At 44.2% G+C, this 57,671-nt stretch carries 53 protein-coding genes, 2 tRNA genes and 1 riboswitch (2 of these 56 only partly in view); of the genes, 39 read left to right on the forward strand and 16 right to left on the reverse strand.

Features of this window, described 5'->3' with window-relative positions:
- Together A8C56_RS12685 and A8C56_RS12690 are read right to left on the reverse strand one after the other, a co-directional pair.
- Positions 1-783, reverse strand: the 5' portion of a protein-coding gene (locus tag A8C56_RS12685) for a RagB/SusD family nutrient uptake outer membrane protein (RefSeq protein WP_067756570.1). It extends 990 nt beyond the left edge of the window; only the first 783 of its 1,773 coding nucleotides appear in the window; the start codon lies at positions 781-783; its stop codon lies off the left edge, out of view.
- Positions 784-798: 15 nt separating this feature from the next.
- A complete protein-coding gene (locus A8C56_RS12690; protein ID WP_067761979.1) occupies positions 799-3,954 on the reverse strand; it encodes a SusC/RagA family TonB-linked outer membrane protein in 3,156 nt (1,051 codons plus the stop codon).
- Positions 3,955-4,657: 703 nt separating this feature from the next.
- Here A8C56_RS12690 and A8C56_RS12700 point away from each other — a divergent pair.
- Both A8C56_RS12700 and A8C56_RS12710 read left to right on the forward strand, forming a co-directional pair.
- Positions 4,658-5,545 carry an AraC family transcriptional regulator gene (locus A8C56_RS12700; RefSeq protein WP_084490190.1) on the forward strand — a complete coding sequence of 296 codons (888 nt, stop codon included), beginning with the start codon at positions 4,658-4,660 and terminating at the stop codon, positions 5,543-5,545.
- Between the two features lie 565 nt (positions 5,546-6,110).
- Positions 6,111-6,183 (forward strand) — tRNA-Lys (locus tag A8C56_RS12710).
- A 95-nt stretch (positions 6,184-6,278) separates the two neighbouring features.
- On the opposite strand, the gene A8C56_RS12715 is transcribed toward A8C56_RS12710, so the two are convergent.
- Positions 6,279-7,982 (reverse strand): FAD-dependent oxidoreductase, encoded by a 1,704-nt coding sequence (locus A8C56_RS12715; protein WP_067756579.1) that lies wholly within the window; start codon positions 7,980-7,982, stop codon positions 6,279-6,281.
- Between the two features lie 2 nt (positions 7,983-7,984).
- A complete protein-coding gene (locus tag A8C56_RS12720) occupies positions 7,985-8,560 on the reverse strand; it encodes a gluconate 2-dehydrogenase subunit 3 family protein (protein WP_067756582.1) in 576 nt (191 codons plus the stop codon).
- A 558-nt stretch (positions 8,561-9,118) separates the two neighbouring features.
- Between A8C56_RS12720 and A8C56_RS12725 the strand changes: the two genes are divergently transcribed.
- Positions 9,119-9,928 (forward strand): SDR family oxidoreductase, encoded by an 810-nt coding sequence (locus tag A8C56_RS12725; RefSeq protein WP_067756585.1) that lies wholly within the window; start codon positions 9,119-9,121, stop codon positions 9,926-9,928.
- A 66-nt stretch (positions 9,929-9,994) separates the two neighbouring features.
- Positions 9,995-10,822, forward strand: coding sequence for an SAM hydrolase/SAM-dependent halogenase family protein (locus A8C56_RS12730; protein ID WP_067756588.1), 828 nt, complete (start codon positions 9,995-9,997; stop codon positions 10,820-10,822).
- 557 nt (positions 10,823-11,379) lie between these two features.
- On the opposite strand, the gene A8C56_RS12735 is transcribed toward A8C56_RS12730, so the two are convergent.
- Positions 11,380-11,958: a hypothetical protein gene (locus A8C56_RS12735; protein ID WP_067761983.1), complete on the reverse strand. Its 579-nt coding sequence runs from the start codon at positions 11,956-11,958 to the stop codon at positions 11,380-11,382.
- A gap of 327 nt (positions 11,959-12,285) precedes the next feature.
- Here A8C56_RS12735 and A8C56_RS12740 point away from each other — a divergent pair, with 327 nt between their 5' ends.
- From A8C56_RS12740 to A8C56_RS12765, 4 genes are all read left to right on the forward strand, one after another.
- Positions 12,286-13,575, forward strand: coding sequence for a dicarboxylate/amino acid:cation symporter (locus A8C56_RS12740; protein WP_067756591.1), 1,290 nt, complete (start codon positions 12,286-12,288; stop codon positions 13,573-13,575).
- 917 nt (positions 13,576-14,492) lie between these two features.
- Complete coding sequence (locus A8C56_RS12755; protein WP_067756600.1) at positions 14,493-15,173, forward strand: response regulator transcription factor; 681 nt, start codon at positions 14,493-14,495, stop codon at positions 15,171-15,173.
- Positions 15,170-16,492 (forward strand): sensor histidine kinase, encoded by a 1,323-nt coding sequence (locus A8C56_RS12760; RefSeq protein ID WP_067756603.1) that lies wholly within the window; start codon positions 15,170-15,172, stop codon positions 16,490-16,492. Before A8C56_RS12755 ends, A8C56_RS12760 begins: the two co-directional genes overlap by 4 nt.
- A gap of 100 nt (positions 16,493-16,592) precedes the next feature.
- Positions 16,593-17,939 (forward strand): alpha-L-fucosidase, encoded by a 1,347-nt coding sequence (locus A8C56_RS12765; RefSeq protein ID WP_067756606.1) that lies wholly within the window; start codon positions 16,593-16,595, stop codon positions 17,937-17,939.
- 68 nt (positions 17,940-18,007) lie between these two features.
- On the opposite strand, the gene A8C56_RS12770 is transcribed toward A8C56_RS12765, so the two are convergent.
- From A8C56_RS12770 to A8C56_RS12790, 5 genes are all read right to left on the reverse strand, one after another.
- Positions 18,008-18,334: a hypothetical protein gene (locus A8C56_RS12770; RefSeq protein ID WP_067756609.1), complete on the reverse strand. Its 327-nt coding sequence runs from the start codon at positions 18,332-18,334 to the stop codon at positions 18,008-18,010.
- A gap of 76 nt (positions 18,335-18,410) precedes the next feature.
- Positions 18,411-18,746: a YnfA family protein gene (locus A8C56_RS12775; RefSeq protein ID WP_067756612.1), complete on the reverse strand. Its 336-nt coding sequence runs from the start codon at positions 18,744-18,746 to the stop codon at positions 18,411-18,413.
- Between the two features lie 57 nt (positions 18,747-18,803).
- Positions 18,804-19,262, reverse strand: a complete 459-nt coding sequence (locus A8C56_RS12780) for an NUDIX domain-containing protein (RefSeq protein ID WP_067756615.1) — start codon at positions 19,260-19,262, stop codon at positions 18,804-18,806.
- A gap of 244 nt (positions 19,263-19,506) precedes the next feature.
- A complete protein-coding gene (locus A8C56_RS12785; RefSeq protein ID WP_067756618.1) occupies positions 19,507-19,986 on the reverse strand; it encodes a hypothetical protein in 480 nt (159 codons plus the stop codon).
- 7 nt (positions 19,987-19,993) lie between these two features.
- A complete protein-coding gene (locus A8C56_RS12790) occupies positions 19,994-20,371 on the reverse strand; it encodes a DoxX family protein (protein WP_067756621.1) in 378 nt (125 codons plus the stop codon).
- A 117-nt stretch (positions 20,372-20,488) separates the two neighbouring features.
- Between A8C56_RS12790 and A8C56_RS12795 the strand changes: the two genes are divergently transcribed.
- The 7 genes from A8C56_RS12795 (at position 20,489) to A8C56_RS12825 (ending at position 25,067) form a co-directional block, all read left to right on the forward strand.
- A complete protein-coding gene (locus A8C56_RS12795) occupies positions 20,489-21,148 on the forward strand; it encodes a MarR family winged helix-turn-helix transcriptional regulator (protein WP_067756624.1) in 660 nt (219 codons plus the stop codon).
- A gap of 329 nt (positions 21,149-21,477) precedes the next feature.
- Positions 21,478-22,626, forward strand: coding sequence for a hypothetical protein (locus A8C56_RS12800; protein WP_067756627.1), 1,149 nt, complete (start codon positions 21,478-21,480; stop codon positions 22,624-22,626).
- Between the two features lie 40 nt (positions 22,627-22,666).
- Entirely contained in the window at positions 22,667-22,957 is a 291-nt protein-coding gene (locus A8C56_RS12805) for a hypothetical protein (protein WP_067756630.1), read from the forward strand.
- 283 nt (positions 22,958-23,240) lie between these two features.
- Entirely contained in the window at positions 23,241-23,942 is a 702-nt protein-coding gene (locus A8C56_RS12810) for a tyrosine-type recombinase/integrase (protein WP_067756632.1), read from the forward strand.
- A 99-nt stretch (positions 23,943-24,041) separates the two neighbouring features.
- The gene (locus tag A8C56_RS12815; RefSeq protein ID WP_067756634.1) at positions 24,042-24,359 is read left to right on the forward strand and encodes a type II toxin-antitoxin system HigB family toxin; all 318 of its coding nucleotides are present in this window, start codon (positions 24,042-24,044) and stop codon (positions 24,357-24,359) included.
- Positions 24,349-24,714 (forward strand): helix-turn-helix domain-containing protein, encoded by a 366-nt coding sequence (locus tag A8C56_RS12820; protein WP_067756637.1) that lies wholly within the window; start codon positions 24,349-24,351, stop codon positions 24,712-24,714. The genes A8C56_RS12815 and A8C56_RS12820 overlap by 11 nt, the downstream gene beginning before the upstream one ends.
- Positions 24,715-24,767: 53 nt before the next feature.
- On the forward strand, positions 24,768-25,067 hold the full coding sequence (locus A8C56_RS12825) for a helix-turn-helix domain-containing protein (RefSeq protein WP_157097970.1): 300 nt from the start codon (positions 24,768-24,770) through the stop codon (positions 25,065-25,067).
- A gap of 240 nt (positions 25,068-25,307) precedes the next feature.
- Here the strand turns inward: A8C56_RS12825 and A8C56_RS12830 are convergent.
- Positions 25,308-25,381: transfer RNA gene (locus A8C56_RS12830), tRNA-Pro, on the reverse strand.
- A 146-nt stretch (positions 25,382-25,527) separates the two neighbouring features.
- On the opposite strand from A8C56_RS12830, the gene A8C56_RS12835 reads away from it, so the two are divergent.
- From A8C56_RS12835 to A8C56_RS12865, 7 genes are all read left to right on the forward strand, one after another.
- The gene (locus A8C56_RS12835) at positions 25,528-26,793 is read left to right on the forward strand and encodes a dihydroorotase (RefSeq protein ID WP_067756644.1); all 1,266 of its coding nucleotides are present in this window, start codon (positions 25,528-25,530) and stop codon (positions 26,791-26,793) included.
- Positions 26,794-26,801: 8 nt separating this feature from the next.
- Entirely contained in the window at positions 26,802-27,287 is a 486-nt protein-coding gene (locus tag A8C56_RS12840; protein ID WP_067756647.1) for a DUF4199 domain-containing protein, read from the forward strand.
- A 2-nt stretch (positions 27,288-27,289) separates the two neighbouring features.
- Entirely contained in the window at positions 27,290-28,234 is a 945-nt protein-coding gene (locus A8C56_RS12845) for a glycosyltransferase family 2 protein (protein ID WP_067756650.1), read from the forward strand.
- Positions 28,235-28,272: 38 nt separating this feature from the next.
- The gene (locus A8C56_RS12850) at positions 28,273-29,439 is read left to right on the forward strand and encodes a glycosyltransferase (RefSeq protein ID WP_067756652.1); all 1,167 of its coding nucleotides are present in this window, start codon (positions 28,273-28,275) and stop codon (positions 29,437-29,439) included.
- Positions 29,423-30,445 carry a GHMP family kinase ATP-binding protein gene (locus A8C56_RS12855; protein ID WP_067756655.1) on the forward strand — a complete coding sequence of 341 codons (1,023 nt, stop codon included), beginning with the start codon at positions 29,423-29,425 and terminating at the stop codon, positions 30,443-30,445. The genes A8C56_RS12850 and A8C56_RS12855 overlap by 17 nt, the downstream gene beginning before the upstream one ends.
- A gap of 3 nt (positions 30,446-30,448) precedes the next feature.
- Entirely contained in the window at positions 30,449-31,039 is a 591-nt protein-coding gene (locus tag A8C56_RS12860; RefSeq protein WP_067756658.1) for a D-sedoheptulose-7-phosphate isomerase, read from the forward strand.
- A gap of 108 nt (positions 31,040-31,147) precedes the next feature.
- Positions 31,148-32,428, forward strand: a complete 1,281-nt coding sequence (locus A8C56_RS12865) for an HAD-IIIA family hydrolase (RefSeq protein ID WP_067756661.1) — start codon at positions 31,148-31,150, stop codon at positions 32,426-32,428.
- Here A8C56_RS12865 and A8C56_RS12870 read toward each other — a convergent pair whose 3' ends face one another.
- On the reverse strand, positions 32,429-33,139 hold the full coding sequence (locus A8C56_RS12870) for a tRNA1(Val) (adenine(37)-N6)-methyltransferase (protein WP_067756663.1): 711 nt from the start codon (positions 33,137-33,139) through the stop codon (positions 32,429-32,431).
- Positions 33,140-33,634: 495 nt separating this feature from the next.
- A riboswitch (SAM riboswitch) is annotated at positions 33,635-33,745 on the forward strand.
- A 143-nt stretch (positions 33,746-33,888) separates the two neighbouring features.
- Between A8C56_RS12870 and A8C56_RS12880 the strand changes: the two genes are divergently transcribed.
- Complete coding sequence (locus A8C56_RS12880) at positions 33,889-35,055, forward strand: trans-sulfuration enzyme family protein (RefSeq protein WP_067756669.1); 1,167 nt, start codon at positions 33,889-33,891, stop codon at positions 35,053-35,055.
- Positions 35,056-35,123: 68 nt separating this feature from the next.
- On the opposite strand, the gene A8C56_RS12885 is transcribed toward A8C56_RS12880, so the two are convergent.
- Both A8C56_RS12885 and A8C56_RS24490 read right to left on the reverse strand, forming a co-directional pair.
- Complete coding sequence (locus A8C56_RS12885) at positions 35,124-36,077, reverse strand: aldo/keto reductase (protein WP_067756672.1); 954 nt, start codon at positions 36,075-36,077, stop codon at positions 35,124-35,126.
- Between the two features lie 86 nt (positions 36,078-36,163).
- Positions 36,164-36,316 (reverse strand): hypothetical protein, encoded by a 153-nt coding sequence (locus A8C56_RS24490; RefSeq protein WP_157097971.1) that lies wholly within the window; start codon positions 36,314-36,316, stop codon positions 36,164-36,166.
- A gap of 68 nt (positions 36,317-36,384) precedes the next feature.
- On the opposite strand from A8C56_RS24490, the gene A8C56_RS12890 reads away from it, so the two are divergent.
- The 9 genes from A8C56_RS12890 to A8C56_RS12930 all read left to right on the forward strand — a co-directional run bounded on the left by A8C56_RS12890 (position 36,385) and on the right by A8C56_RS12930 (position 42,984).
- Positions 36,385-36,978 (forward strand): DJ-1/PfpI family protein, encoded by a 594-nt coding sequence (locus A8C56_RS12890; RefSeq protein WP_067756675.1) that lies wholly within the window; start codon positions 36,385-36,387, stop codon positions 36,976-36,978.
- 178 nt (positions 36,979-37,156) lie between these two features.
- The gene (locus A8C56_RS12895; protein ID WP_067756678.1) at positions 37,157-37,684 is read left to right on the forward strand and encodes a DinB family protein; all 528 of its coding nucleotides are present in this window, start codon (positions 37,157-37,159) and stop codon (positions 37,682-37,684) included.
- Positions 37,685-37,686: 2 nt separating this feature from the next.
- Positions 37,687-38,604, forward strand: a complete 918-nt coding sequence (locus tag A8C56_RS12900) for a hypothetical protein (protein ID WP_067756681.1) — start codon at positions 37,687-37,689, stop codon at positions 38,602-38,604.
- Positions 38,601-39,281 carry an ABC transporter ATP-binding protein gene (locus A8C56_RS12905; RefSeq protein ID WP_067756684.1) on the forward strand — a complete coding sequence of 227 codons (681 nt, stop codon included), beginning with the start codon at positions 38,601-38,603 and terminating at the stop codon, positions 39,279-39,281. The genes A8C56_RS12900 and A8C56_RS12905 overlap by 4 nt, the downstream gene beginning before the upstream one ends.
- 187 nt (positions 39,282-39,468) lie before the next feature.
- A complete protein-coding gene (locus tag A8C56_RS12910; protein WP_067756686.1) occupies positions 39,469-40,311 on the forward strand; it encodes an alpha/beta fold hydrolase in 843 nt (280 codons plus the stop codon).
- A gap of 4 nt (positions 40,312-40,315) precedes the next feature.
- Positions 40,316-40,786, forward strand: a complete 471-nt coding sequence (locus tag A8C56_RS12915) for an RNA polymerase sigma factor (protein WP_067756689.1) — start codon at positions 40,316-40,318, stop codon at positions 40,784-40,786.
- The gene (locus tag A8C56_RS12920) at positions 40,776-41,366 is read left to right on the forward strand and encodes a hypothetical protein (protein ID WP_067756692.1); all 591 of its coding nucleotides are present in this window, start codon (positions 40,776-40,778) and stop codon (positions 41,364-41,366) included. Before A8C56_RS12915 ends, A8C56_RS12920 begins: the two co-directional genes overlap by 11 nt.
- Before the next feature lie 69 nt (positions 41,367-41,435).
- Positions 41,436-42,287 (forward strand): methylated-DNA--[protein]-cysteine S-methyltransferase, encoded by an 852-nt coding sequence (locus A8C56_RS12925; RefSeq protein ID WP_067756695.1) that lies wholly within the window; start codon positions 41,436-41,438, stop codon positions 42,285-42,287.
- 118 nt (positions 42,288-42,405) lie between these two features.
- A complete protein-coding gene (locus tag A8C56_RS12930) occupies positions 42,406-42,984 on the forward strand; it encodes an alpha-ketoglutarate-dependent dioxygenase AlkB family protein (protein WP_067756698.1) in 579 nt (192 codons plus the stop codon).
- A gap of 930 nt (positions 42,985-43,914) precedes the next feature.
- On the opposite strand, the gene A8C56_RS12935 is transcribed toward A8C56_RS12930, so the two are convergent.
- Positions 43,915-45,972 carry a M13 family metallopeptidase gene (locus A8C56_RS12935; RefSeq protein WP_084490191.1) on the reverse strand — a complete coding sequence of 686 codons (2,058 nt, stop codon included), beginning with the start codon at positions 45,970-45,972 and terminating at the stop codon, positions 43,915-43,917.
- A gap of 619 nt (positions 45,973-46,591) precedes the next feature.
- Between A8C56_RS12935 and A8C56_RS12940 the strand changes: the two genes are divergently transcribed.
- From A8C56_RS12940 to A8C56_RS25495, 7 genes are all read left to right on the forward strand, one after another.
- Entirely contained in the window at positions 46,592-48,433 is a 1,842-nt protein-coding gene (locus tag A8C56_RS12940) for a type VI secretion system Vgr family protein (RefSeq protein WP_067756702.1), read from the forward strand.
- A gap of 16 nt (positions 48,434-48,449) precedes the next feature.
- The gene (locus A8C56_RS12945) at positions 48,450-49,829 is read left to right on the forward strand and encodes a hypothetical protein (RefSeq protein ID WP_067756705.1); all 1,380 of its coding nucleotides are present in this window, start codon (positions 48,450-48,452) and stop codon (positions 49,827-49,829) included.
- Positions 49,830-49,867: 38 nt separating this feature from the next.
- A complete protein-coding gene (locus A8C56_RS12950; protein WP_245645451.1) occupies positions 49,868-54,199 on the forward strand; it encodes a DUF6531 domain-containing protein in 4,332 nt (1,443 codons plus the stop codon).
- Positions 54,200-54,208: 9 nt separating this feature from the next.
- The gene (locus A8C56_RS12955; RefSeq protein ID WP_067756711.1) at positions 54,209-54,556 is read left to right on the forward strand and encodes a hypothetical protein; all 348 of its coding nucleotides are present in this window, start codon (positions 54,209-54,211) and stop codon (positions 54,554-54,556) included.
- Between the two features lie 188 nt (positions 54,557-54,744).
- Complete coding sequence (locus tag A8C56_RS12960) at positions 54,745-55,443, forward strand: hypothetical protein (RefSeq protein ID WP_067756714.1); 699 nt, start codon at positions 54,745-54,747, stop codon at positions 55,441-55,443.
- 168 nt (positions 55,444-55,611) lie between these two features.
- A complete protein-coding gene (locus A8C56_RS12965; RefSeq protein WP_067756717.1) occupies positions 55,612-56,112 on the forward strand; it encodes a helix-turn-helix domain-containing protein in 501 nt (166 codons plus the stop codon).
- 327 nt (positions 56,113-56,439) lie between these two features.
- Entirely contained in the window at positions 56,440-56,589 is a 150-nt protein-coding gene (locus A8C56_RS25495; RefSeq protein ID WP_084490192.1) for a transposase, read from the forward strand.
- Positions 56,590-56,789: 200 nt separating this feature from the next.
- On the opposite strand, the gene A8C56_RS12970 is transcribed toward A8C56_RS25495, so the two are convergent.
- Positions 56,790-57,671: the 3' portion of a Gfo/Idh/MocA family protein gene (locus A8C56_RS12970; protein ID WP_067756719.1), read on the reverse strand. It continues 279 nt past the right edge of the window; only the last 882 of its 1,161 coding nucleotides appear in the window; its start codon lies beyond the right edge, outside the window; it ends in the stop codon at positions 56,790-56,792.

A 57,671-nucleotide genomic window follows, 5' to 3' on the forward strand; every position in this document is an offset into this window, starting at 1 on the left:
CAGCCGGGCATCGCCTACCGGCACATAGGGCTGGGCAGTGTTGAACAGCGGACTGGCCGCATACAACAGCACCCGGGCTTTTAATGCCAGTGCCGCACCTTTTACAATACGGCCCCTGTATTTGCTTTCATAACTGTTGGGTAGGTTTTTAGCCGCTTCGTCACAACTGCTCACAATAAAATTTACTGTTTCCTCATAAGTGCTCCTGGGTATGCGCACTTCAGGTATGTCGTCAGCACTCCTTACTTTTAATACTTTATCAACAATAGCAATGCCGCCCAGGCGCTGCATCAGGTCAAAATGCATGAGTGCCCGCAGGAATATCGCCTCTGCCTTCATGGAGGCTTTTTCCTCATCTGAGAAAGGCGATTTGTCAATATTTTCAATAAAAATATTGGCATTGCGTATGCCCTTATAGCAAAACTCACTACGGAACTCGTACCAGTATATATCGCTGGAGCTCCAGTTGCCTTTATTGAATGCTTCTGCGCCGGTAATATTGGAATAAGCATCCGCCTCATCATCCGCTGCGGCAACAATGGTATAGGTTGCACCATAATGATAAAAGCCGTTCTCTCCGGAAGCCCAGTAGTAGGGAAATTCAAAAATGGAACAGGTACGGTATACGCTCCACAGGAATTCTTCAGTGCGCTCCTTCGAGGCAAAAACATCTTCCAGTTTAATATCGCTGCTCTCCGGCTTTTCCAGGTACTTGTTACAGGAGCTGATGAGCAGGCATACAATGCTCCATACAATCAGTTTATTTATTATGCTTCTTTTCATATGAAAACTGTTTCATTAGAATGAAAGATTGATACCGCCGTTAAACACCCGCATGGGAGGATAGGTACGGCCCCATAGCTCACGCGCATCCGGGTCTTTGCTGTATTTGAGATGATCCCGTGTAATCAGGTTGTTGCCGCTTACATAAACGCGCAGACTGCTCATGCCCATCCGTTTTAATGCTTTTGATGTAAAGCGGTAGCCCAGCTCTACGTTTTTCAGACGGATGTACGAAGCATCCTGTATCCAGAAACTGGAAGGCTGATAGTTGTGCTGTTTGTCCGGTGATAATTCCACCCGGGGAAAAGAAATCGGGTCCCCGTTTGCATAGCGCTCCGGTGTCCAGCGCTCCAGGTGCCACTTCTGGGCACTTCCCCAGGAAGATACAAAGGGATAGGCAGCCGCAGAAGAAAAGCTGGCCGACACATGATCCGTTCCCTGTACCAGCACGCTCAGGTCAAACCCTTTCCATGAAAAACCACCGGACATGCTATAGGTGATCTCCGGCCAGTCGGAATAGCCAACAGGTCCCATATCGTCTTCATCAATGATCCCATTACCATCCAGGTCTTTGTATTTCATATCTCCCGGTTGCAGTCCGGCTCCTTCCCATTTTGATTTTGGCCGGTTGGGATCGTTGATCTCTTCCCAGGTATTATAAAACCCTTCAAAGGTCAGCCCAAAGTATTGCTCAAGGGGTTTACCCGTACGTTTCAGGTAATCATATTTGCGGTCCGGTTCATCCTGGAAAATGATCTCGTTACGGGCAAAGGAATAACCGGCTTTTACCCAGTATTGCACCTTGGCCGTTTGCCCGGTATAACCCAGTTCCAGTTCATAACCGTGATTATTTACCTTACCGATATTGGCCGGCGGCAGCGTGGCCGCTACCAGTTCCGGAACGGTAGAAAGGTACCAGAGGATATTGTCTCTTTTTTCTTCAAAATAGTCGCCGTTAAAAGAAAGATGATCATCAAGGAACTTCAGTTCCGCGCCAATGTCCATCTTCTTTGATTTTTCCCAGGTTACATCCGGGTTGCCAATAGCCCCTTCATTGTATACATTGTAACGGGCAAAGTCTACACCGGGGTTTCCGAACACCACAGCCTGGTATCCCCCGTTATTGAGGCTGTATGGCGGGTCCAGATACAGGTAGCGCTGCCCCCCTATTTCATCGTTCCCGACAATCCCGTATGAGCCGCGGAATTTTACAAAGCTGAGCCATCTGTTCTTTGGGAAGAAGGGCTCATTGGAAAGCACCCACCCAAAAGATACAGAAGGAAAGAAACCAAAGCGTTTTCCGTCAGGAAAATTTTCCGATCCATTGTATCCCATGTTCAGCTCAGTAAGGTAGCGGTTCTTATAGTCGTAAGTAACTCTTGACACCATGCCCAGGTATACATGCGGCAGTTTGTACAGCAGGCTGGGCCGCACTTCACGGGAGAAGTTTCCCAGCACCAGGCCGGAAACATTATGCCCGTTAAAGCCGCGTTTGTATTCGATGGCAGCTTCGGTATACACTTTCCGCCACTTGTTGTTATCGCCCACCGCTTCAGAGATGCCGGTAAACGGGCCGTCATCAGCGCTTTGATACAAACGGTATCCTTCCGGAGCAGAAGGATCTTTCATAACGGTCCATTTGGGAAAGTTTTTGCTTTCTGTTTTGTTTTTCAGGTAATAGCTGTCATAGGCACCCATTGCCCGTACGCTCAACCCTTTTGTGATCCGGTCCAGCTTATAAGTGAGCTGAAGGTTGGTATTGAGCGTGCTGGAATATTGTTCTGTTAAAAACGCACCGGAAGCACTTGTAGGCCCTGCATCGCCCCAGGGATTAAAGTTGGGAACGGTACCCGGTAAGCCGATCACCCGTTCTATATACTTCCCATCTATGAACACGGGGCTTGTCATTGGCGGGCGGTTGGCCGCTTTGTCAAAGGCCGCCCAGGCGCCACCATTGGGGGTGGTATTATCCGTGATCTGGTTACCCAGCTTTACCTGGATCAGCAGGTCCTGGCTCAGCTTAAAATCAAAATTCATCCGTACATTATACTTGTCATAATTCTGCTTATAAGGAAAGCCCAGGCTTTGTTCGGGCTGCTGATAGCCTCCGCTCTGGTTAAAATAACCAAGAGAGGTATAATAGCGCACTTTTTCTGTTCCACCGGAAACATTGGCATTATAGGATTGCTGGAAGGAAAGGGGTTTGATCAGCTCATCAATCCAGTTGTTGCTGGGATGAAAAACAGGATCCGCGCCCGACTTGTAGAGCTCCAGGTCTTCAGGTGTAAAGGTTACTTTATCCGCGGCAATGCCCCCGTTACGTTCCGCTTCGTTCCGCAACACGGCATAATCGTAAGAGTTCAGGTATTCGGGCAGGATGGTGGGTTGTATTGCCGCAGCATTGGCGGTAACATTTACCTGCGGCCGGCCCGTCTTGCCCTGTTTGGTGGTGATCAGTATTACACCGTTTGCGCCCCGTACCCCGTAAACGGCGGTGGAGGAGGCATCTTTTAATATACTGATGGATTCGATCTCGTTCGGGTCAAGGTTATTATAGGTATCCCGCTGTACACCGTCAATGAGGATCAGCGGGCTTCTTCCATCTGCATTCAGGGTAGCCATGCCCCGGATCAAAATAGTAGCCTTGTCATTACCAAACTCGCCCGATGTCTGGATGGCCTGTAATCCCGGTGCCATCCCGATCAGCGCATTACTGATACCGGCAACAGGGGCTTTTACCAGGTCGCTGCCCGATACCGTGGCTATGGCACCAGTAACCGTGAGCTTTTTTTGTTCACCATAACCAACCACCACTACTTCGTCCATCTCCTTTTGTTCGGCGATCAGCATTACATTGATCTGAGACTGCTGGCCCACCGGCTGTTCCAGTGTTTTATATCCCACCAGTGAAAAAATAAGCACTGCATTGCTGACATCATGTGGCACTACCAGAGAATAGCGTCCTTCCTGGTCTGTAAAGGCACCGGTTCCGGTTCCTTTAACGGTAATGCTTACACCCGCCAGCGGCGCGCCGGTTTTCTGATCGGTTACAATACCTGAAACAGGTTGCTGTTCTCTATGCAAGGTGCCGGTAAAAGTACTACCGGTAGCGGCAGTCCGGGCACCCGATGCAACAACCAGGAACATGGCAAAAAACAATCTTAATAACATAATAGCCGTTTTAATATAATATACAGGTATTGTTATCCTCACCTGTTTTACCTGCCTGCGGGAGCATACGTTTTATCCGGATTAAAGACCAACCGTTATCTAAAAGCAAGCTGAATTTTTATTTCTGAGATCTATACTTACTATTACTACCCGACTTTATTTTCTTATTAAAAACATTGTATGGTATGATTTAATAAGAAGACAAAAATGAAACTCCGTCTTAAAAACCGGTTTAAGCAACTTCGTTAGTAACTACACAGCAGTAGCGTTGCGGACGACCCGTTTTTCCACTCATCATTCTCTTTCATCCATGGATGTAAAATTCCTATAAAATGAAGGCCAAGGAAATAGACATTCCGGGGAAAATAATGGATTTTTTTATGCTTTGACAACAGCACGTTTCTATGCGCCCTTACCATCGCTAACCTGCAATCCCCCCAAACAGGCTATGGGAAAGCGTTTTGACGGTCCGTTATTCCGCCATCACTTATTTTATCCGGTGTGGTGATTTAAAAAACGGGGAATTTATCTGCTGCCCCGCAGGGCATACCGGCCTTTTTTCATCCGGCAAAAACTCTATTAAAAAAACAGCAGGCACCCGGTTTTATTTTTTAGGCGGATCCTGCAGGCTGTACAAAAAATATGGATATTTTTACAACTCTTTCAGGGAACGGATATTTCCGCAATAAAAAACGGTTCTTCCATGCAATCAATCAATTCAGAAAACATTCAGAAAAAAATGGAAGGCTTTGCAGGCCAGTTGACCAGTATACTGCCGCAGGCCAAAATAAAATTCTGTGCACAGCATATCTTTTGTAAAAATCTTTACATTACTGACATCGGGTACTACCCCAACGCGGCTCATCATGAACGTGAGCGGCCCAAGGGCTGTGCCCAATATATTTTAATTTATTGTGTAAAAGGGAGAGGCTGGTTTTCCATAGAGAATAAATCCTACGAGGTAAAGCCTAACGAATTCTTTATTATTCCTGCCGGTGCGGCGCATCATTACGGAGCACATGAAAAAGATCCCTGGAGCATTTACTGGTTGCATTTTGCAGGTAACGATGCTGACTTCTATTACCGGCTGCTTACAAAAACACAGGGGAAAGCACCTGTCAGTGCAGTCGTCAGCACATCGCGGCAGCTTATCTTTTATGATATCATTCAGCACCTGGAGCTGATGAACAACACTGATAATATTATTTACAGTTGCAGCTGTGCACATGCTTATCTTTCCTCTTTTCAGAATACACAAATAAAGCTGTCTGCCAATGAAAACAGCATCATCCAGCAGTGCATTACCTTTATGAAACAAAACCTGGATAAGCCCCTTCGTTTGGATGAGATCAGTGCAGAGGTAGGGCTTTCTTCCTCTCATCTCTCCTCTTTATTTAAAAAGCAGGTAAAGTCCAGCCCCATTCATTTGTTCACCTCCCTTAAAATACAGAAGGCCTGCCAGATGCTGATGGACAATTCCCATAACATAAAAACCATTTCATACAGCCTGGGTTATGAAGACCAGTATCATTTTTCCAGGGTATTCAAAAAGATCATGGGAATATCGCCCAAACATTTCAAAAATAAATAAGCGTAAAAAATACGTAATTGCCCCCATCAGGGTCCATATTATTGTATGATCCGGCTACCTTCCTCCAAAAGTACGCTTCCCTGCTGAACAGTTATTTTTTATGTGCATTGGCAATTTCTTCGTAGTCCGTTTTCCTGATATAAGGGCTATTATAAACCATTTGAAAAAAATTGCTTTCCATAATTGTTATCATTACCACAATCCCGTTTACAGATACTAACAAATTTGCACAAATTTCCAAAGGTGCTGTCCGATAAGCATATTCGGGCAAAAGGGCAAGTTCAAATGTTTGGAAAACTTATGCCCGGGAACTCACAAGATAAATGCAAGGTAATATAGAGCAGTTTTTGAATAAAAGCAGTCCACCGGCAAAAATTTGCCGTATTCAGGTAATACAATGAAATTACGCGCTTATAGTTATATACAGGTGCGCGCTGCAGCGATTATGGAAATCAGTTGTTTTAGTAAGGAATACAGCAACAGTTTTAATAAAAAAGTTGGCTATTTTTTTGGCGTAATAAAATGAGACCCCTATTTTTGCACTCCCAATTACGGGAACAGGTTTGATTCCGTAGCTCAGTTGGTAGAGCAATACACTTTTAATGTATGGGCCCTGGGTTCGAGTCCCAGCGGGATCACTTGATGGGACAGGTCTAAAAGAAAGACCTGTCCTGTTTTTTTCCTGTAGTTTGCTGGTATTCTGACAGATAAGACTTCTGAACTTTTACAACGATTATATATTTTGTTTTTTTAATTCCGCAACAGCAAAAGCACAGGCACGTGCCGTGAGCGCCATATACGTTAAAGACGGGTTCTGAGAGCCTGATGAAGTCATACAGCTTCCATCCGTGACAAACACATTTTTTACGGCATGCACCTGATTGAATTGATTCAACACTGAAGTTTCAGGATCATGTCCCATACGTGCGGTACCCATTTCGTGAATTGCCGATCCACCGGGCCGGTTGTATTTAAAGGAATCGATATCCTTAAACCCTGCCTGGGTTAACATTTCGGCAGATGTTTTCCTGATATCGTCAATCATTTTGCTTTCATTATCCCCGTAACTGAAATGGATCTTTACCAATGGTAACCCCCATTGATCCTTTTTGTCATCGCTTAACGATATCCTGTTGGTATAATAAGGCAAACACTCGCCCCATCCCTGCATCCACACGGTCCATGGGCCGGGAGTTGTCAATTTAGCTTTAAAATCTTTACCAAATTCATTAACCATATAACGGGATCTATCGCCCCACTCCTGCCGCTCGCCATGCCCCTGAAAGTTATAACCCCGCTTAAAGCCCAGGTTCTCGCCATCTTTCAGATTTCTGAACCTCGGAATAAAAAAACCTTCGGGCCGGCGGCCTTTATAATATTTATCAGAATACAGATCATAGAGAATACCATACGCGCCTGCTGCCGCAGTATGATCCATTAAATTATGACCAAGCTGCCCGCTGTCATTACCCAGCCCATCAGGAAATCTTGAGGATACTGACTGAAGCAGGATGGACGTTGTGGCAATAGTGGACGCATTCACAAACACGATCTTTGAAAAGAACTCAAGCCGCTCTTTGCTTATAGCATCAATAACACTTACCCCTGCAGCCCGCTGCTGCTGCTCGTCATACAGGATCTCAGCCACTATTGAAAACGGTCTTAAAGTAAGATTGCCGGTTGCCAGGGCGGCCGGAATAGTAGCGCTGTTACTGCTAAAGTAACCGCCAAACGGACAACCTCTGCTGCACAGGTTCCTTTCCTGGCAGGGGCCGCGGCCCTCCAACGTTTTTGTAAGATTGGCAAGGCGGGCGTTTGTCAGTACCCGTACAGGATCATGTTTTTTAATAGAATCCCTCAGATGCTCTTCAACACAGTTCAGGTTCCATGGCGGTAAAAACTCGCCATCAGGAAGATGAGGCAGGTTTTCTCTTCTACCGCTTATACCGATGTAGGTTTCTACATAAGAATACCATTGCTCAAGGTCCTTATACCTGATGGGCCAGTCAATAGCGATCCCATCTTTGGCATTTGCTTCAAAATCAAGATCGCTTAGCCGGTAACAATGTCTTCCCCAGGTGAGGGACTTCCCACCTACCTGGTAACCCCGGATCCAGTTGAATGGCTTTTCCTGTATATACGGGTGCTCTTTATCCCTCACATAAAAATGTTTATCAGCAGGCGTATATGACTGGCTTTGTATGGGGTCGTCTTCCCTGTCCTTTGCCGTGTTGTTAAAGCCCAGCTTAAAATCCCATGGATTCAGCATGGCTGTAGGGTAATCCACAATATGCTTTACATCGCGCCCTCTTTCAAGCAGCAATACCTTTAAGCCCTTTTTACACAACTCCATAGCAGCCCAGCCACCGCTGATGCCTGAACCTATTACAATTGCATCGTAAGTAATTGCCTGTTTGATTTTTTCACTTATATACATAACTATTTAGTGGCCCAGGATTTTTGATGAGGTTGAAGGGGAATACAGGCTTCATAAGACCCGGGGATATAATCGTATGCCAATGCTTTGGTAGCTCCCTGTTCAGACAGGCAAAAACCTTCTACCACCAGACCTTTTAATTTAGGATAGAACGGCATACCTAAAAACTTATCATTGATCTTATTGAATATCGGATATGAAAACCGGGCATGCCCCGCCACATACTTCAATGCCGCGCTTTTTTCAGCTGGTGTGCATTTCAGAAAATCTTTACCAAATTTACCGGATGTATAGTCTTCAATTTCCCGGATACCCGAAAGGAACCTGTTTTTTTCTTTAACACTGGCACAATGGATCATTACATTAACAATATAATCTGGAACGCCGGCATCCTTTGCTCCAGGCGTATCCGTTCTGGGTATGATCATTTCTGCAAGTTCGGCAATGACCGGCCGCTTGTCAGCAATTTGTTTCACATCAACATGCCTGCTGATCTCAAACCATTTATAAACAGAAACAGATGTTAGACTTAAACCACCTAAAACAAAAATACTTTTTAAATAGTCCCTTCTCTTCATTGAAATAAGCGAGTTTGGTTTTAAATACAGTTAAAGCTTTCCTGTTATTTTATTACAATTATAATCATTTCAACCCATATGCTGTTTAAATTTCGTTCAATACAATTTTTACAGCAGTGAGTTATTCTGTTTTCAGTAACCGCGGCTAAACGCCATACTTGTTGCAGTAATTCCGGCTCTTAATTAAAGTAGTATTTTCTTATTTACCGCTCCTGCGACCGGCTTTTATAATCAATCTTCTAAACAAGCCTTAAAATAAAACAATGTAATGATAACTAAATTAATATATATTAAAAAATATTTACATAATTTTTCTTCCCGGTGACTATTTCCCGGTCTTTATCCTTTTGCTGACTACCCGTATTTTTTATTCTTTTTTACCGTTCTAAACGGAGCCGGGGCTGGTATAAATAAATACCAGGAAGCGCCGGATCAAAAAGAGAACCTGCAGCTTCTGTCCGTTTCTTTAAACCGGTATATGCCGGCAATCTCTAAAACTTTAAAAGCTGCTTTTTAATATTTTATAAGTAGGTTTGTTGAAAATATTTTTAGTAGCAGATGAACGGATATTATAAAGATAAGGTGGTGGTGGTTACGGGCGGCACTGATGGCATCGGCCGCGGATTGGTGAGTGCCCTGCTTGGCTTTGGGGCAAAAGTAGCTACCTGTGGGCGCAACCATGATAAGCTCTATTCCCTTCAGGCAACGCATCCTTCTGCGTTTTTGCATACGATGGTAGCCGACGTAAGCCAGGAAGCCGAATGCCAGCGTTTTATTGAGTCTACTGTAGCAGCCTATGGCCGTATTGACATACTGATCAACAATGCAGGTATCAGCATGCGGGGCCTCTTTAAAGACCTGGATGTAACCGTTATCAGAAAGGTCATGGACATTAACTTTTATGGAGCTGTTTACTGTACCAAATTTGCACTGCCCTACCTGATAAAAAGCAAAGGAACTATTGTAGGCATTTCCTCAATTGCAGGCTACAGAGGACTGCCCGGCAGAACCGGCTATTCCGCCAGTAAATTTGCCTTGCAGGGATTTCTGGAATGCCTGATGACAGAGCTACGGGATGACCAGGTGCATGTAATGTGGGTAAGCCCAGGCTTTACTGCATCCAGCATCCGTGATAATGCCCTCAATGATAAAGGTGAAAAACAAAAGGAGAACCCTATGGATGAAGGGAAGATGATGACGGCAGAAGCCGCATCCCTTCTTATTTTACAAGCTATAAAAAACAGGAAAAGGACATTGGTCATAACAGGCACAGGAAAGGAAACTGTTTTTTTGAACAAGTTCTTTCCATCACTGGCAGACAAACTGGTGCATAAGTTTTATTTTAAAAACAAAGAGTTGATAAAATAATAAATGGTTAGTTATTTTGCAGGATATACACATCACTAAAAAATAAATGAATCTACCAGGCAGGAAATGAACTTTGTAACACTGACATCCGATATTGGTTACCAGGACTATCTGGTGGGCGCTGTTAAAGCCCAGTTGTTACAAATAGATGCTGATATTCATCTGGTAGATATTTCGCACAATATTACCCCGTTTAATTTTCCCCAGGCATCCTATGTTTGCAGGGGAGCCTTTAAAAATTTCCCGGAATTCACATTCCACCTTATACTGGTCAACCTGTTTGGTACAAAACCGGAGCATTTACTGGTAGCCTTTCATAAAAACCAGTACATCATTTGTGCCGATAACGGCTTGCTGAACATGATCCTTGAAGAGCGCCCGGATATTATTATTGGCATACCGCTTGATAAAAAGGCCGTAAAGAATACGCTCTATATCACCGGTATCATTGCAAAAACAGTGGAACGGCTGGTAAATGGTGAATCGATCCAGAAGATCGGGATCGCCGATTTTAACTTCATCGATAAAAATCCTTTACAACCACTGGTAGATACCAGCTATATAGAGGGGCAGATCATTTTTATTGACAATTTTGAAAATGTTATTGTAAACATTACCCGCAAACAATTTGAGGAACAGCGGCGCGGTCGCAATTTTAAGATCGTTTTTAAACGGGACGAGGTCATTGATAAGATCAGTGAATCTTACGCAGATGTGCGGGAAGGCGATAAACTGGCACTATTTAACAGCGCCGATTATCTGGAAATAGCCATTAATAAAGGGAATGCCGCCGGGCTCTTTGGCCTGAAAGGCTTTTCTGATAAGGCCAGCCAGTCATCTAACATTATGCAGAATCAACTGCTCTACCAGACAGTACGTGTTTACTTTGGGTAAGTTATCATTATTAAAATGTATATACCGGCGCATCTTAATAACTGAGCGTATGATAAAACCCGCTGTCATGATCCTGTGCACTACATTATATAACAAAAAATAACACCATTTAGATTAAATTGCGCCAAGATGAAGGTATGTCAGGCTAAAGAAACCATAAAAGCGTTGCTTTTATGCTTATTGAGACGACGATCTTGTATATTATTGGCTTTCAAAACAATAATATACTTGTCATGAACAGGCAACCATAAAAGCGTTGCATTTAAGTTCATCCGGATGACAAGTTTTTTTAATCGTCATCCCGGGCGTGGCCGGGGGATCTCTAATATTATAGAGATTTCTCCACTCTGCTTCGCTACGATATGACGAAACTATATATTATTAATCTTCAAAATAATACAACACTTGTCATTAACAGCCTGGCGGAGCCTGATCACCCTTCATAGAAATCCGGGTAACAGTGTTCTTTTAAATCTAAATAAATGGTATGAGCTTACAAAAAAGAAAAAGCAGGCCATTGCCCGGCCTGCTTTTTTCATTAACATGCATAAAGAAGGTTACCGCCCCAGGCCGATATTGTAAGCGACACCAATACCGATGCTCCCTGCATTGTATTTCTGGCTGCTGTTCCCTACGTTGATTTTCCCATCATCACCTGTAAATACTTTGGCGTAATGCGCAAACACATTCCAGTTACGGTTATGCCATCCGATTTCCGGTTTTAAATAAAAACCACCATCAGGACGGTCAACATTGCTGTTTGTTGCTACCTTTTCATCACCGGTAATAAAACTATAGCCCAGGTCTGTTCCTACATAAATACCTTTGGCCCGCGGGTAATAATGGATCAGCGCGGCTACAGGAACCACCCCAAAGTTATTGTTGTTAAGAGTGCTTCCACCAACCTTGTTGTCCTTTCCAAAAAACTGGTTATACCCTGTAGCAATACCAATGCCTACATGCGGGGTCACCAGGTTTTGATAAGCCACATCAACCCCAACATTTCCACCTGCATTTTCATTAGGCACTGCCACACCGCCCAATACACCTACCTTCAGTGTATTCTTCATACTTTGTGCTTGCACAAAACTGATGGATAAAACGCCCATCGCCGCTGCTAAAATTACCTTTTTCATATTTATAAAGTTTAAAAACACAATAGTAACAAGTAAAGCTTCAATAAGTTTACAGCTACTGTATCCGAAAAGATCTGTTTCTTGTTTTTTTGATCTTTCCAACTGCCTATAAGAAAAAACAATACCAATCTTTTTTATACTACTTCCACAACCGGTAAAAGTGACAAAGTTGCATTGAATCATCAGGTCAGTATGCACGGATATTGCGCTCAATCAATATTTTAAAATTTCAATAAGACTTTATGTCAAAACGGATAGGAATTTTCATCAGGCCCTTTATTACGGGTTTCCTCTTTTTATTTATCTTGTAGAATAAATTAATAATGAATGATCGTTGAAAATACTGCAACACCCCCGCCTGTTAAGAAAAAGAAACTATACCAGGTACTGTACTTCCAGGTTATTGTTGCCATTATTCTGGGAATATTACTGGGGCACTTTTTTCCGGAAACAGGTAAAAAAATGAAGCCCCTTGGTGATGGCTTTATCCTGCTGGTAAAAATGATCATTGCCCCTGTAATTTTTCTTACGATCAGCACAGGCATTGCAGGCATGAATGATCTTAAGAAAGTAGGGAGGGTGGCCGGAAAAGCATTTATCTATTTCCTTACCTTTTCCACACTGGCACTAATTATCGGGCTGATCATCGGCAAAATCGTACAGCCAGGCGCGGGGATGAACGTAGATCCGCAAAAGCTGGACACCAGCTCCATTGCAAAATATGTATCGCAGGCAAAAGAACAAACCCTCGTTCATTTTATTTTTGATATTATTCCGCAAACGCTGGTGAGCCCGATCACAGGCAATAACATCCTGCAGGTATTATTTGTAGCCATTTTATTTGGAGCGGGGCTTGCATTAACTGCCGAAAAAAGCAAAATGGTGGTCAGCTTCCTGCATGCGCTTACCTACCCAGTTTTCAAAATTGTTACTTTGCTGATGAAACTGGCGCCCATAGGTGCTTTCGGGGCAATGGCATTTACCATTGGTGAAAACGGTATCCGTTCAGTGATCAACCTCGGTTTGCTTGTTGCCACATTTTACACTACCTCTCTCTTGTTTGTGCTTATTGTTTTAGGAGCCGTTGCGCGCTACAACGGGTTTTCCATTTTTAAATTACTGCGCTATATAAAAGACGAGCTGTTGCTGGTGCTGGGTACCAGCTCCTCAGAGGCTGCCCTGCCCACATTGATGCAAAAACTGGAAAGAGCGGGATGTTCAAAATCAGTGGTGGGCCTGGTGATCCCTACAGGCTACTCTTTTAACCTGGATGGCACAAACATTTACATGACGCTGGCCTCCCTGTTTATTGCCCAGGCCTGTAACATTCATCTTACTTTAGAACATGAGATCCTGTTATTATTGGTTGCCATGCTAAGCTCAAAAGGAGCTGCAGGCGTTTCGGGGGCAGGTTTTATTACACTGGCAGCTACCCTTGCTATAGTGCCCGAAGTGCCTATTGCCCGCATGACATTGATCCTGGGTGTTGACCGTTTTATGTCGGAGTGCCGCGCCCTCACCAACCTTGTAGGAAACGGCGTTGCGACTATTGTGGTGGCCAACTGGGAAAAACAACTGGATAAGAAGCAGCTGCAAAACTGCCTGGATCATTCCTGATTTTTTTCTTTTTCATCAAATCTTCATAATCGGGTGCTATGTTTGTGTTGTAGTAATTAGTAATCAGGATAATATAGTGTAGTAAAACCACACCATTAATCCGATATTATTTTTAATCCGTATCTTTATTCCGGGTATCCTTTATGAGGGTGCCCGGTTTTTGTGTTATGAGGATCTTCTGCCTTGTTATATTAATCACCTGTACCCTTAACTTAAACGCCGGTTTCTGTAAGCAGGGTATTGTTAACACACAGGAGGTGAGATTACGGCAAAAGAAAAACAGGCAAAAACAAAAAGAACAGCAGCAGCAAAAACAGGATAAGCAAACTGAACCTAAACAGAAGCCCATCAAAGAAGTGCCCAAGGCAAAAAACCATCAGAAACCGAAAACAGTTTCACCGCCCCCAAAAGAAAAACCGGCTAAAAAAGCTCCACCCAAAACAGACGGCAAGAGGTAAGGCAGGTGAACAAACCGGGGCATTACCGCAGGATGCTGTTTTTATAATTAAACACCCTTCTCTTCTTATAAGGAAACAGGAAACTGCTTTGCTCCCCCTATTTAGCGTTTATTGTTTAACTATCTGTCTATATAAATGCCGCAACCTCACTGTCGGAAAAGGCTGCACCAATCCCATAAAGCAGAAGTTTTTTTAAATTCGGAAAATTATATTCACAAGCAGTAAAACAGAAATTGGGCTCAAACGCTACACGTTCTTTTAAATAATCCATAAAGTCCCTGCAGCAACCACACTGCCGGGATTGTTTACACATTTCCTCAAATATTCCTGCCTGCCCGAATCTTCGGGCGGTACAGGGGCATTAGTGGTATCTTTTTCGCGAACAATAACGCCTTTTAATAAGCGACATTTCAATTCTTTTTTTAACTTGAGCATCATTACCGGTTCTAAAATTCAGGCATGCGTGTATTGATTGTAGAAGATGAAAAATCATTAGCGGCAGAAATAAAATCTGCCCTGGAAAAAAATCATTTCAATTGTGAAATAGCCGGCACATCCAAAGACGCCCTGCAGGAGCTGGATAATGGCAGCTTTGACTTTATCCTGCTGGACATTGGCCTACCTGATAAAGACGGATTCTGGCTGCTGGAAGAGCTGCGCAAAGACTATACGGATGTTGCCGTGATTATTCTTACTGCCCGTGGCCAGGTGGAAGACCGGGTAAGAGGATTGGATGCCGGTGCGGACGATTACCTGGCAAAACCATTTTCCTTACTGGAGCTGCAATCCCGGATGCAGGCCATCATCCGCAGGAAATTCAAATTAAACGACACGCTGGTGACACTGGGCAGCTTTACCATCAACATTAAGAACAGGACAGTCCATTACCAGGATAAAGAGATCAACCTTTCCAGAAAAGAATTTGATCTGCTCAGCTACCTGATCCTTCATAAAAACCGCCCGCTGTCAAGAATGCAGCTCAGCGATCACTTATGGGGAGATAATGCAGATGATGAGTCCGACTCCAATTATATTGATGTGCACATTAAGAACATCCGTAAAAAAATGAATGCCTATGCGCCTACTGACTGGCTGGAGACTGTAAGGGGCATCGGCTATAAGATAAAAATAACTTCATGAAGCTGCAGACAAAACTAAGCCTATTTGCGGCAGCAGTAACGATCGGCTTTCTGGCGTTATTTGTAGGGCTGCTCCCCTACCTGATGCAGCGCATTGCTTTTCAGAACACCAATAAAACATTAATACAGCAAAGGAATAAAGTGCTGTCCGCTATTAAAAAAAACGGCATTGACTTTTACCTAGAAGGCGATACAGCCTACGGCAGCTACTCTATGTTGAAAGATGAGTATATTTCATTAGAGCCTTTCAACGATCAGTCCGTTTCCGGAAGGCTCCAGACGGCCCAGCGGATCATAGACAGGGATACGATCAGTTACCGGATCCTTACGGATACATTTACAGTCAATCAGCAGCCCTATCTTCTTGAAATTGGCAAAAAAGTAACTACAATTACCGAGGATGGTATAGCACTGCAAAAAAACACTTCCTATATCCTGGTAATGCTGGCTGTTTTTATAATCGTCGTTCAGTTATTTTATACCCGCTATTTACTAAAGCCCCTCGATTATATTATACGGACAAGGCTAATAAAAAGAACATTTCCTTTTAAGGACCCCAAACATCCTCTTAAGACAACCACTTATGACTTCAGTTATCTTGATGCTTCCATTCGGGCACTCATGCAGCAGGTAAATGACGCTTTTGAAAAAGAAAAAGAATTTACATCCAACGCCTCCCACGAGCTGATGACGCCCATCAGCATCCTGCAGAGCAAGCTGGAGAATATGCTGATGGATCCCGGTCTGCCGGACGATACCGTACCCAAACTGGAAGATATGATGCGTATTGTGAACCGCCTGAAAAAAATAGTGAACTCCTTATTACTGATCTCCAGGATCGAAAGTGAACAATACACATTCAACGACCAGGTTTCTGTAAAAAGAATGGTCCGCGAAGTGCTGGAAGAGCTGCAGCACCGGATCATTGAAAAAGGATTGATCATTAACGAAGCACTTTCTAACACGGTTACCCTACATCATGTAAATAAGGATCTGCTCTTTCAGTTATTTTACAACCTCATCCATAATGCCATTAAGTTCAGCAAATCAAAGGGCGCTATTACAATAAAAGACCAGACCGAAAATGGGGTTTATTCTATTTTTATTATTGACACAGGCGTTGGGATGAATAAAAACCAGCTGGAAAGAATCTTTGACCGCTTTAAGAAGGACCAGTATCAGCGGGAAGGCTTTGGCCTTGGATTGTCAATAGTAAAATCGATCGCAGATTATCTTGGAATAAAAATAACCGTCACTTCACAGCCCAACCAGGGCACTGCCTTTGATCTGCAGTTCTCAAGAGCACACCTGGAACAATAAAGTATATATACAGCTAACGGGCAACCACAATTTCTTTTGTATCTTTACGCTATCAATTGTTAAAATTTATGATAGCCTCTCTGTTTAAGAAAACCGATTTATGAAGAAAATTCTCCTGGCAGCAGCACTGGTGACAGCAATTACAGCAACCGCTCAAACCAAACATATTTTTAACGACCCCCCCGAACAAAAAGCACAGCGGATGCAATGGTGGACGAATGCCCGTTTTGGCATGTTCATTCACTGGGGGCTTTATTCCCTGGCAGCAAGGCATGAATGGGTGAAGCAGCATGAGCGGATGACCAGTGAGCAGTATCAGAAATATTTTGACCATTTTAACCCGGATGAATTTGATCCCAAAAAATGGGCGAAAGAAGCAAAAGCAGCAGGCATGAAGTATGCCGTACTTACCACCAAGCATCATGAAGGCTTTTGTTTGTTCGATTCAAAATACACGGATTACAAAGCGACCAATACCCAGGCAAAACGCGACCTGGTAAAGGAATTTGTAGAGGCATTCCGCGCAGAGGGGATCCGGATCGGGTTTTATTATTCTTTGATCGACTGGCACCATCCTGATTTTACGATAGACCGTGTGCATCCCCAGCGGCTTGGAGAAAATGCTACAGGAGCTGATTATGCAAAGCTGAATAAAGGAAAGAACTGGGAGCGTTACCGGCAATACCTGTATAACCAGGTAAAAGAATTAATGACCAATTACGGGAAGATCGATATCCTCTGGCTCGATTTTTCTTATCCCGGCAAAAACGGCAAAGGGCGTGAGGATTGGGGATCAATAGAGCTCTTAAAGATGGTAAAGCAGCTACAGCCGGGAATCATTATTGACAACCGCGCCGATCTGAATGACTATACTGATGGCTATGACTTTGAAACACCAGAGCAGGTAAAGCCTTCCGAGCTTTTAAAATATAAAGGAAAATACTGGGAAACCTGCCAGACCTTTTCCGGCAGCTGGGGGTATTACCGGGACGAGCATACCTGGAAAACGCACCGGCAGCTGCTGGACCTGCTGGTTACTTCTGTTGCTAACGGAGGCAATTTGATTCTGAATGTGGGCCCTACTGCCCGCGGCGAATTTGATTATCGCGCCCTGCATGCGCTGGACAGTCTTTCATACTGGATGCATGCAAATAATCCCTCAATTTATAACTGCACATTTGCACCTGACGAATATAAATTACCCGGTAATCCTGATATTAAACAAACATACGATCCCGTAAAGAAGCATTTGTACCTGCATCTGTTCACCTATCCCATCGATGGAAAACTGGTGCTACCGGGTTATGCAGACAAGATCAGCTACGCACAGTTCCTGAACGATGCCTCCGAATTATTATATAAAAAAGAAGACAGTAATATAGTGCTGCAACTGCCCGCGCAGCCGCCACCTTATGAAGTACCGGTAATAGAATTGTTTTTGAGGTAGGGTGACGATACAAACAACCTTTTCTTAGCCGGAGCTCCTATTATAATAAGGCGGGATCAAAAATAGTATTATAAATCCAGCTCTGTTGTAATAAACGATTTTGTTCCCTGCGGACCTGTAATACGTAACAGGGCCCGGGAAGCATCGCCCTTCACCGAAAGATCAAAATCAAAAAAATCGCAGCAAAGCCGCTCGGTTTTTATAAAAGCGGCAAGTTCATCAATGATGCGGTCTGTTCCCGGGAACTGATAATAAAATCCATTCTCTAATTCCTTTCTTTCAATCACCTGTTTTTTTAAGCTGGCTATAACGGTAGCTTTCCGTTTGCGCATTTCAGCATCAGTAAGTTTACAGGAAATTTTCTTTTCCCGGGCGGTTTGGTCATTACTGTTCATAATGTTGCTTTAGAAAAGTTCTGAATAAATACAGGAATATTTCAAAAAATGATACTTTAACCCTTGCTTCCCGGCTTCAACTTGTTGTTCTTGGTGCATATAAAATGATACACACTCCTAACAGGGCAACCAATGCTCCGATTATATCATAACGGTCCGGCTTGAATCCATCTACCTTCCAGGCCCATATCAAAGAAAGCGCAATAAACAGGCCGCCATAAGTGGCATACACCCTGCCAAAAGCAGCGGTTTGCCAGGTTGCCACAATTCCGTAAAAGGCCAGGATCACAGCTCCTGATATACCGTACCAGAGCGGTTTATCCTCTTTAAGCCATAGCCAGATAAGATAACCGCCCCCAATTTCACAGAGACCGGCAAGCAGAAAGATGAAAAAGGATTTCAGTATTGCCATTGGGCCATTTTTAAGCACACGCTTTTACAAATATAGACAATGGCATATCATCTATGATCATACAATGATCAGGATTGCGGCCTGTTCAATAAACGATACCTGGGCGGGATTGATCCGGCGTTTTGCCTCTTCATACCCAAACCACTCCCACCGGTCTACTTCCGGCGCCTGAATGATCTTGCCGGAACCCGGCGGCCACTGAAGGTTAAACGTGTTACTGCTTAAGGCGGTTGTGTCTATATCCCCTTCTACAGCCCATGCAAATACCAGCTTTCCCGCTTTTTGCTTTACAGGAGTTAAGGGCACAAACCGGCCAGTTACAGGATGCCCGGTCTCCTCTTCAAATTCCAGTTTGGCGCGTTCCAGCGGATCTTCATCTGCAGCTAGCTCTCCTTTGGGTATCGACCAGGCACCGGCATCCTTATTTTTCCAGAAAGGTCCGCCGGGGTGCACCAGGAAAAAATGGATACCGGTCGACTGCTTCCTATATAAAAGAATACCTGCGCTTGCTTTCATAAATAGTATAAATTTTAAGGCACAACATTCAAGGCGTCACCTAATCACCGGCCCGTCTCCTGCAATCTTTAACCGCTGTTGCAAATAAAGACAGGGCCCATAAAAGATAAAGGTACGCTTAACTTCTGAGGATCACATCACCACGGTCATAGGGAGCATGCAACGCTTTAAGCACTTCTTTGCTATATATAACTTTTTTGAGGTACATAACATTCACCTATTTCATCTTTGGTATCAGCGTACCTCAATTGAATTTAAAAACGCTAAGTACATAAATAATGATAAACAGCACCAGTTGAACAACCTGTACCGCAGTAAAGCTCCATTTAACGCTGTTCCATCGTTTATCATTTATTTTAACAGGAGTATCCTTTTCTATTATTTTTTTCAATGCAGCACCTGCTCTCCTGCGCAGTACGAATCCGTTAATAATAATAAGCAACAAAACGGCCATCTTTATCCTGAACCAAAGCTGTGCACCCCATACCTGGTGCAATTTTATCATCATTGTCACACCGGAAGCCAGGATAAGCAGCATCCCCATTCCCAAAAAGCGTTGCAGTTTATACAAATAATCTTCCAATACAACTGTTTTTACGGCATCAGTTGTACGGGCACTGCATAAAGCACGGAAAGTTATAAGATCAATAAAGGCAGTGCCTGCCATGATGGTGATGCCAATAATATGGATTACCAAAGCGATATGATACAATGTCATATTCATAGCTGTATTATTTAGACAATTTATGTTCAGATAAATCTTTTCCCGACACATAGCTTATACTGATAAGCACAAGCAGTAAATCAACCGATACAAAAATGATCTTTGAAAGCGGGTCTCCGCTGCATATGTGTGCGATCAGCCCCGAAACCATCGAAATAATAAAGCCCGCATATACCCACTCTTTTACCCTGACGGTTGTAAAGGGAAGCAAAAGCACTATGGCACCGATCACTTTGGCAATTACCAGTTCTATCCTGAAATAATCGGGGAAGCCTAATTTTCTTATGCCTTCGGGCTGAGAGTAGGTCAGGCAGGCACTTAAGAGGATAAAGAAGCTGATAAAGCCTTTTGCGATCCGGTACAGGATTTTATGCTGCTGTTTCATTTTTTATATTTAATACGTTATCGAAATTAATTTCATCAAATATATTACGTTTTAGAAATAAAATACACTATTTCGTATTATTTTTTTTATTTTTGTTACGTAAACGAAATAATTTATATGAATAAGACGGTTAAATTGGTAAACCAATGGGGTGAATTTGAGCAAAAGCATCCCGGGGGCGACATTGATGAGTTTTGCAGGTACTACCTGGCACACCATAAAGAAAAACCCGTTAAAGGTGCATTGGTAGGCGGTGTAGTGCCCGCGTTAATTGATGGATTGTTGCTGAAGATAATCGGCAGGATAAGCAAGCTGAACATGGCCTATGCCAACATCGCCCTCAAAGGAACCGGTTTACACCAGATTGAAGAATTTGGGATCTTACAAACGATCAAAAAAGAAAAGAGCCCCAAAAAAACAGAGGTCATTTATGCCAATCTGTTTGAGTTGTCCAGCGGGACTGATATGCTGAATCGTTTGAAAAAACGGGGGTTGATAAAAGAATATGCTGATAGCGAGGATAAGCGCTCCAAAAGAATTGAACTCACTGCCAAAGGTGAAAAAGTAATTACTGTATGCACAGAAAGGATTGAAAAAAACGCGGTGATGCTGATGAATGATTTACCGGCTGACGATAAAGAATTATGTATTCAGTTATTGAAAAATATCGAAATTAAATTCTCTGCCTTATGGCAAAAGCAAAAAGGAAAAGCCTTTGAGGATATTTATAAAGAAGTGATGACAGCTCCAAAAGAAGGTAAAATGGACAAAATATAAAAGGAACAAAGAGGCATAAAATTCGCCTCTTTTTATCAGGTAGTCCTGCCTGTAAAAATATTAAGCATATTTCTGCATGATTTAAGGAGGTCGGCCGCTTTGATGAATGGTTAGTCATTGATTATCAATCGTTTTTAAGTAGCGCCTTTTGAACCGATTGTTTGCTCTTAAAGCCAATCAAATTATGATTTTCCGAATGCTTTGATTCCAGGATTTCCCAAATAATCGACACATTGATATGAGAATAAACTATATTTCAAATCAATCAAATCATTATTGATTACTGCAAAAAGTTAAACAATTCATTTTGAGATCGACATTATAGCAATATGTCCGAAATAAACAATTTATCTCCATTATACAACACGCCCTACAAAGCTCTTAGAGCGTTACAAAAATTTATTTCTGATCATAAAGATTATTTCAGACATCATGTTGTTACAGCATTTGCCTTCTATAAAAGAGATCAGGTAGACCTATGGCAAGCTATTCGTCATTTAGGAGGCATTAAACATTTTAACAAAGCGTACAAACTGCAATTAAAGATTCAACATATTGGTTGGACAGAACAAAGGCTGATAAAAGCCCTTTGGGAATTACATGCCAAGGGATATACTATTAGTTTAATGGGATTGAAAGCTATTGAAAGAACAGACCTTGTGACAATCGCCAAACGACTCAGTTCCCTTGGAGATATTAAGATAAAAATGGGTCTCGCCAAAAAGAGAAATAAATGGACGAAACAAAAAATACTTAATGAATATCAGGTACTCTACGAGAAATGGAAGAAGGCTCCAACCCACACTGAACTGAATAGGAAAGGTTATGGACCGCTTGTACAAGCCATCCGTAAATATTTTAAAACCTTCAAAAACATAAGAAGTAAACTAAATATAACCGTTTCCCGAAAAGAGCCAAAGTATTGGTCAAAGCGGCGGACTATTAGAGAACTCAAGAATTTTTGCAATGCTAATAAATCACTTATCGAAAATACTTCTATATGTAGTGCTATACAAACTCAAAAAAACCATTCTTTAATGAACGCAGTAAGGGCACATGGCGGGTTTAAAGCACTAAATAAGCAACTGAAGTTGGGGCTACTTTTGCATGGCGAAAGGTGGAATGAGAAAAAGGTCTTGCAAGTCTTAAGGCGACTATATAAAGAGGGAATTGAGTTTACTAAAAATAATATTACAGAATTTGGAAGTCATGGATTAATTGGAGCTATTTATAGATTTGGAAATCTTAATTATTTTAGAGAAGCGTTGGGTGTATCAATAAGCAGGCATCACAATTGGACAGAGGAAAATGTAACTGAACAACTAAAACCTATAATCGACTATTACCGTTTTATGCCTACGGGAAGTATTCTCAAGGCTATCGGACGAAACGATCTGGCAAGTGCCATATCAAGACTTGGCGGGTGGTTCTATTTTTCCAATATTTGCTACCTGTTATGCTACACAATAATTTTGTAGCACAATTTAGGCGTATGCAAAAGAAAGGTACTATAAGGCTATGGCACCGCACCGACAAGGCAATAAAAGCGGCGCATTCCCCGTGCATATTATTTATTTGGTGAGTGGCAAACGGGAATACTTTACCACGGGGGCTATTGTGTTCCCTGAACAGTATGACAACGGCGAAATAACCGCTCTCGCTACTTCCATAGGCAGAAAGAAATATGGCCTAAAGATTTACGAGATACCTAGCCGGGAGGATGCTAAAAGGGATAACGATGCAATAATGGCCGTTATAAAGGAAATACGGCGCATTGAAGACCGTTACCGCTTGGATGGTAAACAATAAACAATATACCAGAGGGATGGTAAAGGCCGAATATGACAAGCTACGCTACCCAGAAAGGCATAATAAACCCTCATTAACCTTTGCGCAGTGGGCTAATCAGTTAGTAACATAAGCCCAGGCGGGGGAACTGGTAAATAAAAAGGGGCGCACCATCAGCAACGGAACTGCGAAAGAATATAATACAACAGCCATAAGGATAAATGAATATGCCCCGTCCGCTTTGCTGGTGGATGTAGGGGGAGACTGACTGGCAGGATTTTACAGCTACCTGACCACAACAGGTATGAATAATATCACAGCTGCTAAACTGCTAAGTACAGCAAAGACATTGATTACCTATGCTGATTTTAAAGAAATTACCGTTAATCAGCATTATAAAAAATTTACACCTGAAAGGGATAGCGATCTGGAAGTTATCAGCCTGACAAGAAAGGAGTTTACACAGTTAATTAATTTCGATTTAAAGGGCAATACGAGGCTTGAAAATATCCGGGATGTGTTTCTGTTTAGTTGCGCCACCGGTTTGCGATATAGCGACCTTGCGCAGCTTGCATGGCATCAGATTGAGGAAGATAGCATAAGGCAGCGCAGCGTTAAAAGAAAAAGGCTTGTTGATATACCTTTGAACCATATCAGCCTGAGGATATTAGCGAAGTATGCCGGTCTGCCAAAGCCGTTGCCTGTTATCAGTAATCAAAAGAGTAACAACGCCCTGCATGATCTGTTTAGAGAAACGAAGCTGAATACTAACATTGAAATAATACGGTACAAAGGAGCTGAACGGATTGCAGCAGTATTTCCGAAACATGAGCTGATAAGTATGTACAGCGGACGGAAGACTTTCGCTACCCTGTCAATTGGGGAAGGTAAAACGATTCCTGAGGTTATGGCCTGGGGTGGATGGACAGATTACCGGAGCTTTAAACGCTATGTAAATGTCCAGGGTGCGCAAATGGGGAACAATCTTACAAATATTTGGAGTTAAGTACAGATGCCTTGCGGGAATAGCCACGCTGCAAGATTGAAAGCCGGGGATTGATGATTTCATTTTTTTAAACAATTTCATTTTATTAAATTTGCCTTAATGGTAATAATTACAAAAACGACCATTGAGAAATACGCCCGCAGGCATACTGTTGCGGCTGAACCGTTGAATACCTGGTATGCGACGGCAAAGGCTGCGGACTGGGGTCATTTCCCAGATGTACGGAATACCTTTAAGAGTGCGGATTATGTGGGCAATAACAGGATTGTGTTTAATATCAAAGGCAATGATTTCAGGCTGATCGCTTTGGTATTATTCAGCACAAGAACAATGTTTATATTATGGTTCGGCACACATGCTGAATACGATAAGATTAACAAATTAGTTGGCGCAAAAAATATAGAATATGAAGATTAAAAGCAACAAAGAATACAAGGAAACCCTGCACAAGGTTTACAAGCTCATGAATAAAGGTGAAAAAAAACTGACAGCTGCTGAAAAAGAACGGTTAGAGCAAATGGCAAAGGCGGCTGAATATTACGAGGATCATGTATTGAAAATAATGCCTCTGCCTGTAACCGTTGTATCTGTGGTTCAAGAGAAAATAGAGGAACTGGACATTCCCCAGGTGAAGTTGTCCAAGATGCTAAACATTGGCACATCCAAGTTGTCGCAGATACTCAACGGCAAGCGCAAACCGGATGTTCCGTTCCTGAAGGCCGTGCATGAAAAACTAAATATTGACGGAAACCTGTTGCTGGAGAAGGTATGAACTGGAAAGTATTAAATAGCGAAAATGATTATAATAAGGCTAATAAACGTTTAATGGAAATTTTCCATGCGGAGCCAAACAGCCCCGAATATGATGAGCTGGGCGTTTTGATTCTTTTGATAAAAGACTATGACGAAAGACATTACTCCCTGCCCGCGGTAGACATATTGGAAGTGATCAAAGAGAAAATGAAGGAAAAAGGACTGAGGAATAAAGACCTTGAACCTATTATCGGTAGCAAAGGTTATGTATCCTCCATCCTTTCAGAGCGCCGTAAAATAACGCTGAAAATAGCAGGAAGGCTAAAAGACTATTTTAAGTTACCGGCTGAAATATTTTTACCGGCTTCGTAAATGGTAGGCGTGAGATTAAAAGAAACGGGTATGTCAAACGAATTAAAGGAGGAGGTTATAAGAGAGGGCGCGTTCAAACAACTTCCTCGGGCAATACTTGAAGGAGGCAGCTTTCATGGCTTCAAAGGCTATGGGAGCTTGTAAAAAGAAATAGAATTGGACGATCTTTTAAACTCCCTTATTCCCGGCCACTCCAAATAATAAAAAAGCCTCCCAATATTGCTATTGGAAGGCTTTTTGTCGGGACGACTAGATTCGAACTAGCGACCCCTTGCACCCCATGCAAGTGCGCTACCGGGCTGCGCTACGTCCCGATCCGAAAATCGGACGGCAAATATAGGACAATTTCTTCTTATTGCGAATAAGATTCTTCTTTAAAACCCTGATGGTTCATTTTAAGATTTTACCAACAGAATTTACCAGTCAAAAAATTTCAAATTCTTCCTATCTTCGCCCCTTAATGAATATTCTCATTAAGCAATCCAGGATCATCGACCCCACCTCTTCTTTTAATGGTCGTACCGCCGACATTCTTATTGTAAATGGTATTATTCAATCCATCGGCAAAACTATTTCCCATAAAGGAGCTAAGATCGTAGATGGCAAAACGCTGCACGTGAGCCCCGGTTGGGTGGATCTTTTTGCGGATTTTGCAGATCCGGGTTATGAATACCGGGAAACGCTTTCCTCCGGTGCCAAAGCGGCGGCAGCCGGTGGGTTTACAGATGTATGCATCGTTCCCAATACCCGGCCGGCGCTGGATCAGAAGTCGGCTATAGAATACATACTGGCAAAAGCAGCCGCTCTTCCGGTAACCATTCATCCTTTGGGAGCCGTTACCAAAAATACAGAGGGTAAAGAACTGGCGGAGATCTATGATATGCGCCACTCAGGAGCCATGGCATTTACAGACGGTACCAATGCCATCCAGTCGTCAGATATTATGGTAAAAGCACTGCAATACATTAAACCATTTAAGGGGGTATTGATACAGGTGCCGGATAATAAAGACATACAACCCCAAGGACTGGTCAATGAGGGTATAACCGCCACCCGTTTAGGCCTGCAGGCCAAACCTGCCATTGCTGAAGAATTGTTAATAGCACGCGATATAAAACTGGCACAATATGCAGACTCCCGCCTGCATATTACCGGCATCACCACTGCCGCATCTGTGAAGCTGGTAAAGGAGGCCCGGCAAAAAAAAACCGATGTAACCGTTTCTGTAACACCGGCTCATTTGTTTTTCAGCGAGGAAGACCTGGTTACCTACGATACCCATCTGAAGCTGAACCCGCCCTTACGTACGATTAACGACCGGAAGGCGCTTCAAAAAGGTATTGCTGATGGCACCATCGACTGTATAGCCACGCACCATATTCCTTATGATACGGATCACAAAACAGTAGAGTTTGAATATGCAAAATACGGGATGATCGGCTTGCAGACGGCCTATGCGGTTTTAAGAACCGCCCTGCCGGAAATTTCGCAGGAACGCTGGGTAGAACTGCTGGCTATTAACCCGCGGAAAATTCTCGGGCTGCCCGTTCCTTCTATCAAAGAAGGCGCCCCCGCTTCTCTTACGGTTTTTGCACCCGAACAAAAATGGGAGCTGCATGCTGATGCCATATTATCCAAAAGTAAAAATTCAGCTTTCATGGGCAAACAATTAATTGGCAAGCCTTTAGGAATTATTCATAATAATCGGTCTCATCTTTTACTTTAGACAAACATATGACGATCAACGCAACCAGGAAAGGGTTTATTACAGGCGTGCTGATGGTACTGCTGGGTCTGCTGCTCATCTGGCAGAAGGTGCCCAATACATCAGGCCTCCAGTACCTGGTATTCTTATTATATGGTGCCGGCATCGTTTGGGCCATTTACCCGGCAGCGCAAAGCGGCAGTTGGATGTTCAAAGGTTTATTTAACCAGGGGTTCCGCTGTTTTGTTATCGTTACCCTTATTATGGCGGTTTATACCTTTATTTTTTTCCAGTTTAATAAAGCCCGGATCGAAAAAGATATTGAGGTAGCCAAACAGGAGCGCCTGAAAACAGCTAAAGACCGCACACCTGCTGAAATAGAGCAGGAAGCGCAAACTACCCGCAAATTTTATATACCGCTGATGGTATCCCAAACCATTTTCCAGTACCTGCTGATCGGCGTGGTTGTTTCCACCGTCACAGCAGGAACCTTATCTTTGTCCCGGAAAAAATAAAAATGGATATTTCTGTAGCTATACCTTTATTGAACGAGGAAGAATCGTTGCCTGAATTAACCGAATGGATCGAAAGGGTGATGCGGGAAAACCATTATACCTATGAGATCATCTTTGTTGATGACGGCAGTACGGATCATTCCTGGGAGGTGATCTGCGCGCTCAGGGATAAAAATGAGCACATCAAGGGCATCAAGTTCCAGCGCAATTATGGTAAATCAGCTGCGCTGTACGAAGCTTTCCGGGCTGCGCAGGGAGACGTGGTCATTACCATGGATGCGGATCTGCAGGATAGCCCCGACGAGATCCCGGAATTGTACCGCATGATCATTGAGGAAAAATACGACCTGGTAAGCGGATGGAAAAAGAAACGGTATGACAATACCCTGACCAAGAATATTCCTTCCAAAATCTACAACGCGGCTACGCGGCGTATGAGCGGCATCAAGCTGCACGATATGAACTGCGGCCTGAAGTCCTACAATAAAAAGGTTGTCAAAAGTATTGAAGTGTATGGGGAGATGCACCGTTACATTCCTGTCCTGGCCAAATGGGCCGGTTTTAAAAAGATCGGCGAAAAAGTAGTAGAGCACCGCAAGCGGAAATATGGGGTCAGCAAATTTGGATGGGACCGCTTTATCAACGGGTTCCTGGATCTGCTTTCCATCACTTTTGTGGGCAAGTTCTCCAAACGCCCGATGCATTTTTTTGGTGTTTGGGGCATCGTCTTCTTCCTGATCGGTTGTTTGGCATCGCTCTATCTTGTGCTGTCAAAGATATTCAACGCTGATTTTTCCATTACCAATCGTCCCGGTTTTTATATCGCCCTGGCCGCCCTTATCATAGGTATGCAGTTATTCCTTTCAGGATTCATAGCCGAGCTGATTTCCCGTAACGCCCCGGGCCGCAATGCTTATCTGATAGAAGAAAAAAGAGGCATAAACTAACGCTGAGCATTGAACCCTCTTATCTTTGCGGCAATAGCATGGCAAAAGTTATTATCATAGGACCGGCGCATCCCTTACGCGGGGGCCTTGCCACGTTTGATCACCGGCTTGCAAAAGCTTTTCAGGAAACGGGGCATGAATGCGCCATCTGGTCATTTGCATTGCAATACCCGGCTTTCCTGTTTCCCGGTAAATCGCAATTTACGGAGGAACCGGCGCCGGAAGGCATTACCATACATACAAGGATCAATTCCATTAACCCGCTCAACTGGATAAAAACGGGCAACGCAATCGCCAAGGAATCTCCGGATATTGTGGTGGTCCGCTACTGGCTGCCTTTTATGGGGCCTGCGCTGGGCACCATTCTACGCCGTATCCGTAAAAACAAAAAGACCCGGATCATTTGCATTGCAGATAACATCACCCCGCATGAGAAGCGCCCGGGCGACAAACCATTTACCCGGTATTTTATAAAAGCCTGCGACGGGTTCATCACCATGAGCGAAAAAGTAATGACAGACCTCAGAACGCTTACCGGTAAGCCTGCGCAACTGGTGCCGCACCCTTTATATGACAATTTCGGGCCACCCGTTTCCATGAAAGACGCAAGAGCGCACCTGGGGCTGCCTCCGGATGATCCCATTATCCTGTTCTTTGGATTTATCAGGAAATATAAAGGGCTGGATCTGTTGTTAAGAGCGGTCTCAGATCTAAGATCTCATCCCGATCCCGATAGCTATCAGGGCAATCTTAAATTACTGGTTGCCGGTGAATTTTATGAAGACGAAACGGCATATCAAAACCTGATTGATGAACTGGGCATCCGGGAGATGGTCATTTTAAGAACGAATTTCATCCCGGACAGCGAAGTGCGCTATTATTTATGTGCCGCCAACCTGCTGGTACAGCCTTACCGCAATGCCACACAAAGCGGTGTTACCCCGCTGGCTTATTATTTTGAAAAGCCTATGGTTGTTACCAATGTCGGGGGATTGCCCTCGCTGGTGCCTCACGGCAAAAGCGGCCTTATAGCTGCGCCGGACGCAGCGGCAATAGCCAGCGCGGTTGCTGAATTTTTCAAATTAGGAGAAAACCATTTTATTCCACATCTTCGTGCCGGAAAGGAAAAATACAGTTGGGGCAACCTGGTAAATGCAATCATGGACCTTGCCCGAAAAACAATAAAAGATGATACACAGAAGTAAAGCGCCTTTAAGGATTGGGTTAGCCGGCGGAGGCACTGACGTAAGCCCCTATTGCGATGAATTTGGTGGTGCCATTTTAAATGCGACCATTTCACTGAACGCCAGCGCTACCATTGAAACCACCGATGATGGAAAAATCTCACTGGAAGCAATGGACCGGAATGAGTCGGAACAATATGAATGGACGCAATCCTTACCGTTAAACGGCCGGCTGGATCTGCTGAAAGGTGTTTATAACAGGATACAAAAGGACTATCCTTTTCAAAACGAAGGATTTAAGCTAACCACTTATGTAGATGCGCCGGCAGGCTCCGGTCTTGGTACTTCTTCTACCCTTGTGGTAGCCATTGTTGGGGCTTTTGTAGAACTGCTGCAATTACCGTTGGGAGAATATGACATTGCGCACTATGCCTATGAAATAGAACGGAACGACCTGCAGCTGGCCGGGGGGCGCCAGGACCAGTATGCGGCTACCTTTGGCGGTGTTAATTACATGGAGTTTTATGCACATGATAAAGTTATTGTAAATCCGCTGCGCATCCGGCAGCGATACCTGGATGAACTGGAAAATAATTTGTTACTTTATTACACCTCCACCAGCAGGGAGTCGGCCAAGATCATTATGGAGCAAAGTAAAAATGTTACCCAGAAAAAAGGCCAGTCTATTGAAGCCATGCACCAGCTAAAGCAGCAGGCCCAGATGATGAAAGAGGCATTGCTCAAAGGCCAGCTGGATGAGATCGGGAAGATCCTGGATATCGGCTTTGAGCAGAAACGGCGCATGGCAGCCGGTATCAATAATGAATTAATTGATACTATCTATGAAACCGCAAAAAAAAACGGGGCTTCCGGCGGAAAGATCAGCGGTGCAGGCGGCGGTGGCTTTATGATCTTTTATTGCCCCGGCAATACCAAATACAGGGTAAGGGAGCGCCTCCTGCAATTTGGCGGCACCTCCCGCACCTATCAATTTGTAAAACACGGATTAAAAACCTGGACAGTATAAACTATGAATGATCAGATAAAATCCCTGGTACAGGCATCCATTGATGTAAAAAAACAGGTACTGGATAACGAAGCGCTTTTACAAACAGTAGAGCAGGTGGTTAACCTTATTGTTGACGCTTTTAAGAATGGAAACAGTGTGTACTTTTGTGGCAATGGCGGCAGCGCAGCTGATGCGCAGCACCTGGCTGCAGAGTTCAGCGGCCGCTTTTATAAGGACCGCAAAGCCCTGCCGGCAGAAGCATTGCACTGCAATACCTCCTATCTTACTGCGGTAGCCAACGATTACAGTTTTGAGCTCATCTATTCCCGCATCATTGATGGCATTGGCAAAAAGGGTGATATATTGATTGGCCTGAGCACTTCCGGTAATTCAGCCAATATTGTTAAAGCCTTTGAGCAGGCCAAGACCAAAGGGCTCATCACTATTGGTTTTACTGGTACCACCGGCGGCATTCTGAAAACCACCAGTGATTATCTTATTAATGTACCCTCATCAGATACGCCCCGCATACAGGAATGCCATATGTTACTGGGTCATAGTATTTGCCAACTCGTGGAAGAAAGATATTTTAACGAAGCGGTCACTGGTTAACTGTTATTGAATGTATCGGCACAAACCATCGACTATGGACAATGAACTATCGACCAGTAGTCAGTTATCAGTTATCAGCCATAAACCATGAACTATTAACAAATTCAGATGCTTCAGAAACGCCTGGAAGGGAACTGGAAAAATGCACAGGAAGCAATTATTCTTGCAGGAGGGCTGGGCACCCGCTTAAGAGAAGCTGTGCCGGACCTGCCCAAATGCATGGCGCCCGTTGCCGGGCAGCCTTTTCTCTATTATGTGATCAATTACCTGCGCAGGCAGGGCATACAACGCTTCATTTTCAGCCTCGGTTACCGGCATGAGGTCATAGAGGCCTATCTGCAAAAAGAGTTTTCAGCTTTGCAATATCAATGCTGTGTGGAAGAGGAACCGCTGGGAACAGGAGGCGCCATTCACCTGGCATTAACAAAAGCCGATGGGGAGCATATTTTTGTGATGAACGGAGATAGCTTTTTTGCTTTTGATGCGGAGAAAATGCACCAACTGCATACAACAGCAAAAGCCGCATGTACACTGGCGCTGAAGCCAATGCAGGATTTTGACCGGTATGGCGTGGTAACGCTGGATGCCTCCGGCCACATTACCAGTTTTAAAGAAAAACAGTATTATGAAAAGGGCCTGATCAATGCCGGTGTTTACCTCGTAAGTAAACCGCAGCTCTTTGCAAAACAGTTCCCATCAAAATTCTCCTTTGAGAAGGATTATCTGGAACAGTACGTTAGCGAAGGAAAATTCTGCGGCTCAGTTGAAGAAGGCTATTTTATAGACATCGGCATTCCCGCAGATTACACCAAGGCCGGGAAAGACTTTCAACCGAAACCCTTTGAGCTGTCCGGGATCACAAAAGACTGGACCCTGTTCCTGGACCGGGACGGGGTGATCAATGAAGAACGCCCGGGCAACTATGTATTGCATAAAGGAGAATTTGAATTCTACAAAGGCGTGCCCGAAGCCATTGGAAAATTCACCCATTATTTCAAGCACGTCATTATTATTACCAATCAGCGGGGAATCGGCCGCGGGCTGATGGATGAACAGGCATTGTATGGCATTCATGAGCTGCTGAGCGGAGCTATAAAAGATTCCGGCGGGCATATTCCTGCCATCTATTATGCCACTGCAGTTGATCCAAAGGATTTTTTCCGCAAACCCAATCCCGGCATGGCCTTACAGGCAACTGAAGACTTCAGCGATATTGATCTTTCAAAATCGATAATGGTAGGTAATAACCTGTCTGATATGAAACTTGGGAAGAACGCGGGGATGCGCACCATCTACCTTACCACCACCAATGAACCGGAAACATTACCGCATGCCTTTATTGACCTGCAGCTTCCGGATCTTAAATCCCTGGCAGACCGCCTGCCCTGATCACATATGCAGATAATAAGGTTTTAAAAGCGCTGTAAATTCCGGTGAATATTCCTTCCCGCTGCGTATGAGTATCCTTTGTTTTACTGCCGGTACCTTCGTGAAAGAACCTTTTACCATGATCCTGAAAGGAGAATGAGCGGCCGTTTGCTGTACAAAGCAGATCCTGTTTATAAAAAGACCGCATTGGCCCAGTTCGTCTGCCAGCTCCGCTTCTCTTTTTGCAGGGAACAATAAGAAAAACAAGCCACCGAATTGTAACTGTTTTTTCAGTGCCCCTGCCAGATCATGCAGGGATAGCCCTTCATCATGATGCGCAATATTCCTGCCGGCACTTGTTCCCTTCAGGTCAGCCTCATAAAATGGCGGATTGCTGACAATAACATCATAGCGCGTATCAAAACCGTACTCCAGCACATCGCCGTAAAGCACTTTTATCTGCTGGCTCCACGGGCTTGCTTTTACATTGGCAAGTGCCCGGGTAAAATCGGTTTTCTGTATCTCAATAGCGTCTATAGGTGCGGTATTGCTTTGGGCCATCATCAGGCTCAACAGGCCTGTGCCCGTGCCAATATCAAGGATCCGCTCATACTTGCCGGTCAGCTGACGGGCAGTCCAGGCTCCGAACAGGCAGGCATCTGTTGTTACCTTCATGGAGCAGCCTTCCTGGTGCACAACAAATTGCTTAAACTGAAAATAAGAATTTGGCATAAGCAAAGATGCAGAAAAGTTCATTTCCTGCATAAGAAGAAAAGCCGGTCAGCAGGGTGAGCAAAATATTTTTTTTTGTAACCATGCTGACAGGGAACACAAAAAAGTAAACAGCCCCTGTTTTACCACTCCTTCTTCAAAAACAAACTGCTTTTCGGGAGGCTGAAATAAGGATATCCGGCCCCACCAGGGCACAATACCAGTAGCAGCATGTTATAAAATTTATGTTAAGCCCCTTTAGGGGCGATCTTTTAATGGTTAATAAATGCCCCCCGGGGATTCCGGCCTGTGCATCCTGAAAACCAGTACGGTACTGAGCTTCAGCCGGAATTTTTATGATGATGCCAGGGGAATACATTTGTTTTGCAATAAACGGGAACCCAATCATTAACAGCAAAAGCATTCACAATGACTTACTGACCCTTTAAATTTTCATATAAAAAATTTGGCGCTTTCAGACAATAGTCTATAAATTTGCAAGAGTTCTTGAAAAGATTCTTATCCAGAAAGACCGAGGGACTTGACCCGATGACGTCTTGGCAACCTCCGCTTAGCGGGAAGGTGCCACCTTCAACCATTCACCTGTGGCGAATGGAAAGATAAGTTAGTAGTACAGCATCCATTTATGATAAAATAATTTGAATGCGCTTCTGGCTTGTCAGGAGCGCATTTTTTTGGCTCCCGGCTGGTCACCATCGTTTGCTCTGGACGAATCTTCAGGAAAATTATTCATCGTTAAAAAGTAAAAAATGAAAGAGCAAACAAAGATCCTGCACAGTATTCCCGCAGACGCATTAACCGGGGCCATCTCTACCCCTATTTACCAGACATCCACTTATGTTCAGGAAGCACCGGGCATTAACAAAGGTTATGACTATTCCCGCACCAACAATCCTACAAGGGCTGCCCTGGAGCAGCTTATTGCGGAACTGGAAGGCGGCAGCAACGGTTTTGCCTTTGCCAGCGGGCTGGCTGCAATAGACGCGGTAATAAAACTGCTGAGCGCCGGCGATGAGATCGTAGCTGTTAACGATATTTATGGCGGCGCGTTCCGGCTGTTCACACATATTTACCGGAAGCTGGGCATTACTGTACATTATGCAGACACAACAGATGCAACGAATGTAGCAGCAGCGATTACTCCGAAAACAAAGCTCATCTGGATTGAAACGCCCACCAATCCTACTTTAAAGATATCAGACATCCGGGCCATTGCAAAAACGGCAAAAGCTGCCAGCTGCCTGGTTTGCGTAGACAATACCTTTGCTTCCCCTGCTGCGCAGAAACCCATAGAACTGGGAGCAGACCTTGTAGTGCACAGCGCTACCAAATACCTGGCAGGGCACAGCGATGTGATTGCAGGGCTGGTAGTAACCCGTACAAAAGAGCTTGGAGAAAAAATAAAATTTATCCAGAATGCAAGCGGTGCCATATTAGGGCCCTTTGACAGCTGGCTCACCATCCGGGGCATTGAAACACTCCCGCTGCGGGTGGCGCAGCATTCCCGCAACTCGCAGGCAATTGCCGACTTTCTGACCACGCAGGGCTTTGTCAATAATGTGTACTACCCGGGACTGGCCACACATCCCAACCATGCAATAGCCCGGCAGCAACAAAAATATTTTGGAGGCGTTGTCAGCTTTGATCTCCGGATTGATGAAACAGCAGTTGCCACGCAACTGGTGCAATCAACCCGGTATTTTAAACTCGCAGAAAGCCTGGGAGGTGTAAAGAGCCTGCTTTGCCTGCCCTGTGAAATGACGCATAAATCCATTCCTGCTGCTATCCGCCGCCAATCGGGCGTTTCAGACAGTCTCATCCGGTTATCTGTTGGGCTGGAAGATGCAGACGATCTCATCGAAGACCTGAGCACCGCCATCAAAAAAACGGCCAGGAATTTTGCCATACTGGTATAGTGAACAATAAGAGAACCGTTCCCCGTAGCTCACAGGTTTGTTCATCAGGAGGAACGGTTCTTTTTGCCTTAATAAGCGCTTGCTTCATCTAATTCCCGGCTGGAAGATTCCGGCAATTGCAGCTGCACCGCATCTGTAAAGCTTTTCATTTGTTCCAGGCTGGTAGCGCTCACTATAGGCGCCGTAACAGATGGCCGGCTCAGCAGCCATGCCAGGGCTACAGCCGCAGGTGTTGAGCGGAGCTCTCCGGACACATGATCCAAAGCCGCCAGGATCTTTTTCCCCCTTTCATCAAACATTTTCTGAACACCCCCTCCTCTTACACTTTTTCCCATATCTGCTTCCGTACGGTATTTCCCGGTCAGGAATCCGCTGGCCAGCGAATAATAAGTAATCACACCCAGCTGATGCTTTACAGCAACAGGCTCGTAGGCTGTTTCGTACTGCTCCCGTGCATACAGATTATATTCCGGCTGCAGGGTCTGGTAAGCCGGCAATCCTTTTTCAGCACTTAGGTTCAACGAATCCTCCAAACGCCGGGGCGACAAATTGGAAGCGCCGATCCAGCGCACCTTACCCTGTTTGATCAGCTGGTCATAGGCTTCCAGTGTTTCTTCAACCGGTACTGATTCGTCATCAAAATGGGTCTGGTACAGGTCGATCACGTCTACCTGCAAACGTTGCAGTGACAGTTCCACCTGCTCCAGGATATACGCTTTTGCCGTATTAGGCTTGGGTTGCCCCGCCAGGGCGCCTCCTACCTTTGTGGCGATCAGCACTTCATCCCTTTTACCGGTTTTCTTCAGCCAGTTACCAATAACCGTTTCTGATTCTCCGCCTTTATTACCCGGTGCCCAGTAAGCATACTGGTTCGCAGTATCAATCATATTAAACCCCGCGCCTACAAAATGATCCAGGATCTCAAAAGATTGCTGTTCATCGATGGTCCATCCAAAAACATTTCCTCCAAAAACGATTGGTGCGATCTGTAAATCTGTTTTGCCTAATGTTCTTTGTTCCATGTTCAGTTTTTATAATTTTTTAATGGTTGGCATTTTTTAAAAATAGGCTTCGTTAAAAACAGTTCTTAACATTTGACAGTATACCATTAGTTTAAAAACAATGCAGCAGTATATTTGTTCGGCCATATGGTACCGGCTGCGGAATAATACCCGGCATCCCTGCCAGCCTGTCTGTCAGGCATGTCACTCACCCGGTAGCCACCAGGTGCATCGTCCCCGTCATTCACCGGCAATTTCATCGTACATTAGCAATTGTTTAAAAAATAAAACAGGAATCATCCCTATCACCAGCATAAAAAACAGGTAAATGGAACAGGTAGGTATTTTATTATTTAACGATTTTGAAACACTGGACGTCTACGGCCCTGTTGAGGTCTTTGGCCGGTTTCCGGAGCATTACTATCTGAGCTTTTACTCATTGGCAGGCGCCGTTATTTCCAACCGGCATAATGTTTCAGTGAACACATTGCCTGTAAATGAACGTACCCGTCCTATAGACATCCTGCTCATTCCGGGTGGTATAGGCACAAGAACAGCTATCAATGATGAAGCGCTGATCAATGCCATCAGAACAACAGGGACCAATGCCACGTTTATACTTACCGTTTGTACGGGTGCCGCGTTACTGGCTAAATCGGGTTTACTCGATAACCGGCGGGCAACCTCAAACAAACGCGCATTTGATTGGGCAAGGAGCAGCAGCTACAAAGTAAACTGGATCAGCAAAGCAAGATGGATGCAGGATGGCAGGTTTTATACTTCCTCCGGGGTATCTGCCGGTATTGATATGACTCTGGGATTCATAGCAGATCGGCACGGAACAGCAGCCGCCGAAGCTGCAGCAGCACAGATCGAATACCTTTGGAACCCCGATAGGACAAACGATCCCTTTGCAGACTGAAACAAACGGTTGCAGCAGATCCGTACGCATCACGAGCCGTTTTAACGCGCATAGCAGCCAGCCGTATATTGATTCGTGAATTCAGGCCTGACGATTCGCAGATATCTCCGCAGTTTGCCGTTCAATCCATTTCATCAGTTATATTTGTATCAGTGTTTAATAAATCAAGCCAAATAAAATGAACAAATCAGCAATCGATCCAATGCCGGTATACTTTGACCGTTACATTAACCAGGTTCCTGATGATCTGGAAATTGTGCCTGCCATTCAAAAAAGTATCCTGGAAATTTACCAGTTGGATAAAGACAAAGTGGACGAACTGGGCAGCAGGGTTTACGAGCCCGGCAAATGGACGATCAAACAGATCTTACTGCATATTGCAGACACCGAACGCGTTTTTATTTACCGGGCAATGCGTTTTGCACGGAAAGACAGCACTGTGCTGCAACCCTTTGATGAAAACCTGTTTGCAGAAAATTCTGGCGCAGATGAGCGCACGCTGGAATCATTGCTGGAAGAGCTGGTTGCTGTAAGACAGGGAACACTGGCCTTTTATAAAAATCTCAATAATGAACAGTTATTGCAGGTGGGTAATACTTACAATACCCAAATATCTGTTCTGGGTGTTGGCTTTACCCTGGTAGGGCATCAGATCCATCACTTCAAAATTATTGAAGAGCGTTATTTCCCCTTACTGAACGCATAGGAATGCAGCATTATTTTCAACTGCGGATCAGGCTGCTCAACCGGCAGTTCAAAGATTTTGGCCTGCCGCCTGCATGGGGGTGGTTCTTAAGCGGGGTTCTCTTTACCGGAGCCTCATGGCTGCTTTTTTCAAAAACCAGCTACGCCCCTTACCTGTATTCCCTTTTTGCCCTTGCATACCTGTTACAGTTAAGCGAAAGAAAACGTACCGGCTTTCTGAAGATCACTTTTCCCCGGAACAGCTACCGGAAGATCCGTCTGTTAGAAAATGGTATTGTTGCGCTGCCGTTTATCCTGTTCCTGTTGGTAAAGCAAAATTATGCAGCAGCGTTCACAGTACTCGTGCTGGGGTTAACAGTCAGCTTTTTTGATCATTCAATCGCTTTTAACAAAACCATTCCTACTCCTTTTGGCAAAAAACCTTTTGAGTTCCTTGTCGGGTTCAGGACATATATCCTGTTAATATCGGGCTTATATTTGTTAACAGGTATCGCCATAGCCGTTCATAATTTTAATCTCGGGCTGGTTACATTTGCAGCTTTCCTGTTATTACAGGTTACTTTCTGCTCCCAGCCGGAAAAGCTCTTTTATTTGTGGAACGATGCCCGGCCGCCAAAGGTATTCCTTGCAGAAAAAATCAAAACAAGCGCCCTGCACAGTATCTGTTTATCTGTACTGCCGTTACTGGCCCTGCTCATTGCCAACCCTCAAAAATGGTGGTTGTTACTGGCGCTACAGTTGCTTGCCTGTTTTTACAACGCCCTGCTGATCTTCATAAAATACAGTACTTATCCGCATGAAATTGATCTGGTGCAGTTCTTAACATTCATTGCCTGCATCGGTTTTCCCCCGCTCCTGCTGGGGGGCATTCCTTTTTACTATTCAAGATCTGTCAACAACCTTAGCCGTTATCTTTCATGATCCGTATTACTTCTCTATCAAAAAGTTTTGGCAGCCTCAATGTGTTAAAGAACCTGAATCTTGAGCTAAACGCCGGCAACGTTTACGGCATTGTAGGCGAGAACGGGGCGGGCAAAACAACTTTATTCAACTGCATTGCCGGAATTGAGCAGTATGAGGGCACCATTGAATCAGCAAAAGCACCGCTTAAAAACCATTTAGGCTTTTTACAGACCGAGCCCTTTTTCTTTTCAAAAATAACCGGCAGAGAATACCTGCAGTTGCTTTGTACTGCACGGGGAAAACAGCTCATAAACCCAGATCTGAGAAATATATTTCATTTGCCTTTGGATCAATACGCAGCTACCTACTCTACCGGCATGAAAAAAAAGCTGGCGCTCCTGGCGGTGTTGTTCCAGGAAAACGACTACTATATCCTGGATGAACCTTTTAACGGGGTCGACATTCAAAGTAACCTGATGATCACCGAGATCATCCATCAGCTAAAAAAACTGGGTAAGACAGTACTGATCTCTTCCCATATCTTTTCAACATTGCGCGATACCTGCGATGCCATTTATTTATTACAACAGGGGCTTTTTACCAAAAGCGTGCTGCGGGATGAGTTTCATTCACTGGAAGAAGAAATGAAACAAGCCTCCGTTGGTAACAAAATTGAACAGTTGGGCCTAAAATAAAGCCCGTTTCAAGATCAGCCAGGCTGAACGGGCAGAGACATTTCCGCAAATATTTTATTTTTTGAAAAGAGATCTGTAACATTTTTATGAATACAGGCTCTAAAAGGATGCAGTGCAAAGAAAAGAGCTCCTGTAAAGAATGCTCTGCAACTTTTTCCGGCCGTTTCTATTCATTCAATTTTAAAAAATGAAAAAAATATTTATCCTTACAGCTATTGCAGCGCTCTTGATCGCTAATAAATCCTTTACCCAAAACCCCTACCCGTTTACAGTTCAAACAACCGGCAACGGTGCCCAAAGTCTTCTTTTTATACCCGGTTTTACCTGTCCTGCTTCAGTATGGAACGAAACCGTGGCTTTATTTAATAAGCAGTATACCTGCTATACATTAACAATGGCCGGCTTTGCAGGTACACCTGCACAAACCACTCCTTCTTTTAAAAAATGGGAAGAGGGCATCGCTCAATTCATAAAGGATCAGAAGATCACCCCGGTCATCATAGGCCATAGCATGGGGGGCGGCCTGGCCCTGGCGCTTGCTGCAGACCATCCTGATCTGGTGAAAAAGATCGTTATAGTAGATGCACTGCCCTGCCTGGCTGGCGTGCAGAACCCGGACGCAAAACCATTGCCGGATAGTGCGCGCGCTGCAATGATCAGCCAGATCAAATCCATGCCCAATGACCAGTTCCGCCAGATGCAGATAGCCTCTGCAAAAGGCCTGGTAGCAGATACTTCCAAATACGATTCACTTGTTCAATGGAGCATGAGCAGCGACCGTAATACTTTTGCCGTACTTTTTTCGGACTTTATAAATACAGATCTCCGGCCTGCCCTTTCCAGGATAACATGCCCAACACTCATCCTGCTGGAAGCGCCTTTTAAAAACAGGGGCACTGTCATAGAAAAGCAATACAGTAACCTGAAAGGTGCAAGAATCGTCTATGCGGAAAAAGGATTGCATTTTATCATGTATGATAACTTTGACTGGTATCAGCAGCAATTAGCTACATTCATACCCCTAAAATAACCCCGTGAAATTCGAAAGTATTTATAAACAATACTGGCAACCAATATTCCGGCTCTGTATGGGCTATATAAATGACAGTGCCCGGGCACAGGACCTGACGCAGGAAACATTTATAATTGTATGGAAAAGTTTGCCGAAATTCCGGCAGGAGGCTTCCCTCAGTACCTGGATCTTCCGGATAGCGGTAAACCTTTGCCTGCGCCAGCTAAAAATAGAAAAAAGGATTCCTCAGGGCCAATTACCTGAGCAGGTCAAAGATGAAGATACCGTAAACCGGGAACCACAGGTGGCCTTTCTTTATCAATGCATTGCGGAACTTCCGGAAACAGACCGCATTATTATCTCCCTGGAGCTGGAAAATGTAAAACAGGCTGAAATAGCTGTTATAACAGGGCTTTCAGAAGGAAACGTACGAATAAGGATCCACCGGATCAAAGAACGATTATCAAAAAAATTCAAGGGTTATGAGCACTGAGTTTGACCTCAAAAAGATATGGGACAGCCAGAACGTTCCAATGCCTGATGTAAAAACCTTTTATAAAGCTGCAGGCATGTACCGGAAAAAAGAGATCCGGAAGCTGATGGCAGCAAACCTTATATTGACAGCGACCATTGTCTTTATCCTATGGGTGGCCTTGCATTCCCGCCCGGTAAAGGCTACTACTTCAATCGGCATCAGCATCATCATTATCACCATCGCCGGTTACCTGATCTTTAATAACCAGCTGTACCCTTCCTTTAAAAAATTAAGCCTTTTACAGAACAACAAAGAATTTCTTGATCAGCTATTAGTCATAAAAAAGCGACAACACCTTATTCAGACAACCGCCATTCATTTATATATGCTCTTTCTGCTTGCAGGACTGGCGCTGTTCCTGTATGAACCCGCCAGTTATATGACTGTACCCTGGCGCATTATCACCTATGGCTGCACCATCGGCTGGTTTCTCTTTGCATGGCTAATCCTGCGCCCACGAACTGTAAGAAAGCAGAATGCCCGCATTGATCCATTGATCCGGCAGTGTGAAAAACTCTCCCGGCAATTGGATGAGTAAAATAGAGCAAGATTCGTACTTCATATACTGTAAATTGTTTCCATCTTTGTATAACAAAATACAGGTATAATGAATACACAGGATCATATCAATTTTAACAGGGTAGCCCAGGCCATTGAATATATACGCAGCAATTTTAAAGAACAGCCCGACCTGGAAAAAATTGCAAAAGCCGCACATACCAGCCCCTATCATTTTCATCGGATCTTTTCTGACTGGGCGGGCACCAGCCCCAAAAAATTTTTGCAGTACATTAGTGTGGAACATGCGAAAAGCGTTCTCAGAAACGGCAATGCTTCTGTAGCAGATGCTGCATATGCTACCGGCCTTTCCGGCACCAGCCGGCTGCATGACCTTTTTGTAACTATAGAAGGGATGACCCCTGCTGAATACCGGAACGGAGGCAAAGACCTGGATATTAACTACAGCTTTGCAGAAAGCCCGTTTGGCAATATACTGGTAGCTTCTACAACAAAAGGCATTTGTTACATGGCTTTTTATAAAAGCGAGGCAACAGCTCTGGCCCATCTGAAACAGCGGTTTCCCAATGCGCATTTCCGGCGCAAGCTGGATCTGTTGCAGCAGAATGCGCTCTTTATTTTTCAAAACAATTGGGAACAGTTAAAAGAAATAAAGCTGCATTTAAAAGGTACCGGTTTCCAGCTAAAAGTATGGGAAGCTTTATTAAAAATTCCAATGGGGCAGTTGACCACTTACGGCTCACTGGCGGCCGAAATCGGCCAACCTTCCGCCTCACGCGCCGTAGGTACGGCAATCGGCAGCAACCCTGTAGCTTACCTGATCCCCTGTCATCGCGTTATACAGTCTACCGGCAGAACCGGCGGCTATATGTGGGGACCTGGCCGCAAAATGGCTATCATCGGATGGGAGCAGGCCCGGGTGATAAAGAATAAAGAATAGGAAATAAGAAATTTAAAATGCAAAATAGTAAGTACTGTTCCCTAACTGGTGCTCTCTTTTACATTTTACATTCATAATTCTATATTCATCATTTTACATTTAATATTTTACATTTCACATGCACAATCTTTTACCCTACGATGGTATTGTATATTATTACGGGAAACTGTTTGATACAAAAATTGCCAATGTTTATTTTCAAAATTTGTTGGAGCATATCAGCTGGCGCAACGATGCCGCCGTCATTTTTGGTAAAAAGATCATTACCAAAAGAAAAGTGGCCTGGTATGGAGATGCCCCATTTGAATATACCTATTCCAGCACCACCAAGAGGGCGCTGCCCTGGACAAAGGAATTGTTACAACTGAAAAAGATATGTGAAGAGCAAACCGGGGAAACATTTAACTCCTGCCTGCTGAACCGTTACCACACTGGAGAAGAAGGTATGGCCTGGCATTGCGATGAAGAGCGAGAGTTAAAAAAGAACGGGGCCATTGCTTCGTTAAGCTTTGGCGCAGAACGGAAATTCCTGTTCAAACATAAGGTTACCGGCGAAAAGGCTGACTGTTTTCTGGAGCAGGGCAGTTTACTGGTAATGAAGGGCCCCACACAAACCTACTGGCTGCATCGCCTGCCTCCAACAAAAAAAGTGCATACGGAACGCATCAATCTTACGTTCCGAACCATTGTCAGATAGTGCCAGTTTGATATATGGCTACTGTTATGTCAACTATACAGTATAGGGCAATATTTTTCACATAAAAGCACAGAAGGGTTTAATTGTTTGCGTAATTCCACGCTGTCTGCGGGAGATTTCAAATAAAGATTTAAGGCTGCCAATGACAGATTACATGATACGTTGAAAACCAATCCTACTTTAGTCGTGCTGAATTCCCGCCTGGATGACCCTGGTCGGACGGGCATTTCAGCATCTATGTATAGCATCACTCAACAGACCCTGGAACATGTTGTAAATGACAGATGTGTTATTGTTTTGAAAATCAATCTTTCTTTTGTCATGCCGGGTTTTTATTTTTGGTGCAAAAACGATGAGGTGATGACAAAAAGTGTCGTCACCTAGCGCAGCCTGCCCGAATGGTACAGGCGGGCGTAGCGATCCCGAACGTTCAGGACGAAAGGTCTCAGAGTTGAAGAGATGCTTCGGCTACGCTCAGCATGACGAAATTATAATTGATCCCTCAACGCATAATTCCATCTGTTATTGGCAACTTGTTTCGGCATCTATTTATTGCTCACCTGGACCCTGAAACTGGAGTAGACCCTGAAATACCCCGAACATTCGGGGCAGGGTGACCCGTAAGAAGGATTGTCATCACCTCATCCGAACTTTCGGATGATTTTGTTTTTACAAATGGAAAACTCGATACGTCACTACTTACTATTACATAGAACACAGGAAACACAGGTTTCATAGCATTTACATTCAAAGAACACTGTCACCCAGCTTGACGAAGGGTGATTAAGCTTCGTCGGACTCTGCCTGACATACCTTCACTTGGTGCAATTTAAATCTAAATGATATCACATAGTTTTTTATGCACCCTTAAATAAAAGCCGCCCTGGCTGAACCGGGACGGCTTGCTGATACAAAATAAACAAAAACAAATTACCAGATCTTTGCCCTTTCGTTTTCAGGTTTGTACATTTTATCACCCGGCTGAACATTAAATGCTTTATACCAGGGATCAAAATTTGTCAAGGGCCCGTTGGCTCTCCATTCAACGGGCGAGTGCGGGTCTATTTTTATCAGCTGGCGGGCACGCTCCGGAGTTCTTTTTCCTCTCCATACCTGCGCCCAGCTCAGGAAAAAACGCTGATCCGGCGTAAATCCGTCAATCAGTTCATTGCCCTGGCCCTGTTTGGTTTTCTTAAATGCATCATAGGCAATAGTAATCCCCCCCAGATCTGCAATATTTTCACCAAGTGTCAATAATCCGTTTACGTGTATAGAATCAAGTACCGTATAACCATTAAACTGATCTTCTACCATTTTTGTCTTTGCCTTAAATTTCTTCTCATCTTCCGGTGTCCACCAGTTTTTCAGGTTGCCATCTGCCGCGTATTGCGCTCCCTGGTCATCAAAGCCATGCGTCATTTCATGACCGATCACCGCCCCGATGCCTCCGTAATTCACCGCATCATCTGCACCAAAATCAAAGAAAGGGAACTGGAGAATAGCTGCAGGGAAAACGATCTCATTAAAGGTAGGGTTATAATAAGCATTCACTGTATTGGGCGTCATGCCCCATTCTGTACGGTCTACCGGCTTGCCCAGCTTTGCCAGATCCCGTTTATATTCAAAAGCGGATGCATTCAATACATTCTGCGCATAATTATCCGGTGTTATTTCCAACCCTGTATAATCCTTCCATTTATCCGGGTATCCGATCTTCTTTATGAATGCCGCCAGTTTGGCCTCTGCCTTCTGTTTGGTGGCATCACTCATCCAGTCAAGATTTTTAATGCGGTTGCCAAATGCTTCCTGCAGGTTCTGTACAAGATCCACCATTTTTGCCTTTGCCTCCGGCTTAAAATATTTGTCTACATACAGCTTTCCCAGCTGTTCTCCTATAGCGCCATCAATTACACGCATCACCCGCTCCCAGCGCGGTTTCTGCGCCTTCTGCCCGCTTAATGTACGGGCATAAAACTCAAACCGTGCATTTTCAAAACCGGAGCCCAGATAAGGGGCCATATCAGAAAGTGTATTATAGGTCAGGTACGCTTTCCACACTTCAACGGGAACTGACTTTAACAATCCGGACAATGCCCTGTAATATTGGGGAACGGATACCAGCATACTATCTTTTCCGGTAATGCCCATTTTTGCAAAAACATCCTTCCAGTTAATATTGGGCGTTTGTTTGGAGAAAGCTTCCACGCTGAATTTGTTATACATTTTCTGCGGATCGCGCATTTCTTTCGGGTATAGGGAAACGGCTGCCAGTTTATTCTCCACATCAAAAATAGCCTGGGCGTTTGTTACCGCAGCAGCGCTATCCTCCCCACCAAGACTTAATATTTTTGCTATATAGGCTCTGTAGGCTTCCCGGTTCTTTTCCGCGGTTGTATCCTTATCCGTATAGTAATCCTTGGACGGCAGCCCCAAACCGCCCTGTCCGAACTGTATAATATTTTCAGTAACGTTCCTGTCATCCGGGCCTATATAGAAAGGCAGAACCGATTGCAGCCCCTGTTTGTTATTTTCAATAACAATATCCAGCACCTGCTCAGGAGTGGTAACAGCCTTAATAGCATCCAGTTTCTTTTTGATAGCATTGATGCCCGCTTTATCTATGGCGCCGGTATCCATACCGCTTTTGTAAAAAGCCGCCACATTGTATTGAGCCGATCCGGGCGTTGCTTTTTCTTTTACCACATCTTCCAGCAGGGTATGAACCGATTTATTGGTATTGTCTGCCAGCTCATCAAAACTGCCCCAGCCGGTTTTATCAGCCGGAATGGATGCCTTTTTTAACCATGCCCCATTTGCGTAAAGAAAAAAATCATCGCCGGGCTTTACCGTTGTATCCATATTTGCCCGGTCTATATAAGTAGTGCTGTCTTTTGCTGCTTCATTGGGAGCCTGATTGGTACCAGGGCCACATCCCAACACTCCCGTAGCTATAACTGCTGTAGCCGTCAGCATTCTTTTGTAAATCATTCCGTTTATTATTTAGGCTCAAATATAATTTGAAAGAGCTGTATTCATTCCATAATTACACAAACGGCAATCCTCCCGTTAGCCGGCCTTTTATTATTGTACTTTTTGAAATAGCCCAACTATATGATTACCAATATCATAAAAAATCTATTAAATCAATACCGGGGCATAAAAACCGGCTTTCAGAGAAGCGCTGTATACAAGCATTCCTTTCTTTCTGAAGCAACAGGGTTACAGCCGGTATGATAACAGGCCTGAAAATAATTTTCAACAAATCTGCAGGTCTTTTTTTTATGCCTTCTTTTATTTTAATAAATATTTATTTGAAAACGAAGACATTCGATAAAGCGTTATTTTTTTGATGACCAAACACTGGCCCGCATCAGATCAACAAATGTTTAAGCCCGCATAAAAACAGCAATTTTACGTTTTATTGGTATAAACTTTGTGTCAATTCAAAAGGTTTTCTTATTCTATAAAACATACTGATTTTATTTAATAAGAAATGCAACTATGGTTTTCAACTATTTTCAGGATCTAACCTTTAGCCCGTTAAAAATAGCACAAGTTCTTTCATTTTGTACTACAGATATTTCCATAACAGACAAAAAACTTTTTTATGGCACAGCTTACACAGCCTGTATTCAGCATTAATGGTAAACCATTAGCCCAGTTCACCTCTTTCTCATTAAGCCAGAATATATTTGACCACCATCGCTTCATGCTTGTTTGTCCGGCCCAGGCTATAGACGGCAAGAGTGGCATTTTTACTTCTTCAAAAGATATGATCGGCGCTACTTTTGGTGCAAGGATCACAGGCATGGGGGTAAAAGACAACATGCTTTTTAACGGTATTATCACAGGTATTGAAACCTCCCGCTTTACAGGGCATCACGGGGATGTGATCATTACGGGCTACAGCCCCACTATTGTTTTAGACAGCGGGCCACATTGTAAAAGCTGGGAGAAAAAAGCCATAAAGAATATTGCCCAGGATGTGCTCAAATTCTTTCCCCAGAACCTGCTTGAACCAAAAGTGCAGCCCCAATACGGTGAAACACTGGCCTATACGGTACAGTATAAGGAAACCGCATGGCGGTTCTTACAACGCCTGACCAGCACCTATGGTGAATGGTTATACTGGGACGGCAGGAACCTTATTGTTGGCCAGCCCAATAGCAGTAAAAGCGTTCCCCTCACCTATGGAAGCAATCTGAGCCGCTTCAACATTTCATTACAGGCGAGGCCTACCCAGATGCAAATGATGGCCTGGGATTATATGAACAGCCAGGTATATACCAGCCAGCCCAGCGGTATAGAGCAGAAAGCCGGTCTAAACCCCTGGGGCGAACAGGTATACAAAGCCGGCCAGGCCGTTTATGGAACACAGCCAAAGATCTGGAACAACCAGTTCCTTACCAATAAAAAACAGCAGGATGATATTATCAATATGCGCAGCGCAATGGAAAGCAGCCGCATGGTAAGTTTTAATGGTCAAAGCGGGCATCCGGGCGTTGCCATTGGTGGCAAAATAGAAGTAAAAGGCAATAATGTCTTCAGCAGCCAGTCTGAAGGCTATGGGGATTATACCATTATTGCAGTGAACCATCATGTAGACGCACAGGGGCATTATGAAAACGATTTCTCAGCGGTGCCATCCACTATTAAAGTTCCGCCTGTTGAGCCCTTCAGCGATCCCAACTGCGAAACGCAAAGCGCTATTGTAACCGATAATAATGATTTTAACGGCCTTGGACGGGTACGTGTAAAATTTCACTGGATGAACGGTGCTGAAAAAACCCCATGGATCCGTGTTACGACCCCTCACGCCGGAGGGGGTAAAGGTATGTTCCTGATGCCGGAGGTTGGCGAAGAGGTTATTGTAGGCTTTGAAGGAGACAGCGCTACCAAGCCGTATGTCATTGGTGCCGTTTACCACAGCCAGGCAAAGAACAGCTTCGGCAATGCCGGTAATGACGTAAAAGCATTACAAAGCCGCAGCGGCAATAAATTAATCCTGGACGACAATGCAGGCAGCGTGCTCTTGTCCGATAAAGGAGGCAACAGCACTACTATGGACGGAGCAGGAAATATCATTACCAGCAGCCAGCAAAGTATTGAATTGAAATGCGGAGCCGCCAGTATCAAGCTTCATCAGGACGGTACCATTGCCATTAACGGAAAAGATATTAACACCGTTGCCACCAACAATATAGCTCATACAGCAACGAATAATATTTCTCATAATGCCATAAACATCGGTCTTACTGCAACCAGCGATTTTAGCAGTTCCGGACAAACCGTTAATGTGACCGGCGCACAGATGATGAACCTGCTGGCAGCTGCACTTACGGCGCATGGCGCCAGTGAAAGCAACTTCACCGGCGGAAAAGTAAATATGTCGTCTGAAGCAGGAGACGTCAGTGTTTCCAGCTCCAGCCTTTTAAAGTTAAACGCATAACCCGGCAATATCTTTTATGAGCACTTCCACAACCTCTATTGCCCAGGAATTTTACAAGCTGAGAGAAGAATGGGCGCGCATTGATCCACTAAAAAGCTGGAAGCTGGCGATCTGGGTAGCCCAGTATACCGATATTGAGCTCATCAACCATTTCATGGAAACAGAGCGGTTGGCTATTGGTGTGTTTGAAGACATTTTTTTCCGTTTTGACACGCCTTTTACCGGCGACCAGGAATTGTATGAACGGGAGCTATGGCTGGAATATCAGGAATGGTTTGCCCCCAGCCCGGACCCTAAGTTTGATATATACGGCGCTTTAAAACAGGACGGTATTCTGCCAAAAGATTTTAAGCCTGATATTCAGCCGCTTTCGGGGTTTGAAAATTTACTGAAAGAACTGCTTCGTTTCAGAGCCCATTTAAAAGGATACGAAAACAAAAACTTCCTTCTGTATTTCCCGTCCGGCAATCCTGATGCCATCAGCGCCAAAAGCTGGTTTGTTAATAAATTAAAGAAAGGCATTCCCGATGGCATTCGCCTGGCCACCATGGATTACGGGCCTGCCCGGAAAATTTATATTCCCAACCCGGAACTGCGGCCGCTGGTGGCAGAGCTGATCCCCCGGCTGCATATGCGGGAGGCGATCAATAATGATATGGATAAAGCTGATGGCACCAGTGATACGGTTAGTATTGAGAATCGTTTGCGCAAGCAGATCCGGGTGGTGATGGAAACCACCACACAGTATTCTTCATCGCTGACAGGCAGGGAAGTAAAAAAAATGCTCTCACTGGCAAAGGCGTCAAAAGACAATACGGCCTATATCACGTCTCTGCTGATCGCATCACAGGCATATTATACCATAAAAGATACAGCAGCCAGTGAAGCCTATGCGGTAGAAGCCATTGCCCGATCCAGAAAAGCGATGGATGACAATGATCCTGCCGGTTATCCTGTATGGCGCTCCTGCATGATGTTAAGAGGCGGACTGTTTGCCTCTAAAAGAAAATGGGAAGAAGGTATTAAGATCTATGATGAAATGGCTGAAGAAGCCACCCAACGCGGTGACGCGTTCTTTATAATGGAGGGGCACCGCATCAGCGCGCACCTGCATTACCTGCGGGGAAGGCGCCAGACCGCTTTTGAAAAATCGTTACTGGCATTGGTAGGCGGAAGCTACCTTGATAAAACAGCCCTGCGGCAGTCGACCTTTGTACACGCCGCCTTTATGGCCGTGCATTTAGGTAAGCAGCTAAAAGCGCCTGATGAGATGAAGGCTTTATACCACTCTTTAAGTGAATGGCTGGGGAAAGACTGGCAGGAACTGCTGGAAGGCATGAGCATTCATGATATCCTGGTAAAGCCTAAAGCCCGGTTTTCCATACCGATCGGTTAAATTTTTATTATGCAACCTGTTACTTCAAAATACGTGCAATGAGTAATGCAATGAACAGCGCCGCCCATGGTCTTGAACAGACGTTTGGAGAAGTGTCAAACGGCATACAGCATATTCAGGGTGCCATGGCCAGCATATTACCCTCTTTTCCGGGGGTCTCTGCCGGAAAGATCTTGGACCTCGCCATCGGGCTTGATTTTGAGCCCACCGTTATGCCGCCCTGCCCGGTATTTCCGGTGCCCCATTGCGGTTTGGTGTTCGACCCGTTTGCGCTGATCATGGGCGCTATTGCTTCCGCAATGCCGGCAAAGCCTACATCGCTCCTTGGAAAAATAGCGGCTGCCATCCTTGATTTTTTAAGGCCTTCTGTACAGGCCAATAATTTATGGATCTGTAACGCGGGCACTTCCGTATATCATTTACCGGCATTCCTGATCCACCTCATCCCGTTGGCCAAACCCTTCTCCTCATCCGAATTATGGATGGGCAGCAGTACGGTTCTGGCCAACGGAGGGCCTTTCTCTACTCAGTTCCACCCCACCCTTTCCTGTAACCTGGTAGGGTCTCCTTCCCTGCCAAGAAAAAACAAGCCTCCGAAACTGAAGTACCCGTTAATGTTGCCTACTTCCATTCTCATTTGTATATTTTCAGGAAGCGGTAAAATACTGGCTGGCGGGCCACCCACCATTGACCTGTTTGCCCTGGCAATGCACCTGGGATTGAAAGGGCTGGGTAAAGCAACGCAAAAAGGCATTGATAAGATCCCCTCCAAATACTCCAAGCTGGCCGATAAGCTGCAGGCCGTGCAGTGCAAGGTGTTCGGGGAGCCGGTAGACGCGGTCACCGGCAGCGTTATAGCCACCAATACTGATTTTGAACTGCCCGGTCCCCTGCCCCTGCAATGGACCCGTTATTATTACAGTGATGCAGAGGTAGAAGGCCCTCTGGGTTTTAACTGGCATCATCATTACAACATGGGGCTGTATGATATGGACAACGGTTATATAACACTGCGGCTGGCTGACGGACGGGAAGCCACTTTCCCTAAAGTGCATATCAGCGAAGTATTTTACAACCGTGAAGAACAGCTTTTTTTCCGGCAGGATGAAAAAGGGTTTTTTGTTACTGACGCCGAGAAGCTCGTATACCGTTTTGAAGGAGCAAAGAACAAAGACGGGTATGCAATGCTTTCTTCCGTTACCAATGCGGCCGGGTTCAGCATCCGCTTCAGCTACAATCTAAAAGGACAGTTAAAGCGTATCATTGACAGCTGCCGGCGGATATTGCAGGTTGAGAATGACCAACTGGGCCGTATTACCAGGATCTATACCGTATTGGAAGACCGGGAGGTCAATTTTATCCAATACAGTTATGACGCCGCCGGCAACATGGTAAAAACCCTGGACGTTATTGGCGCTGAAAAACATTTTTATTACGAGGGGCATCTGCTGGCACAGCTGACCAATCAGTCGGGCATGAATTTTTACTGGGAATATGAAGGAAAAGGAGATGATGCCCGCTGCATCCATACCTGGGGAGACGAAGGGGTACTGGAATACTGGGCAGAGTATAAAGACGGGGTCACCGTTACCCGCAACAGCCTTGGTCATACAGCTGAATACTACTATCATCCCAACCGGCTGATCTATAAGATCGTTGATGAAAACGGGGGCATCACCCGGCAATCATGGAATAAGTTCAGAGAGCTGGAAATAACCATAAACCCGGAAGGCGGCGTTGTGAAATATGATTACAATGAATACGGGAAACTGGTAGCCGTTACCAATGAGAACCGGCAAAATAATAATTACCAGTACGACGATCGTCAGAATCTGAAATACACCAGCAGTTTTGGCAACCATTCAGCGTTTTATTTTTATGACGAGCAGAACCGCCTTACCTGCAGAAGGAGTTCAGAGGGCCGGGCCATCCATTACCATTATGAAGGGCCCTACCTTACGCAGATAAAAGATCACGGCGGCCGTACGGTTAACTTCACCTATGATGAGCACAACAATATTACAAAAGCCACCTATTATAACGGGCTGGAAGAGCACTGGAGCTATGACGGGCTGGGATATATAACCCGCTATACGGATGTAAGAGGGAATAGTACAGAATGCAAAAACGATGATGCGGGTAACGTCATTTATTTAAAAGAAGCAGATGGCAACGAGCACCATTTTAAATATGATACCAGTTACAACCTTGTGGATGCAAAAGACCGGTTCCATCATGTGCAGTTTGAATACGGGCCGCTGGGTGTGCTGAGAAAAAGGATACAGAACAACCGGACCGTACAATTCAATTATGATACCGAGCTGCAGCTAAGAAGCATTGCCAATGAAGGCGGTGAGCTTTATAAGTTCGGGCTGGATGGCATGGGAAATGTGGTTAATGAATGGGGCTTTGACGGCCTGCACCGCCGTTATCTGAGGGATGGCAATGGTCGTGTAACAAAAGTATTACGACCCGGTGAACGGTGGACGCAGTACAGTTATGACGGAGTGGGAAATATTGTACAGGAAGAGCACAGCGATGGATCAATGGCTGCCTATAAATACAATGCCGACAGCTTATTGATTGAAGCCTTCAATAACGACAGCCATATACGGCTGACCAGGGAGCGCAACGGGCGCATTGTTAAAGAAACACAGGGAGCTTACGCGGTTACCCGGAAGTATGATGTTGACGGCAATTGTTTGCATATCGGGAGTAACCTGGGAGCAGACATACAGATGCAGTACGACCGGCAGAACGGTTTAACAGGCATAACAGCCATTACGGCACCTGATCAGGGAACACCCGGGGAAGCCAGCTGGGCCGCAGCCATCCACCGCGATGCCACCGGCCTGGAGCTACACCGCCAGCTGTCCGGGAATGTGGGAGTGAAAACAGAGCGTGACCGGCTGGGCCGCGTTACCCGCCGCAGCATTGGTGCGCATAATGCAGAGCAAAGCCGTACCCGGTATGACTGGGGCATGGGCAACAAGCTGAACCGCATTGTAAACGAGCTGGACAAAACCAGTACGCTGTTTGAATATGATGCTTTTGATAACCTCATCAGCGGTACTTATGAAAATAAGAATGGCGTTACTGAAACCATTTACCGCGTACCGGACAAGATTGGTAATCTTTTTAAGACCCGTGACCGGAGCGACCGGAAATATAGCAAAGGCGGGCGTTTGCAGGAGGATGACAAATATGTTTACCATTATGATGGCGAAGGCAATATCATTTTCAAGGAATTTAAATCCAACCCTAACACTGCCGCCATTGTACATACTGAATATGCCAGAAAACATAGCCTTGACTTCAAACGCTCCGGCACCGGCTGGATCTATGAATGGGCAGGAAATGGACTGTTGAGAAAAGTGATCAACCCGGGAGGAAAAGAGATCGAATTCTTTTATGATCCCCTGGGAAGAAGAATTGCCAAAATTGCTTATGACAAAAACGCGCGGTTTTATGAAGAAAATACCGGCGTTGTTACAAGATGGGTGTGGGATGGCAATGTGCCGCTGCATGAATGGAAATATGAAGGAACTTATCCGCCCAAAAAATCAGTAGATGAAGAAGGCATCAAAGAAGAACAAGAACCGGTTGAAAATACGATAACCTGGCTGTACGAAGCCAATAGTTTTGTACCTTGCGCCAAGCTCATTGATAATGAACAGTACAGTATTGTTACTGATTATTTAGGTACCCCAACCCATGCTTACAATGGTAGTGGTGAAAAAGTTTGGGAGCGGGAACTGGATATTTACGGGGCGGTAAAAAAAGAAACCGGCAAAAAAGGATTGGTACCTCAGCTATACCAGGGGCAGTATGTGGATGAAGATACAGGATTGGCGTATAACCGGTTCCGGTATTATGACAATGAAAGTGGGAATTATATCAGCCAGGACCCGATTGGATTAGGTGGAGGTAATAAGTTTTATGCTTATGTACATGATGTTAATAGTTGGACGGATAGCTTAGGACTAGATCCAATAAAAAATAAAGTGGACGGGGATGCTCGAGAAAAAATTGCCAGGGAGCAACTACAAAAAGAGCATCCGAATGCTAAAATCGTTAAGGAAAGATACTTGAGGGATGCTAATGGTAAAAGTGTAAAAGACTCCCTTACAGGTGAACGACGGAGGATCGACTTAGTTGTAATTGAAGATGGGAAAGTTACAAAAGTAGTCGAAGTCACTAGTCATACTGCAGATAAAACAGCTCAGCGTGAAAAAGAAATGAGGATAAGAAATGAGGGAGGAACTTATATACGAGAGCCTGGAAAACGGGGAAAAAACGGTTTACACGACATCTCTGGAATAGAAACAGAGAGAATGAATATTGATTTAGAGGGTCATCATCATCATTAATTATTTATTATGGAAACTAAAGATAAAATAATTGAAAAAGTTGGATGGGTTACAAAAATGAAATCAACCCCACCTTTAACACAGGAATACATAAATAGTAAATATTTGCAATTCAAGAATATGGTTAACTTTTTGCAATCAAAAAATTTAACAACAAGAATCATTCTAGCTGAAGATGACACAGTTAGCGATGAATCTGAGCTTAAGTTTGGTGACTTAACAGAGGAAGGTTTAGAATTTTATAAAAGAGCAATTATTCCTTGGAAAAAGAAGATAGATAAAAGTTCGGATAAATTAAAAGAGATAAACAATGTCTCCTTTTTGGAAAAAAAATATAGCGGGTTTATAAAAGAATAAACTAAATTGCAAAAGTGGAAAATACTTTGATTGCCTATGATTTCCACCGCAATTTTTCCAAGGGTAATATAGAAATGAACTCTATAGGCGAGATTATAACTACATGGCATGTGGCAATATCATTGCGCAGATTTTGATAAATTTATTGAAGGCTTAAATCAAATTAATTACAAACCTAAACAGTTATAATGGGTAATGAGTTATTGAACAAATATAATAGTGGTCAGGAAAAGAGTGTTTGGCAAGAAATAGGTAAATTAACATTTATTGAATTAGATGATAATAAACAAACAGAGATTAAAGAAATCCTAAGCCAAACAATTTCTTTAACCCGTATTAACATTGAGTTGATCATTCAGAAAATTCAGACTGATAACAGATTTACATTAAGGAATGCCAGCGACCTTACACCATCAACTGACATTAAAAAATTAGTCAATATAGTAAAACCGTTTGGTTTCTTACCACTTTCCTTTTTAGAACTTTACAAGTATATAAAAAATGTAAGCCTTATACTTGATACCGGTTTTCAAAAAAAATACCCGTATTCAGACCCCATATACATTGAATCAATCAGCAATATTTTAGAAATATGTGGGGATGGCAGCTGGCAGGAAGATATGGAGGAAAATGAAGAAGAAGCCCTTCCGGTCTATTTATACTTCTCTCCCGATTATTATCACAAGGATGGTGTTAGTGGAGGCGAGCCCTATGGTATTGAAATATCCAAAACCCAAAAAGTTGATGGTACCGTTTTTAATACTCCCTATGGTGAAATTCCATTCATAGAATATTTAAGAATTTGTTTTGACCATGTTGGGTTCCCTGGAATTGATAAAACTGAAAACCCATTTAAAGATGTTGCAGCAGAACTAAATCATATATAAGTTATTCCTGAAGCTGACCATAAAACAGAAGAAAGCATCAAAGAAAACAGGAACTGTTTAAAAATAGAATCACCTGGTTGTACAAAGCCAACAGTTTCGTACCTTTCACCTAAAGTCTATTAAATAATTACACAATACTATTGTATATTTGGCAATAAATACCAATTGATGGCCAAACCAGTATTAAAGATTCAAGGATATCAACCTGAAGATATTAAAGCTTTATTGAGAAAAGACGAGCGTTATACAATTGGACTACGTTTGTACGCGATCTACCAGGTTTCATTAGGCCAACCCAGCCGGAAGTTAGAAGAGCTGTACAATACCAGTTTTAAACAAATTACAAATTGGGTGCATCGTTTCGAACAGGAAGGGATAGAAGGTTTGAAAGATAAAAGAGGTCGGGGCCGCAAGTCAAAGCTTGATGAGGAGCAATTAGAAAGGATAAAGCAACTACTTTTAAATGAATCACCGATTGATTTTGGCTTCAATACAGCTACATGGACCGGCCCCCTGGTAATAGATTGGATCAGAAAGTATTTTGGATTGGAGTATAAGAAGGCCCAGATCTACAACATCCTAAAATCGCTGGGCTTCAGTTATCAAAAGGAAAGGGAATATTCCCGGAAGCAGGCCAAGAGAAGCAGGAAGCCTTTAAAAAAGGGTTAAAAAAAACTGTTCGAAGAAAAGGCTGATGCAGTTTTGCTTTATGAAGATGAGTTTTCATTGTCCAATACAGCAACAGTTGGTTATCAATGGTCGGCGAAAGGCAAACAACCACATATATCCTGCAAACAAAGTAAAAGAGAGCGTCAAACAGCCTTTGGCTACCTGAATTATAATACAGGACAAATGACAGTAGTTTTGCCGACCGAGGCAATAGTAAACATTCAAAAAGTTTCTGCATAAGGTGCTGTCTGAATATAGGGATGTATCGAAAATTATTAGGGTATTGGACAATGTAGCCTATCATCATGCCAATAAAATCAAAGACCCGTGCAAGCCCATCCCAAATTGGAATTGTATTTTTTACCTCCATACAACCCTGAACTGAATGCTGTAGAAAGAGCCTGGTGGTATATGAGAAAGAAAACAACACACAACCGGCTTGTTAAAAACCTAAAAGAACGAAAAATAGCATTTTGAAAAATGTTCTCACATTATCAAAAACCAAACAAGGAAATCAAAACTATTTGTGAAGTCAATTATTAGACTCTATATAAAACTGATTCCGGCGTAATAGTATACCAGCCTGGTCTTCATTCTGCACAAAAAAACGCGAAGCCGTACGCTTCGCGTTAAAAGAAATTTACCCGGATGCAACTGATCCATCCCGGAAGCAACTGCTATACCTGAAAGTCCCACCATTTTTGCTCAGACTGCGCTGAAGCCACCACATTATCAATAAAGGCCATTCCACGTACCCCATCTTCTACAGTAGGAAAATCGAGGCTTTCTTTTGAAGGAACCTCGTTGTTCAGTTTAGCCTGTAATGTCTGTGCAAAATTTTTATAGTGATTGGCAAAAGCTTCAAGGTACCCCTCGGGATGCCCGGCAGGTGTACGGGTATTATGTTTCGCATAATCGCCCATATATCCGCTGCCGGTACGATACATTTGTGTAGGTGCATCCAGCCATTTTACCAGCATGGTATTGGGTTCCTGCTGGTGCCATTCCAGCCCGCCTTTTTCTCCATACACCTTTATCTTTAAAGCATTCTCCTCACCGGCAGCCACCTGGCTGGCAATCAGCACCCCCGATGCCCCGTTGTCAAACTTTAACAGCAGGGCCCCGTCATCATCCAGCCTGCGGCCTTCCACAACCGTGTTCAGGTCTGCGCAGATCTTAGAGATCTTTAAACCCGTAATATATTCAGCAAGATTTGCGGCATGGGTGCCTATATCGCCCATACAACCGCTCTTACCGCTTTTACTGGGATCAGTGCGCCAGGCAGCCTGCGCATTGCCTTCCCGCTCCGTAAGCCGGCTCAGCCAGCCCTGCGGGTATTCCACATACACTTTTCTTATTTTTCCAAAAGCGCCCTCAGCCACCATCTGGCGCGCCTGTTTTACCATTGGGTAGCCCGTATACGTATGGGTTAAGCAAAGCAGCAGTCCGGTTTCGTTTACTTTTTGCTGCAATTGTTTTGCTTCGTCAAGACTAAATACCATTGGTTTTTCAATTACCACATGAAAGCCGTGCTCCAGGGCCATCATAGCCGGCGCAAA

The organism is Niabella ginsenosidivorans (genome assembly GCF_001654455.1).
GTDB classification, from domain to species: Bacteria; Bacteroidota; Bacteroidia; order Chitinophagales; family Chitinophagaceae; genus Niabella; species Niabella ginsenosidivorans.

Bases quoted from the DNA above. Each gene is read 5' to 3' on its own strand.
- A8C56_RS12940 (WP_067756702.1), top strand. From the start codon at position 46,592: ATGGCACAGCTTACACAGCCTGTATTCAGCATTAATGGTAAACCATTA.
- A8C56_RS12800 (WP_067756627.1), top strand. From the start codon at position 21,478: ATGTCCGAAATAAACAATTTATCTCCATTATACAACACGCCCTACAAA.
- A8C56_RS12865 (WP_067756661.1), top strand. From the start codon at position 31,148: ATGCTTCAGAAACGCCTGGAAGGGAACTGGAAAAATGCACAGGAAGCA.
- A8C56_RS12810 (WP_067756632.1), top strand. From the start codon at position 23,241: ATGAATAATATCACAGCTGCTAAACTGCTAAGTACAGCAAAGACATTG.
- A8C56_RS12765 (WP_067756606.1), top strand. From the start codon at position 16,593: ATGAAGAAAATTCTCCTGGCAGCAGCACTGGTGACAGCAATTACAGCA.
- A8C56_RS12920 (WP_067756692.1), top strand. From the start codon at position 40,776: ATGAGCACTGAGTTTGACCTCAAAAAGATATGGGACAGCCAGAACGTT.
- A8C56_RS12860 (WP_067756658.1), top strand. From the start codon at position 30,449: ATGAATGATCAGATAAAATCCCTGGTACAGGCATCCATTGATGTAAAA.
- A8C56_RS24490 (WP_157097971.1), bottom strand. From the start codon at position 36,316: ATGAAATTGCCGGTGAATGACGGGGACGATGCACCTGGTGGCTACCGG.
- A8C56_RS12815 (WP_067756634.1), top strand. From the start codon at position 24,042: ATGGTAATAATTACAAAAACGACCATTGAGAAATACGCCCGCAGGCAT.
- A8C56_RS12910 (WP_067756686.1), top strand. From the start codon at position 39,469: ATGAAAAAAATATTTATCCTTACAGCTATTGCAGCGCTCTTGATCGCT.
- A8C56_RS12780 (WP_067756615.1), bottom strand. From the start codon at position 19,262: ATGAAAGCAAGCGCAGGTATTCTTTTATATAGGAAGCAGTCGACCGGT.
- A8C56_RS12820 (WP_067756637.1), top strand. From the start codon at position 24,349: ATGAAGATTAAAAGCAACAAAGAATACAAGGAAACCCTGCACAAGGTT.
- A8C56_RS12840 (WP_067756647.1), top strand. From the start codon at position 26,802: ATGACGATCAACGCAACCAGGAAAGGGTTTATTACAGGCGTGCTGATG.
- A8C56_RS12965 (WP_067756717.1), top strand. From the start codon at position 55,612: ATGGCCAAACCAGTATTAAAGATTCAAGGATATCAACCTGAAGATATT.
- A8C56_RS12775 (WP_067756612.1), bottom strand. From the start codon at position 18,746: ATGGCAATACTGAAATCCTTTTTCATCTTTCTGCTTGCCGGTCTCTGT.
- A8C56_RS12715 (WP_067756579.1), bottom strand. From the start codon at position 7,982: ATGTATATAAGTGAAAAAATCAAACAGGCAATTACTTACGATGCAATT.
- A8C56_RS12690 (WP_067761979.1), bottom strand. From the start codon at position 3,954: ATGTTATTAAGATTGTTTTTTGCCATGTTCCTGGTTGTTGCATCGGGT.
- A8C56_RS12805 (WP_067756630.1), top strand. From the start codon at position 22,667: ATGGCACCGCACCGACAAGGCAATAAAAGCGGCGCATTCCCCGTGCAT.
- A8C56_RS12845 (WP_067756650.1), top strand. From the start codon at position 27,290: ATGGATATTTCTGTAGCTATACCTTTATTGAACGAGGAAGAATCGTTG.
- A8C56_RS12895 (WP_067756678.1), top strand. From the start codon at position 37,157: ATGAACAAATCAGCAATCGATCCAATGCCGGTATACTTTGACCGTTAC.
- A8C56_RS12770 (WP_067756609.1), bottom strand. From the start codon at position 18,334: ATGAACAGTAATGACCAAACCGCCCGGGAAAAGAAAATTTCCTGTAAA.
- A8C56_RS12955 (WP_067756711.1), top strand. From the start codon at position 54,209: ATGGAAACTAAAGATAAAATAATTGAAAAAGTTGGATGGGTTACAAAA.
- A8C56_RS12885 (WP_067756672.1), bottom strand. From the start codon at position 36,077: ATGGAACAAAGAACATTAGGCAAAACAGATTTACAGATCGCACCAATC.
- A8C56_RS12700 (WP_084490190.1), top strand. From the start codon at position 4,658: ATGCAATCAATCAATTCAGAAAACATTCAGAAAAAAATGGAAGGCTTT.
- A8C56_RS12900 (WP_067756681.1), top strand. From the start codon at position 37,687: ATGCAGCATTATTTTCAACTGCGGATCAGGCTGCTCAACCGGCAGTTC.
- A8C56_RS12735 (WP_067761983.1), bottom strand. From the start codon at position 11,958: ATGAAAAAGGTAATTTTAGCAGCGGCGATGGGCGTTTTATCCATCAGT.
- A8C56_RS12785 (WP_067756618.1), bottom strand. From the start codon at position 19,986: ATGAATATGACATTGTATCATATCGCTTTGGTAATCCATATTATTGGC.
- A8C56_RS12945 (WP_067756705.1), top strand. From the start codon at position 48,450: ATGAGCACTTCCACAACCTCTATTGCCCAGGAATTTTACAAGCTGAGA.
- A8C56_RS12950 (WP_245645451.1), top strand. From the start codon at position 49,868: ATGAGTAATGCAATGAACAGCGCCGCCCATGGTCTTGAACAGACGTTT.
- A8C56_RS12880 (WP_067756669.1), top strand. From the start codon at position 33,889: ATGAAAGAGCAAACAAAGATCCTGCACAGTATTCCCGCAGACGCATTA.
- A8C56_RS12825 (WP_157097970.1), top strand. From the start codon at position 24,768: ATGGAAATTTTCCATGCGGAGCCAAACAGCCCCGAATATGATGAGCTG.
- A8C56_RS12720 (WP_067756582.1), bottom strand. From the start codon at position 8,560: ATGAAGAGAAGGGACTATTTAAAAAGTATTTTTGTTTTAGGTGGTTTA.
- A8C56_RS12760 (WP_067756603.1), top strand. From the start codon at position 15,170: ATGAAGCTGCAGACAAAACTAAGCCTATTTGCGGCAGCAGTAACGATC.
- A8C56_RS12730 (WP_067756588.1), top strand. From the start codon at position 9,995: ATGAACTTTGTAACACTGACATCCGATATTGGTTACCAGGACTATCTG.
- A8C56_RS12725 (WP_067756585.1), top strand. From the start codon at position 9,119: ATGAACGGATATTATAAAGATAAGGTGGTGGTGGTTACGGGCGGCACT.
- A8C56_RS12905 (WP_067756684.1), top strand. From the start codon at position 38,601: ATGATCCGTATTACTTCTCTATCAAAAAGTTTTGGCAGCCTCAATGTG.
- A8C56_RS12870 (WP_067756663.1), bottom strand. From the start codon at position 33,139: ATGCCAAATTCTTATTTTCAGTTTAAGCAATTTGTTGTGCACCAGGAA.
- A8C56_RS12890 (WP_067756675.1), top strand. From the start codon at position 36,385: ATGGAACAGGTAGGTATTTTATTATTTAACGATTTTGAAACACTGGAC.
- A8C56_RS12855 (WP_067756655.1), top strand. From the start codon at position 29,423: ATGATACACAGAAGTAAAGCGCCTTTAAGGATTGGGTTAGCCGGCGGA.
- A8C56_RS12790 (WP_067756621.1), bottom strand. From the start codon at position 20,371: ATGAAACAGCAGCATAAAATCCTGTACCGGATCGCAAAAGGCTTTATC.
- A8C56_RS12930 (WP_067756698.1), top strand. From the start codon at position 42,406: ATGCACAATCTTTTACCCTACGATGGTATTGTATATTATTACGGGAAA.
- A8C56_RS12795 (WP_067756624.1), top strand. From the start codon at position 20,489: ATGAATAAGACGGTTAAATTGGTAAACCAATGGGGTGAATTTGAGCAA.
- A8C56_RS12740 (WP_067756591.1), top strand. From the start codon at position 12,286: ATGATCGTTGAAAATACTGCAACACCCCCGCCTGTTAAGAAAAAGAAA.
- A8C56_RS12850 (WP_067756652.1), top strand. From the start codon at position 28,273: ATGGCAAAAGTTATTATCATAGGACCGGCGCATCCCTTACGCGGGGGC.
- A8C56_RS12835 (WP_067756644.1), top strand. From the start codon at position 25,528: ATGAATATTCTCATTAAGCAATCCAGGATCATCGACCCCACCTCTTCT.
- A8C56_RS12960 (WP_067756714.1), top strand. From the start codon at position 54,745: ATGGGTAATGAGTTATTGAACAAATATAATAGTGGTCAGGAAAAGAGT.
- A8C56_RS12755 (WP_067756600.1), top strand. From the start codon at position 14,493: ATGCGTGTATTGATTGTAGAAGATGAAAAATCATTAGCGGCAGAAATA.
- A8C56_RS12935 (WP_084490191.1), bottom strand. From the start codon at position 45,972: ATGATTTACAAAAGAATGCTGACGGCTACAGCAGTTATAGCTACGGGA.
- A8C56_RS12925 (WP_067756695.1), top strand. From the start codon at position 41,436: ATGAATACACAGGATCATATCAATTTTAACAGGGTAGCCCAGGCCATT.